Source organism: Streptomyces sp. NPDC088400 (genome assembly GCF_044753355.1).
In the GTDB taxonomy this organism is placed as follows: Bacteria; Actinomycetota; Actinomycetes; order Streptomycetales; family Streptomycetaceae; genus Streptomyces.
Window position 1 is genome coordinate 113,542 of the sequence record NZ_JBIVMZ010000007.1, and the last position, 57,671, is coordinate 171,212.

The following is a 57,671-nucleotide window of genomic DNA, read 5'->3' on the forward strand; positions in this document are numbered from 1 at the left end:
GCCGGGCGACCCGCCTCGTCCGAGTGGCGCGCGCGGCGCTGGGCAGGAGGTGACGCATGACGCTCGCTCTCGTTCTGCTGGTCCATCTGGGCGTCGCGGTCTCGACCGTCCTGCTGCTGGTCTCCGTGAGGCAGTTGCGCAGCCGGGGCTCGGGCAGTGCCATCCATGACGCGATGGAGGCCGCGTTCCTCGGTGGCGGTCCGGGCCGGGTCGCGGACGCCGCGATCGCCGGGATGCACGCGGACGGACGGCTGACCGTCGGCGGGCCGGGCATCGTCGCCGTGCAGCGGGCGGTCGCCCACCACCCGGTGGAACAGCTGGTGCTCCAGGAGCATGCCGCGGCGCCCAATGGCGCCCTGCACGCGCTGCGTCTCGCGGTGATGCGGGGCTGGGCCGTCCAGCAGGTGGGCGACGTTCTCGCGGCCCGTGGGCTGCTGGTGGCACCGGCCGAGTGCCGTACGGTGCGCAAATGGGGCGTCATCCAGGCGGCGGTCTGCTTCATCTCCCTGCCGGTGGCGGTCCTCCTGTCCATCGTGGTCGCCATCGGCAGCCCTCCCGGCGGCAGCGGCCCGCTCGCCTTCTCTGTTCTGCCGATCCTGTTCGTGGGCGGACTCTTCGGCGCGAACTGCGCGTCGGCCGCGCGGCATCGCGTCACCCACGGCGGACGGCGGGCGCTGCTGAACTTCCAGGCCGGAGTTCCGTCCGGAGCCTCGCTGCCGGCGGGTCAGCCGCCGTTGACGCAGCCCTCGGTCGCCCAGCTGGTCGCGGCGCACGGTCTCGCGGGAATACCGGACCCCTTGCTGCGGGAGCAGTTGCGGGTGGCCGCGCGGCTGCGGCCGGGGCGGGACTACGTACCGGCACCGCACACGGCCGCCGCGGCGGTGGCGTGGTGCTCCGGCGCGCAGCCCGGTTCCGGTACGGGGTGCGGCGGGGCCGGGTCGGGATGCGGCGCCGGCTCCTGCGGAGGCGGAGGAGGAAGCGGGGGAGGTTCGGCCGGCGGCAGCGGCTGTGGGGGAAGCAGTGGCAGCAGCTGCGGGGGGAGCAGTGGCAGCAGCTGCGGCGGGGGCGGTGGCGGAGGAGGAAGCAGTTGTGGCGGCGGAGGCGGGGGTTCCTGAACACCCGCCCGCGGGGGTTCCTGAACACCCGCCCGCCGGAGGGGCGTTGGCCCAGGTGACGCTCCGCCGGGGAAGCCGCCCGTACGACCCGCCGTAACGCCCCGCTGTCAGGTTCCGCCCCGCCGGCGGCCCCACCTGCACAGTCCGTCCCGTCCCGCACCCCCGGAGGCCCTCCCGGGTGGCCGCACGGCGCACCGGGGTCATTGCCCTCGACACCGCGCACAAGTCCTTGCGAAGCCCTGCCCCTCTGCCGACCCTTCGGCGTGCGGTTGACCCCCAGCCGCTCGCACGAAGGGAACGCGATGAGAGCAGTAGTGAAGTACGGGGCTCTGACGACCCTCGGCTCCCTGGTCCTGTCGACCCTCGTCGTCGCCCCCGCCGACGGCGCCGATGTCACCAGGGGCAACGCGACTCTCCAGAACGTCACCGCCCGGAGCGCCACAGCCGGGAGCGCCGGCACCAGGCACACCACCCCTGCCGAGGCCCACGGCGTCATCCGTGCCGTCGCACGCGCCACCGGCGCCGGCATCACCTTCGGCGCCTGTCCCAAGGCCGAGAGCCTGCCCGCCCCCATCACCTGCGGCAAGGTCCAGGTCCCGCTCGACTACGCCGAGCCCGACGGCCGGAAGATCAGCCTCACCGTCAGCCGCGTCCGCGGGAGCGGAAAGGCCGGCCAACGGCAGGGAGCCCTGGTCTTCAACCCCGGCGGCCCCGGGGCCTCAGGCATGTACTTCCCGCTGGCCGCCAAGCTCCCCGGGTGGAAGCGGATCGCCAGGGCGTACGACCTCGTCGGTTACGCCCCTCGTGGAGTCGGCCGCTCCGCCCCGCTCTCCTGCGAGAACCCGGCGGATTTCGCCAAGGCCCCCACTCAGTCCCCGGTGCACCCCTCCGAGTCCTACAAACGGGAGCGGATCGCCGAGGCCAAGGCGTACGCCCTGGGCTGTGCCCGTAACGCCGGCGCCGCGCTCCCCCACTACAACTCGCTCAACAACGCCCGCGATCTGGATGTGCTGCGCGCGGCGCTCGGCGAGCGGAAGCTGACCTTCATGGGCGCGTCGTACGGAACGTACTTCGGCGCGCTCTACGCGAAGCTCTTCCCGTCCCACGTACGCCGGATGGTCTTCGACTCCGCGGTCAACCCGGACCCGCGGCAGATCTGGTACGGCAACAACATGGACCAGTCGATCGCGTTCGAGCGGCGCTGGGGCGACTTCCTTACCTGGGTCGCCAAACACAACAAGACGTACCGTCTGGGCGCCAACGCCGAGGCGGTGCGACGCAGTTACGAGAAGGTCCGCGCCGGGGTCGCGCGTGAGCCGGCCGGTGGGAAGGTCGGGCCCGGTCAGCTCCAGGCGGCGATGCTCGGGGCCGGTTACTACGACGACTACTGGGCGAGCCGCGCCTCCGCTCTCGCCGCGTACCTGAAGGGCAATCCCAAGCCGCTGATCTCCCAGGCCGCCCCGAAGCCGGCGGCAGCCGCCGACAGCGAGAACAGCAACGCCGTCTACACCGCGGTCGAGTGCAATGACGCGCCCTGGCCGACGGACTGGAAGGACTGGGACCGCGACAACACCGAACTCGCCCGGATCGCGCCGTTCGAGGCCTGGGACAACGCCTGGATGAATCTCCCGTGCGCCTTCTGGCCCGCGCCCAGGCAGCAGCCGGTGGATGTCCGCACCCGGCCGGGCGAGCTGCCCCCGACACTGATCCTGGCCGCCGAACGCGACGCCGCCACACCGTACGAGGGGGCGCTGGAACTCCACCGGCGTCTCGCCGGATCGGCCCTGGTGACCGAACGGAACGCCGGTACGCACGGGGTCGCCGGTGGCGGGAACGCCTGCGTCACCACGTATGTCGAGAACTACCTGCTGAGCGGAAAGGCACCGGCGCGGCGCACGGAGTGCGCACCACACCCGGAGCCGAAACCGGCGGCGCCCAAATCCGCCAACAGGCTTGTCGACCTGCAAAGAAAGCTCAATCCGGCTCCTCGGTCCTGACGGTAGGGGCGTGATGGGATCAGCGGCTCATGGCACACGCACGCGAACGACGCCGTGCCGCCGGAACCGTGACCCACCACCGGTAACCGGAGTACGGGCCCCGCAGTGCTCTGCGGGGCCCGTACGCGCGGTCAGACGGCAGGCTCGGGGAGCCGGCCGAAGTGTCCGGTGACACGCTCACGCAGGAGGACGTACTCCTCCCAGCGCCGGGGCAGAGGCCCCGGCGGGCGTTTGACGACACGGGCCGCGGTGACGGTCTGGCCGTCGTGGAACTGCTCGCGGGTCAGGTCGAGCTCCACGCCACCGGGCAGCCGATTCCACCAGTGAAACCCATGCTGCTCCCGGCCGCAGTGGACCTCCCCGACCATGAGGTCACCACCGAAGATGTCGTTGACGATCAAAGCCGTGATGTCACAGTGACCCCACGCCGGGTTTCCGGGCCGCCACTCGGCGCGGGCCAGGTCGTCCGGGGAACAGGTGTCGGCGGCCCAACTGGCGCGCAGGGCTTTGTCGATGACCAGCAAGTTCCAAGGAATCATGCCGCCAGCATCGCAGCCGCCACTGACATCGGCGGATCGCCAGGTCTCCTCGGATACTTGTCACTTCGTCGTAGCTTCAGGGCGCAGGGCCGTCTCATCAGCCCAACAGGGCGTCACAGGCAAGGAGTTGAAATGAGCGCACAGGACACGCAGAACGCGCCGGACGCGCCGGACACGAAGCACGCGCCGGACACGCCGGATACACCGGACACGGCCGAACAGCTGCGGGCGATCAGTGACGAGGTGTCGGACCGTTTCTACGAGCGGGCCGACGTGGTGCGGACGCTGATGGTGACACTGCTGGCCGGGCAGCACTCGTTGGTGCTCGGCCCGCCAGGAACGGCGAAGTCCGAGATGGCCCGGGAGCTCACGGGCAGAATCGAGGGGGCGGCCTACTGGGAGATCCTTCTGTCGAAGTTCACCGCGCCGACACGGATGTTCGGTCCCATCGATGTCGCCGCACTGGCCAGGGGCGAGTACCGCCAGGTCTACGACGGCCGCGCCACGACCGCGCATGTCGCGTTCATCGACGAGATTTTCAAGTGCTCCACGGCGGCGCTGAACGAGACGTTGGGCTACCTCAACGAGCGGATATACCACCCCGAGAGCGGCGGCGAGCCGATCCGCTGCCCCCTGATCGGGGCCATCACCGCGAGCAACGAACTGCCCGGCGGAGAGGATTCGGCCGCGATCTACGACCGGCTGCTGGTGCGGATCGAGGTCGGATACCTGGCAGACCCCTCGAACTTCGCCGCACTGGTCCGCTCCGCCGTCAGCCGCCCGGCGGCACCGGCACGGACCACCATCGAGCTGGCCGCCTTGCGGCACGCCGTGACCGAAGCCGTCCCGGCCGTGGAGGTCCCCGACGTGATCGTGGACGCGGTGTGCACGCTGCGGGCCGCCCTGCGCCGCAAGGAACTCGTCGCCTCCGACCGCCGCTGGCGCCAGGCGGTGGGCCTGCTCCAGGCGTCCGCGTACCTCGACGGCCGCCCGGCGGTCGCCGCGACCGACCTGTCGGTGCTGACCCACGTGCTGTGGGACTCCCCGGCCGAGCGCCCGACCGTCGAGCGCGAGGTGCTGCAACTGGTCAACCCCGACGCCAAGGAGGCTCTCGACCTGGCCGACGCGATCGAGGAGCTGGAGGCCCAGCTCGACGCCATGGCCGGGCAGTCCCGCGAGGCGCTCAGCGAGTGGGTCATCAAGAAGGCCCACAACAAGCTCGCCATGGCGGGAAAGCGGCTGGAGAAGCTGCGTGGGGAGGCGGCGGGCGCCGGCCGCTCCACCGCCGCCATCGACCGCGTCACCGGCCGCCAGCGCGCCGTCCGCGCCCGCGTCCTCACCGAGGCCCTCGGCATGGACGCGAGCATGGTGCAGGCCCAGCTCTGAACACCGGGGGACCAGGACCATGGGCAACACACCGAGGAAGCTCAACGAGCTGGCGGCCCCGGCCGGGAAGTGGCTGGGCCTGTCCGCCGCCGCTCCCGAGCGGCACACCGCGGCCGTGGTCGCGGACCGGTTCGAGAAGATCGCATGGCGCGACACCTACGAGCAGTCGGCCGGACTGCGCGAGCTGGCCGAGGAGTTGAACAAGCGGTACGACTGCACCACCGACCTCCTGACCGACATGTTCCTGGCCGCCTACAAGGTCGGCCCGCCGCTGCGCGAACGCTCGGAGATGGACCCCACGCGGCTGGTCAACCATCAGGTCATCACCTCGCTGGTGAAGTCGGTGGAGTTCGCCGAGCTGCGCCGGGAGACGGTCGGCGACCCGTACGCCGCCGCCATGGCCGTGCTCGCCCAAGCCACCGCGCTGCGCCGGATCCTGGAGGGCTCCCGGGATGCCCAGGAACAGACCGGGCGGGCGAAGACGGCCCAGCAGGACGCAGACGACGCGGCGACCGCCGTGGGCGAGGCGCTCCGGCAGGCCGCCGACGTGGCCGACGAGGACGGCACCGTACCGGCCCCGGCCGCCGACGCCGTACAACAGGCGATCGAGGCCGCCAAGGCCGTCGACACCGCCGCTCAGCAGGCCGCCCGGGACGCCGCGCAGGCCCTCGCGGCGGCGGCCCCCGGCATCCGTGCCGGCGCGCGGAACGCGGCGGCGAAGGCCGCCGAGGCCGTACGGGAGGAGGCCGCGCTGATGCGGGCATGGGGCGTCGCTCCCGGCGAGTTGGAGCGGATGCCCTTCGAACGGCGTGCCCGGCTCGCGGAGCGGCTGCACACCAGCCGTCTCGCGCAGTGGGCCGGGCTGATCGGCCGTTTCCGGCAGATGGCCGGCGGCGAGCGCGCCCGCAAGGTGGAGAACTCCACCGGAGAGCTGGTCGGCGTCACGCTCGGAAACGACCTCTCCCGCGTCATCCCCTCCGAGCTGACCAACCTCGGCCTGCCCGAGCTGCGTGCGGTGTTCGCCGCGCGCTACGCCGCCGGGGAGCTGATGCTCTACGACAGCCAGGGAGAACAGACCACCGGCCAGGGCGCCATCATCGCGTGCGTGGACACCTCGCACTCCATGTACGAGGCAGGGCCCGGCGGAGTCACCCGGGAGGCGTGGGCCAAGGCCTGCGCCCTGGCGCTGCTGGATCAGGCCCGTCATGCCAAGCGTGACTTCGTCGGCATCCTGTTCTCCGCCGCCGACAAGATCCAGATCTTCCGCTTCCCGGCCGGCGAGCCCGCCGGCATCGCCCGGGTGCTCGACTTCGCGGAGACCTTCCTCGGCGGCGGTACCAGCTACCAGAGGCCACTGACAGCGGCCGGTGAACTGCTGGAGGAGGAGTTCAACGACGCGGCCCGCGCGCGAGGCGACATCGTGATGATCACCGACGACGAATGCGGCGTCACCGAGGAATGGATGCGCGGCTGGAACGAGGCCAAACACCTGCTGGGCTTCCGGGTCTTCGGCGTGGCCATCGGCGCCCCACGCGCCGCCGAAGCCGGCTCGGTCCTGGAGGCCCTGTGCGACAACCTGCGCTCCATCGACGACCTCACCGATGTCCACGCAGCCGCCGACCTGTTCCGCGTGATCTGACCCGGTCTCAGCGACCTCGCAGGCAAGGTGGGGTGTGCTCTCGGGGGAGCATCGACCCGGGTTCCATCGGCCGCGATCGACGCGGAACGAGCCAGAACGGGGAAGAACGAGATTCTTCCCCGCAAGTCGCCACGTTCCGCGAGCCGGCGGCCGATGGGAACCCGGAGCCGAACCCGGTGTCGCTGGACGACCGGTCGAACAGCTGGAAGCTGCCGACGATCATCTGATCTTCCGGGCGGGATGGCCGGGTTCGCTCGTACGGAGCGGTCCCGGTCACCAAATCCACATCCCTCCAGCCTCGCACAGATACCCGCCCGCGTGCACACCAGCGCGGAGGGCTTGGGGGTCCTTACGGGTCCTTACCGGTCCTTACGCCAGTCCCGCCACGAGGTCCGCCACCGACTTGCGACGGCCGGTGTAGAACGGGACCTCTTCCCGCACGTACAACCGTGCCTGGGAGGCCCGCAGATGGCGCATCAGGTCGACGATCCGGTACAGCTCGTCGGCCTCGAACGCCAGAATCCACTCGTAGTCGCCGAGCGAGAACGACGCCACGGTGTTGGCGCGTACGTCCGGGTAGCCGCGGGCCATCTTGCCGTGGTCCGCGAGCATGTGGCGCCGCTCCTCGTCGGGCAGCAGGTACCAGTCGTACGAGCGCACGAAGGGGTAGACGCTCACATAGTCGCGGGGCGACTCGTCGGCCAGGAAGGCCGGCACGTGCGACTTGTTGAACTCGGCGGGACGGTGCAGCGCCATGTTCGACCAGACCGGCTCCAGCGCCCGCCCGAGCCGGGTGCGGCGGAAGCGGTTGTACGCGTCCTGGAGCTCGTCCGCGGTCTCCGCGTGCCACCAGATCATGACGTCGGCGTCGGCGCGCAGCCCGGACACGTCGTACGTCCCGCGTACGGTGATGTCCTTGGCGCCGAGCTGGTCGAACAGCTCCTGGACCTCGTCCGCGTAGCCGGTCCGGTCCTCGGGCAGCACGTCGCGCAGCTTGAAGACGGACCACAGCGTGTAGCGGATGACCTCGTTGAGGTCCTTGGCCTTCTTGCCCGCGTTCGCGGTCTTCTCTGGAGCAGCAGTCATGGGGCTATTCTCCCGCGCCTCGGCCGGTGCCCCGCGCCAGGGTCGACGTGGCGATGATCTCGTCGGCGGCCCGCCGCGCACTCGCGATACAGGCCGGGATGCCGACGCCGTCGTACGCCGCACCGCAGACCCGCAGTCCGGGCAGCTTGGCGACCGCCTCGCGGACCCGGGCGACGCGCTCCTGGTGGCCGACCGGGTATTGCGGCAGACCGGCGATCCAGCGGGTCACCTCGGTCGCCACCGGCCTCGCGGAGAGCCCGACGGCCTCGCCGAGGTCGCGCAGCGAGACGTCGACGAGATCGGCGTCGTCGTGGTGCAGCCGCTCCTCGTCTCCGTACCGGCCGATGGAGGTACGCAGGACGAAGAGGTCGGGCGCGGCGTCCGCGACCCAGCCCCACTTACGGGTGGAGAAGGTCGACGCCTTGATCGTGCGGCCGTCGACGGGCGGTACGAGGAAGCCGCTGCCCTCGGGGATCGTGGTGAGGTCGCGGCGCCGGAACGCCATCGTCACCAGGGCCATCGAGGCGTACTCGACCTCGGCCAGTTCGGCGGAGGCGGCCGGGGACTCGTCGGAGAGCAGTGCGGAGGCGGACCACGCGGGGGTCGCCAGGACCACGCCGTCGGCCGTCAGGATCCCCCGGTCGGTACGGATCCGCCAGCCGTCGGCGGCGGAGGCACCGCCCGTGTCCTCAAGGCCGTGGGGGCGGGTGAGGCCGAGGACGGGCGTCTCCATGAGGATCTCGCCGCCCGCTGCCCGTACGGCGTCCGCGACGGCGCCGGGCAGCCGGCCCACGCCGCCCTCGATGCCCGCGAAGACGGCGCCGGCCGCGCCGGCAGGCTGCCGCCGCGCCGCTTCCGCCGTCTTCGCCTGGACCGCCCGGACGCCCTCCAGCAGTGAGCCGTGGGTCCTGGCGGCGTCGAAGAGCTGCGGGACGGCGGACTTCATGGAGATGCGGTACGCGTCGCCCGCGTAGACCCCGCCGAGCAGCGGCTCCACCAGCCGGTCGACGACCTCGCGGCCGAGGCGCTCCGCGACGTACTCGCCGACCGAGACGTCGTCGCCGATCTCGGTGGGGGCCAGTTCCGGCTCACGGGCGATCCGGGCGAGGCCCTCGGCGGAGAGCAGCCCGGCGAGGGCGGCGGGATCGCCGGGCACGCCCATCACATGGCCCTTGGGCATGGGCCGCAGCTCGCCGCGCGTCCAGACCGAGGCGGTGGTGGCGGTGGGCGGCTGGAGCAGCTCGCCGAGCCCGACGATGTGGGCCAGATCGACGGCCTCGGGGCGGCGCGCGAGCATCGATTCGGCGCCGAGGTCCACGGGAGCGCCCTCGATCTCCCCCACCCGGAGCTTTCCGCCGAGCCGGTCGCCGGCCTCCAGCACGGTCACCCTGATCCCGGCGCCCAGCAGCCGGTGTGCGGCCGCGAGACCGGCGATTCCGCCCCCGATGACCACGACATGGCCCGTATGCGTGTCCACGTGCTGCGCGCTCGACTCCATGCCCCCACTCTCTCAAACCGGCGCCGGGCCGACCGGGGCGCGTGCCGGCTCCCGTACCGAGCCCCCTACCGAGCCCCGTGCCGACTCCCGTACCGAGTCCTGACCGTGACCTCTTCGGAACCGGAAATGAGCAACCCGCACAGGGGCCCCGCACGTCGAACCGGCGCCATTGCAAGAGATCTGTCCCAGGGGGGCCATCATGCGTGCGATGCCGGCGCTTGCCGCAGCACTTCTCACCGCCTCACTCGCGCTCGCGGGTTGCTCCGCGAGCGGCGAACGAAGCGCCGCGTCGGACGGCGCGGCGAAACCGGCGCAGGACCGGCAGGAGGGCCTCGCGAGTGCCGGGTCGGGGGCCGACAGCGCCCCGTCGGCGGCGCCCGGCGGCAAGGGGGAAAAGGCGGAGACGTCCGCACCGGCCGGGACCCATGTGATCCGCACCGCCCAGCTCACCGTGCGTGTCAAGAACACCCAGAAGGCGCTCACCACGGCACGTGACGCGGCCGAGAAGGCCGGCGGTCTCGTGCAGAACGAGTCCACCGAGCGGGTCGAGGACGACCATGTGATGTCGAGCGTCGTGCTGCGCGTGCCACAGGACTCGTACGACTCGGTCCTGGCCGAACTGGCGGGCACCGGCACCCTGATAGCGCGCCAGAGCGAGGCCAAGGACGTCACCGACCAGGTGGTCGACGTGAACAGCAGGGTCGCCTCGCAGCGGGTGAGCGTGGACCGCGTACGGAAGTTGATGGACCGGGCCACCGATCTCAGCGATGTGGTGGCGTTGGAAGGGGAGTTGAGCACCCGCCAGTCGGCGCTGGAGTCGCTGCTCGCCCAGCAGGCATCCCTCAAGGACCGCACCACTCTGGCCACCATCACCCTCGAACTCACCGAGACCCCGGCCTCGGAGGAGGAGCAGGAGAACGAAGGCCCGGGGTTCCTGGACGCGTTGGGCGGCGGCTGGGACGCGTTCACCGCGACCCTGCGCTGGATCACCGTGGTACTCGGCGCGGTGGTGCCGTTCGCCGCCGCGCTGGCCGCGCTCTACCTACTGTGGCGGCTGATACGCGGCCGGCTGCGCCGACGGGCCGCACCGTCGGCCACGCCCGTCACGGCCGACGAAGGGGGGCCGGCGGCCGAGAGCGCGGCCGGGCGGGACTGACCCCGGACGCCCGCGTAGCGTTCCCTTCGGACACGGACATGACCAACGTGGACATGACCGACGCGGACACGACCGAGGGGACGCGCAATGGCGGCAGAGCGCTTGGTGGTCATCGGCGGCGATGCGGCGGGCATGTCCGCCGCATCGCAGGCCCGCCGGATGAAGGGTCCGGAGGAGCTGGAGATCGTCGTCTTCGAGCGCGGCCACTTCACCTCGTACTCCGCGTGCGGCATCCCGTACTGGGTGGGCGGCGACGTACCGTCGCGCGACGACCTGATCGCCCGTACGCCGCGGGAGCACCGCGAGCGCGCCATCGATCTGCGGATGCGCACGGAAGTCGTGGAGATCGATCCGGCGGGCAGGGTCCGCGCCCGCGACCTCTCCAACGGCACGGGGAACGGTACGGAGAGCTGGACGCACTTCGACAAACTGGTCGTCGCGACGGGTGCGCGCCCGGTACGGCCCGCGCTGCCCGGGATCGACGCGCCGGGCGTGCACGGGGTGCAGAACCTCGACGACGGCCAGGCGCTGCTGGACACCCTCGCCGGTACGGAGCGCGGCCGAGCGGTGGTCGTCGGCGCGGGCTACATCGGTGTGGAGATGGCGGAGGCGCTGCTGAAGCGCGGCTACGAGGTCAGCGTCGTCCACCGCGACGCGCAGCCGATGGCCACGCTCGACCCCGGCATGGGGCGGCTGGTCCACGAGGCGATGGACGGCATGGGCATCACCACCGTGGGCGGTGCCGCCGTCACCGGGATCCTCACCGGTGCGGACGGCCGGGTGCGAGCCGTGGCCACCGAGGACGCCGAGTATCCGGCCGATGTCGTCGTGCTCGGCATCGGCGTCGAACCGGAGACGACCCTGGCCCGCGCCGCGGGACTGCCCGTCGGACCGCACGGAGGGCTGCTCACCGATCTCTCGATGCGGGTGCGCGGCCACGAGAACATCTGGGCGGGCGGCGACTGCGTCGAGGTCCTCGACGTCGTCTCGGGCACCACCCGCCACATCGCGCTCGGCACGCACGCCAACAAGCACGGCCAGATCATCGGCGCGAACGTGGGCGGCGGCTACGCGACCTTCCCCGGTGTGGTCGGTACGGCCGTCAGCAAGGTCTGCGACCTGGAGATCGCCCGCACGGGCCTGCGGGAGAAGGACGCCCACCGGGCGGGCCTCCAGTTCGTCACCGCGACCATCGAGTCCACCAACAGCGCCGGCTACTACCCGGGCGCGGCCCTGATGACGGTGAAGATGCTCGCGGAGCGCCGTACGGGCCGACTGCTGGGCGCCCAGATCGTCGGCCGCGAGGGCGCCGCCAAGCGCGTGGACATCGCGGCGGTCGCGCTGACCGCCGGCATGACGGTGGAGCGGATGACGACACTCGACCTCGGCTACGCCCCGCCGTTCTCTCCGGTCTGGGACCCGGTCCTGGTCGCCGCGCGGAAGGCGACGACGGCGGTGCGGGAGGCGGGGATCTGACCCGCCTCCCCGGCGGCTTCGGGGCTAGGGTCTTTCGTTTGGATCAGGCCGGATCAGGGAGCGGGGTCTGGTGCCGTGGATCGCAAGGCGGAGGAGTGAGGCGACGCGGAGCGTCGTGGAGTGACGACAACGCGGCGAGGCGCGGTGCCAGGGCACGCGAGCCCGGCAAGATCCAAACGAGAGGCCCTAGCGGACGGTCTTCGTCTGCACGTACTCCACGAGCCGGCTCAGTGCGTCCGGATCCATGCTCGGCAGCACCCCGTGACCCAGGTTGAAGACATGGCCCTCCAGGCCGGCCGCCGCGTCCAGTACCTCCTGGGCCTTGGCCTCGACCACTTCGGCCGGGGCGAAGAGAACGGCCGGGTCGAGGTTGCCCTGGAGCGCCTTGCCGGGGCCGACCCGGCGGGCCGCCCCGTCCAGCGGCACGCGCCAGTCGACACCGACGACATCCGCGCCGGCCTCGCCCATCAGCCCGAGCAACTCGCCCGTACCGACGCCGAAGTGGATACGCGGCACGCCGTACGGGGCGACCGCGTCGAAGACCTTGGCCGAGGCCGGCAGGACGGAACCGCGGTAGTCGGCGGGGGCCAGCGCGCCCACCCAGGAGTCGAAGAGCTGTACCGCGCTCGCGCCCGCCTCGATCTGCACCTTCAGGAAGGCGGCGGTGATGTCCGCGAGCCGGTCGAGCAGGTCCGCCCACAGCTCCGGGTCGCCGTACATCATCGCTTTGGTGTGCTCGTGGTTACGGGACGGGCCGCCCTCCACGAGATAGCTCGCCAAGGTGAACGGCGCACCGGCGAACCCGATGAGCGGAGTGGACCCCAACTCGGCCGTCAGCATGCCGATCGCCTCGGTGACGTACCAGACGTCTTCCGGCGTGAGGTCGCGCAGCCGGTCGAGATCGGCGCGCGTGCGGATCGGCTCGGCGACGACGGGACCGACACCCGGCTTGATGTCGAGATCGAGACCGATCGCCTTGAGCGGGACGACGATGTCGCTGAAGTAGATCGCGGCGTCGACCTTGTGACGCCGTACGGGCTGGAGCGTGATCTCGGTGACCAACTCGGGCCGCATGCAGGACTCCAGCATCGGAATCCCCTCGCGCACCTTCAGGTACTCCGGCAGCGAGCGCCCCGCCTGCCGCATGAACCAGACCGGCGTGTGCGGCACCGGTTCGCGTCGGCACGCCTTCATAAAGGCCGATTCGTACGTCTTCGTCTGCTGGCCCGAAGGGCGGTCAATGGCGCTCACGCCCAGAATCTTCGCATGTACGGGGAAGCAGCCGCCCCGGCCCGGGTGTCCCTCCCTGCGCGAGACGCGCGTTCCGCCTACTCTTCCCCGCATGGCTGCGGCTCAGGGACAGTTTTCCGATCATTCCAACGGCACCGAGGGAACGGGCAGCGCGGAGGGGGGCTCCGTCCCGTCCGCGTTCCGGACGGCGGTCGAAGCACTGCGGGCGGCGCGGCTGCGCCCCGAGATCGAGATCGACCCGACCCCGCCGCCGAAAAAGCTGGCGCCGTACGCGTACGCCCTGGAGGCGGCGGCCGTCGACGGCGAGGACGACCTCGCGGACGGCCGGCTCATCCTGCTGCACGACCCGGCCGGGCACGACGCCTGGCACGGCACTTTTCGGCTGGTGACGCTCGTACGGGCGGAGCTGGAGCCGGAGATGGCCGTCGACCCGCTGCTGCCCGACGTGTGCTGGTCCTGGCTGACGGGCGCGCTGGAAGCGCGCGGACTGTCGTACGGCGAGGCGAGCGGCACCGTCACCCGCGCGGGATCGCACTACTTCGGCGGCCTGTCGGAACGCCGGCCCGCGACACAGATCGAGATCCGGGCGTCCTGGACGCCGCGCGAGGGCCTGGGCTCGGTGCCCGACGCGGCGGCACACCTGGCGGCCTGGTGCGATCTGCTCTGCCAGGTCGCGGGGCTGCCGCCGGCCGCTCCCGGGCCACTCACCGGGCCCGGCGACCCGGGACCGGCCGCGGGCGTGGTGTCACTGCCGCAACGACGCGGCCCCCAGGCCCGCTGAAGCACCCACGCTCCGCGACCCCGGCGCGGCGTTCCGGCTTCCCCTGCTCCGGCTGTTCCCGCTGTTCTGGCTATTCCGGCTGTTCCGGGCGCCGCGCCTCGACATCACAGGCGCCCTGATGACTCTTCACGCACCGCCACAGCGCGCCCTCCGTACGCCCTCGCCGTGGGGACCAGCCGTAGGGCGCTCGATCACCCGTCCTAATTGCCCGAATTGTTACTCACCAAATCGTGATCATTCTCTAAAGGCGGGCGAGGTTGCTGCCGAAGAGGTCAATGACCCTTCAAGCACGGATCGCCCCGGCTTCATCCCCCGAGCCGGCTGCGTCCCGCACCTTCCCCAGGAGGCCTGGTGTCCGTTCTCCTCGAGCAGCCCGCAAGCCTGGTCGCCTACCGCCCGAACAAGCCGACGGCCATGGTCGTCGTGGCCGACCCACGCGTCCGCTCCACCGTCACCCGCCACTTGTGGGCCCTTGGAGTACGTGACGTCATCGAGGCGTCGTCCATCGCGGAGGCACGCCCCCGCGTCGGCAACCCGCGCGACATCTGCGTTGCCGACGTCCACCTGCCCGACGGTTCCGGGCTGACCCTGCTGTCCGAGACCCGAGCCGCGGGCTGGCCCAACGGCCTCGCCCTCTCCGCCGCCGATGACATCGGCGCGGTGCGCAACGCCCTCGCGGGCGGCGTCAAGGGATATGTCGTCACCGGCACACGTACGAATATCGGCCACCCCACCCGCCCCGGCGCCGCCCCCATCGGCGCGGGAGCACGGATGCACCGCCGCCCCCCGGGCGCCCCGAGCCACCCGGGCGGCTACCGCGAGCTCTCCGGCCGTGAGGTCGAGGTGCTCAGGCTCGTTGCCGAAGGCCAGTCCAACAAGGCCATCGGCGTCTCCATGGGGCTGTCCGCACTGACCGTCAAGAGCCACCTCGCCCGTATCGCGCGCAAGCTCGGCACGGGTGACCGGGCGGGGATGGTCGCCGTGGCCCTCCGTACCGGCATCATCCACTGACCGCTTCTCACCCCCACCGCCCGCCGACGGAACGTTCCGTCGGCGGGCGCCTTCCGTTCACCGATACCCTTGACAGGTGACCGACGCCCAAGAGACCGCAGCAGACCCAGCACTGCGAACCACCGGGGGCGCTCCCCCGGACGACGTCGAATCGGCGCCGATCCCCTTGTTGGAGCCCCGCGAAGGCATTCCGCCGGTGGTCGCCACCGATGACGCGCTCGCCGAAGTGATCGCGGCGTTCGCCGCAGGCACCGGCCCCGTGGCCGTCGACGCCGAGCGCGCGTCCGGCTACCGGTACGGCCAACGCGCCTACCTCGTCCAGCTCCGCCGCGAAGGCGCGGGCACCGCGCTCGTCGATCCGGTCGGCTGCCCCGACCTCTCCGGCCTCGGTGAGGTCCTCGCCGACACCGAGTGGATCCTGCACGCCGCCACCCAGGATCTTCCCTGCCTGCGCGAAATAGGCATGATGCCCACCCGGCTCTTCGACACGGAGCTGGCCGGCCGGCTGGCGGGCTTCCCCCGGGTCGGCCTTGGCGCGATGGTCGAGAACGTCCTCGGCTACGCGCTGGAGAAAGGCCACTCCGCCGTCGACTGGTCGACCCGCCCGCTCCCCGAACCCTGGCTGCGTTACGCGGCACTGGACGTCGAGCTGCTCGTCGACCTGCGGGACGCACTGGAGAAAGAGCTGGACCGGCAGGGAAAGCTGGACTGGGCCCACCAGGAGTTCGACGCGATCGCCTCGGCCCCGCCCGCGCCGCCGCGCAAGGACCCGTGGCGCCGGACGTCCGGAATGCACAAGGTACGGCGCCGCCGTCAGATGGCCGTCGTACGGGAACTGTGGACCACCCGCGACAAGGTCGCGCAGCGGCGTGACATCTCACCCGGCAAGGTGCTGAGCGACACGGCGATCATCGAGGCGTCGCTGGCCCTGCCGGTGAACGTGCACGCGCTGATGGCACTGCCCGGCTTCGGCCACCGGATGGGGCGGCGCCAGCTGGAACAGTGGCAGGCTGCGGTCGACCGGGCCAGGGCACTGCCGGACACCGAGCTGCCGCAGCCCGGCCAGCAGGTCTCCGGCCCGCCGCCGCCGCGATCCTGGGCGGACAAGGACCCGGACGCGGCCGCACGGCTGTCGGCGGCCCGCGCGGCGGTCTCGGAGCTGGCGGAGCGGCTGAACATGCCGCAGGAGAACCTGATCACGCCGGACACGGTGCGGCGGGTGTGCTGGGAGCCGCCGCAGGAGCCGACGGAGGCGAGCGTGGCGGAGGCGCTGGGTGCGCATGGGGCGCGGGTGTGGCAGGTGGAACAGGTGGCGCCGCTTTTGACTCGGGCGTTGTCGGCGTCTTCGTCGGCCTGAGCGGTGTCGCCGTCCGGCGGTTCGCCTCCCGGCGGTTCGCCTCCCGGCGGGGGGCCGTGGTCGCGGGTGCGGGGCGCCGTCCGGCGGTGGGCCGTGGTCGTGGTCGCCGGTGCGGGGCGCCGTCCGGCGGGGTGCGGTGTGTGGTGGGTGCGGGGGCCGCGGCCTCCGGAGGCGCATGTCCGGACTGCATGATTTACGCCGCGTGCACGTTTCGTGGTCGGGTGCGGGCCGGTGTGCGGCACAAATCACGCTCTACGTCCGGACACGTCACCTCCTGCGACCCCGTCCCCCTCCCGCCGGATCCCCGTCCGCGGGCCGCCTCCTGGTTCCGTACGGCCGCCCTCGGTGGGGATCTCTGCCCCGGCCCGGTGGTGTGGGGCTGGGGTGGTCTCTCCGCCCCGGGCTGGTGGGGTGAGGTGGGGGCTGAGGTTGGGGTGTGGGTGCGGGTCTGGGGTGGGGGTGCCTGGGCGTTCTGGTGGTGTCGTCCGCCGGCGAGTGAGCCGAAGGGGCGCGTCGCTGTCGTAAGGGAGAGCGCGCGCAGGCCCCGAGGAACGAGGGGGCGAGCACGGTCGACCGTCGACAGCGGCTTGCAGCGCCCCGGAGGCGAACCGAGCCCAAAAAAGAAGGCAGCGCGCGGCGGTGCCGAAACGTCCTCCTCCGCACCGAGTCTGTTGAACCTCAGCCCCCCTCTCCCGGCCCCGGAGGCGAACCGAGCCTCAAAAAAATATAGAGGGGCTGGGCAGCGTGGTTACTCGTAAGTAGCATGGGGGTGGGAGCGCGCCATCGGTGTGCCCCGGAGCAGTGCCGTCCCGCACCTGGAGGAGAGCCATCGTGCCTCGTAACGTCAGGGATGTCGTCTTCGTCGACGGCGTCCGCACCCCGTTCGGCAAGGCGGGCCCGAAGGGCATGTATCACGAGACTCGCGCCGACGATCTCGTTGTGAAGGCGATCCGGGAGCTGCTGCGCCGCAACCCGGACCTCGATCCCGCCCGTATCGATGAGGTCGCGATCGCCGCGACCACGCAGATCGGTGACCAGGGCCTCACGCTCGGGCGGACGGCGGGGATTCTCGCCGGGCTGCCGCAGTCCGTGCCCGGGTACTCGATCGACCGTATGTGCGCGGGCGCGCTGACCGCTGTGACGAGCACCGCGGGCTCCATCGCGTTCGGCGCGTACGACGTCGTCGTGGCCGGCGGTGTCGAGCACATGGGCCGGCACCCGATGGGTGAGGGCGTCGACCCGAATCCGCGTTTCGTGTCGGAGAAGCTGGTCGACGACTCCGCGCTGTTCATGGGGATGACGGCCGAGAATCTGCATGACCGGTTCCCGCATCTGACGAAGCGGCGTGCCGACGAGTACGCGGTCCGGTCGCAGGAGAAGGCGGCCAAGGCGTACGCGAACGGGCTGATCCAGCAGGATCTGGTGCCGGTCTCCATCCGGCGTACCAACGCCGAAGCGGGCGAGACCGGTTGGGGTCTGGCCACCGCCGACGAGCCGATGCGTCCGGGCACCACGCTGGAGTCGCTGGCGGGGCTCAAGACTCCGTTCCGGCCGCACGGCCGGGTGACGGCGGGCAACGCGGCGGGGCTCAACGACGGCGCCACGGCCTCGCTGATCGCGGCCGAGGACTTCGCGCGTGAGCAGGGGCTGCCGGTCAAGATGCGGCTCGTGTCGTACGCCTTCGCGGGCGTCGAGCCCGAGGTGATGGGGTACGGCCCGATCCCGTCGACCGAGAAGGCTCTCGCCAAGGCGGGTCTGTCGATCTCGGACATCGGCCTGTTCGAGATCAACGAGGCCTTCGCGGTACAGGTGCTGGCCTTCCTGGACCACTACGGCATCGCGGACGACGACGCGCGTGTCAACCAGTACGGTGGCGCCATCGCGTTCGGCCACCCGCTGGCCTCCTCCGGCGTACGGCTGATGACGCAGCTGGCGCGGCAGTTCGAGGAGCGGCCGCAGGTCCGTTACGGGCTGACCACCATGTGCGTCGGCTTCGGTATGGGCGCGTCGGTCATCTGGGAGAACCCGCACTTCGACGGAGGCAACAAGTGACTACCGCTGAACTCCTGAAGGGCGCGGCCGAGCTCTTCCCCGGTGAGGTCGTGACGCAGGCGCACGTACGCCACCTCGAACTCCCGGCGGGGGCGGGCAGGTTCGCCCTCATCACGTTGGACAACGGCCTGGATCACACCAAGCCGACCACCTTCGGTCCGCAGTCGCTGGCGAATATCGACGCCGCCATCGACCAGGTCGAGAAGGAGGCGTCGGAGGGCGAGATCGTCGGTGCGGGTGTCACCGGCAAGCCGTTCATCTTCGCGGTCGGCGCGGACCTCAAGGGTGTGGAGCTGCTGGGGCGCCACGAGGACGCGCTGGCGATCGGCAAGGGTGGCCACGAGGTCTTCAAGCGGCTGGCCACGCTGGCCGTGCCGACGTTCGCGTACTACAACGGCGCGGCGATGGGCGGCGGTGTCGAGATCGGGCTGCACTGCCAGTACCGCACGGTGTCCGCCGCGCTGCCCGCGTTCTCGCTGCCCGAGGTCTTCCTGGGCCTCGTACCGGGCTGGGGCGGTTGTGTGCTGCTGCCGAATCTGATCGGCGCCGACCGCGCGGTCTCGGTGGTCATCGAGAATTCGCTGAACCAGAACAAGCAGCTCAAGGGGGGTCAGGTTTATGACCTCGGGATCGCCGACGCGCTCTTCGAGGGCGCGGACTTCCTGGAGCAGTCGCTGATCTGGACCGCGTCCGTGCTGAAGGGCGAGCTGGCGGTCGAGCGTCCCGAGGTCGACCGGGGCGAGGCCTGGGACCAGGCGGTGGCGCGTGGGCGGTCCGTCGCGGACTCCAAGGTGCACGGCGCCGCTCCGGCCGCGTACCGCGCGCTCGACATCATCGCGGCCGCCAAGGACGGCGACCTCCAGGCGGGCTTCGACGCCGAGGACCGGGCGCTGGCGGATCTGATCATGGGCGGTGAGCTGCGTTCGGGGATCTACGCCTTCAACCTGGTGCAGAAGCGCGCCAAGCGGCCGGCGGGTGCCCCCGACAAGTCGCTGGCCCGGCCGGTCACCAAGGTCGGTGTCGTCGGCGCGGGTCTGATGGCCTCGCAGCTGGCGCTGCTCTTCCTGCGCCGCCTTGAGGTGCCGGTCGTTCTCACGGACATCGACCAGGAGCGCGTGGACAAGGGTGTCTCGTACGTCCACGCCGAGATCGACAAGCTGCTGCTGAAGTCCCGTATCAACAAGGACAAGGCGAACCGGCTCAGGGGCCTGGTCTCGGGTGTGCTGGACAAGGCCGAGGGCTTCGCGGACGCCGACTTCATCATCGAGGCCGTCTTCGAGGAGATGGGCGTCAAGCAGAAGGTGTTCGCGGAGGTCGAGGCGGTCGCTCCGGCGCACGCGATCCTCGCCACCAACACCTCGTCGCTGTCGGTCTCCGAGATGGCGTCGAAGCTGAAGAACCCCGAGCGGGTCGTCGGCTTCCACTTCTTCAACCCGGTCGCGATCCTGCCCCTGCTGGAGATCGTGCGCGGTGAGCGGACCGACGACGCGTCGCTGGCCACGGCGTTCGGGGTGGCGAAGAAGCTCAAGAAGTCGGCGGTACTGGTGAAGGACGCCCCGGCGTTCGTCGTCAACCGCATCCTCACCCGCTTCATGGGCGAGATCCAGAACGTGATCGACGAGGGCACCCCGGTCGAGGTGGCGGAGCGCGCGGTGGAGCCGCTGGGGCTGCCGATGTCTCCGCTGGTGCTGCTGGAGCTGGTCGGCCCGGCGATCGGCCTGCATGTCTCCGAGACCCTGCACGGGGCGTTCCCGGAGCGCTTCACGGTCTCCGAGAACCTCGCGGCGGTCGTCAAGGCGGGCAAGCGGGGCTTCTACGTGTACGACTCCGGGCGGCCGGAGCTTGACCCGGAGGTCGCCGCGCTCCTCAAGCAGGGCGATGTCGTCCTCACGGAGGAGCAGACGCGCGAGCGCGTGCTGGACGCGGTGGCGCAGGAGATCGGTCTGATGCTGGACGAGGGTGTCGTGGCCGAGGCGCAGGACATCGACCTCTGTCTGCTCACGGGCGCGGGCTGGCCCTTCCATCTGGGCGGCATCACGCCGTACCTGGACAGGGCGGGTGTCTCGGAGCGGGTGAACGGCAAGCCGTTCCTGGCGCCGGGCGTGGCGAGCGTGCCCGCGTAAGGCTGGTACGGCGAACGGGCCGGTACGGAAGTCCCCTTCCGTACCGGCCCGTTCGCGGTGAGGAGAGGCGTCGTGAGGAGAGGCGTCGCGGAGTCAGATCCGGGTCCATGCCTCCAGCGCCAGCCCCGGCTCCTCCTTCTGCCTCGCCACCCGTAGCGTGCCGTCCTCGCCGAGCGCCGCCAGCACCACCCTGCCCTCGCCGTCCAGCGCCAGGGCCGGTGCGCCGACGCAGTGTTCACCGGTGCGGGTCCAGTTGAGGCCCGCCTCCTCGGTCTCCGTCGGATAGGCGGCGATGTGCGGGTGACCGTCGGTGCCGCGCTGGGCCAGGATCGTGCAGTCGAGGCCGTCGACCGGGGTTCGCAGCACGCCGAGCGGGCCGGTGCCCCGGCCGCCCAGCCGGGAAGGCTCCGCGCCCGGCCGCCAGGCGCGGACCGTGCCGTCCTCCGCGTCGCGCCAGAAGTGGGTGAGGCGGTCACCGGCGGTGCGTTCGGCGCCGATCGTGCCGGGGGCGACGGCGCCCGCCGGTTCGTCCTCGGCGCGTTCCAGCTTCGCGTCGGGCTTCTCCCGGATCCAGCGGACCATGGTGCCCGGCGCCGGCACGAGGAGCTCGATCCGTCCGCCGTCGGTCACGGCGGCGGCCGCCTCGCCGGTCAGTGTCGTACCGTCGGGATCGGCCCCGCCCCAGGGCTGCCAACGGCCGGTCGGTGACTGGTTCTTGGCCGAGAGACCGCCGTTCGCGTTGCGCAGGAACAGGTGCACCGAGCCGGTGGTGTCCAGTACGGCGGACGGCAGCCCGATCCGCTCCCCTTTCTCCCGGTCCTTGCCGTGCGGGTTTCCCAGCGACTGCCAGTCCCGCAGCGGACGGCCGGTCTGGAACTGGATCGCGTGCACGAGATCCGTGTCGCCCGGCCCGTCGGCGCGTGGTCGTTTCCGTAATCCCAGCAGGTGGACGTAGCCCTCGGCGCTCCGCGCGACGGACAGGTACGGCAGCAGCCCGCGGGCGGCCAGCAGATCGGGCCCGGACCAGTGGGGGCCGCCCACTCGGGTCTCGGTCCAGCGGAGTACCCCGTCGGCCGTCGGGGCGTAGGCCGTGAGCCTGCCGTCCTTGCCGCGCAGCAGCCAGCCGGTGGTCGGCGGGAGGGACGTGTACGGAGGGGGCGTGGGAGGCGCCTGTGCCGCTTCGGCGGCGTTGCCTTCGGTGTCGCCCGATTCCTCGGACGTCCGTCCCGACCTCGGTGTCATGGCCCGCTGCCGCCTTCCTGAGCGCAGGAAACCCGGAGGCCGATGGTACTAGGACCTGTCTGACAGACAGGTCCGTCCGTCGGCGGGGCGGCTGGTCGTCCCCGTGGCGCGGGCGTTGTGGCACGCTGCTGAGGTGCGGATTCAGCTGATTGTCGACGCGGCGAATGTGGTCGGTTCCGTCCCCGACGGCTGGTGGCGCGACCGGCGCGGGGCCACAGAGCGGCTGCGCGACACCTTGGTGCCGTACGCCGAGCGGGGAATCGCCGGATGTCCGGGGCCTGTTGAGGTCGTGCTGGTCGTGGAGGGCGCGGCCCGGGGTGTGGAGTCCGTGCCGGGGGTACGGGTCGAGCCGGCGGACGGCAGCGGGGACGACCGGATCACGGAGCTGGCCGCGCGGGCGGCGGCGGACGGTCCGGGGTGTGTCGTCGTCACCGCCGACCGGGAGCTGCGCCGGCGGGTGGAGGAGTACGGCGCGCGGTGCGCCGGGCCGAGAGCCGTGCGCCCGCCGCCGGGCGAGGGTACGTAGAGGACCGGGTCTCCCGGGGTCAGCCCTCCTTGCCGACGCGGCTGTGGCTCCGCCCGTACACGAAGTACACGACGCAGCCGATGACCATCCAGATGGCGAAGCGCAGCCAGGTCTCGGCGGGCAGGTTGAACATCAGCCACAGCGAGGCGAGTACGGAGACGATCGGCAGGTAGGGCACCAGCGGGGTACGGAAGGCGCGCGGCAGGTCGGGGCGCGTCCGGCGCAGGATGATGACGCCGAGCGCGACCACGATGAAGGCGAACAGCGTGCCGATGTTGACCAGTTCGGCGAGTTCCTCGATGGAGGTGAAGCCGGCGACGACCGCCACGATCAGCCCGAGGAGGATCGTGGAGCGGTACGGCGTACCGAACTTGGGGTGGACCTGGGAGAAGGTCCTGGGCAGCAGTCCGTCGCGGCTCATCGCGAAGAACACCCGGGTCTGGCCGAGCAGCAGGATCATGCAGACCGAGGTGAGCCCGACGGCCGCGCCGAAGCTGATCAGCCCGGCCCAGACGGGGTGGCCGACCGATTTGAAGGCGTCGGCGAGCGGGGCGTCCACCGACAGTTCGGTGTATTTCTGCATACCGGTGACGACGATCGAGACGGCGACGTACAGCCCGGTGCAGATGAAGAGAGAGCCGAGGATGCCGCGCGGGACGTCGCGTTGCGGGTTACGGGTCTCCTCGGCGGCGGTCGCGACGACGTCGAAGCCGATGAAGGCGAAGAAGACGACGGCCGCGGCGGTGAAGATGCCCAGGACGCCGAAGTTGCTGGGGGTGAAGCCGAACATGAGCTGGACGATCGGGGCGGCCAGTCCGCTGCCGCCGGAGGTGGGCTCGGACGGCGGGATGAACGGCTTGTAGTTGGAGCCGGTGATGAAGAACGCCCCGACGATGATCACGAGGAGGACGACGGTGACCTTGATGGCGACGATGACGGTCGTGACGCGCGAGGACAGCTTCACCCCCGCGATGAGGACGCCGGTCAGGATGAGCACGAGGAGGAAGGCGAGCAGGTCGAAGCCGAACTTCCCGTCGTGGGTGCCGGACAGGTAGTCGGGCAGGCTCCCCCCGGCGTTGCCGATCAGGGAGCGCATGTACCCGGACCAGCCGACGGCGACGACCGCGCAGCCCAGGGCCAGTTCCAGGACGAGGTCCCAGCCGATGATCCAGGCGGGCAGTTCACCGAGCGAGGCGTACGAGAAGGTATAGGCGGATCCGGCGACCGGCAGCGTCGAGGCGAACTCCGCGTAGCAGAGGGCGGCCAGGCCGCAGACGACACCGGCGACGACGAAGGCGAGCGCGGTGGCCGGGCCGGCTGTTTGCTTGGCCACGACACCGGTCAGGACGAAGATGCCCGTACCGATGACGACGCCGACGCCGAAGACCGTCAGGTCCAGGGCGGAGAGGGTCTTCTTGAGCGCGTACTCCGGTTCCTCGGTGTCGCGGATCGACTGCTCGACGTTCTTGGTGCGGAACATGCCCTTGCTGACTGGTCCCGGGTCCTGTCGCGTGCTCACCGGCGTACCTCCGTATGCGCGTTCATCCGGCAATGATCGAGAGGTTGCGGCGGCCAGGTACCCGCTAACGGGGCATTTCACACGTATGGGCCGGTCGGTCCGCCCTGTACGGGTGGTCCGACCGGCCCATCGGCAGTCGTGTCGCTGTCCCCAGGATGTGCCTGAGGTGGTGTCCGAGGACGGTCCGCTCAGTCGCGGGCCACATCGGTGGGTGAGTCCTCCAGTTGGCCGTCCAGCTTCGCGACCAGGCCGGTGACCTGGCGCGCGATGTCCGGTGCGGTCAGCCCGATCTCGGCCATGACCTCCTTGCGGGAGGCGTGGTCGAGGAAGCGCGGCGGGATTCCGAAGTCCCGCAGCGGTACGTCGACGCCGGCGTCGCGCAGCGCCTGGGCGACGGCGGAGCCGACACCTCCGGCACGGCTGTTGTCCTCGACGGTGACGACCACGCGGTGCTGCTCGGCGAGCGGGGCGAGTGCCTCGTCGACGGGCTTGACCCAGCGGGGGTCCACGACCGTGGTCGTGATGCCCTGCTTGGTAAGGAGGCCGGCGATCTCCAGGCACATCGGGGCGAGCGCGCCGACGGAGACCAGCAGGACGTCGGCGACGCCCTCCTCGGCCCTGCGCAGCACGTCCATGCCGCCGATCCGGCCGACGGCGGCGACCGCCGGGCCGACGGCGCCCTTGGAGAAGCGGACCACGGTCGGGGCGTCCTCGATCTCCACCGCCTCGCGCAGCTGGGCCCTGACCTGGTCGGCGTCGCGCGGGGCGGCGATCCGCAGCCCCGGCACGCACTGGAGGATCGACATGTCCCACATGCCGTTGTGCGAGGCGCCGTCCGTGCCGGTGATGCCGGCCCGGTCCAGGACGAACGTCACACCGCAGCGGTGCAGGGCGACATCCATCAGGACCTGGTCGAAGGCGCGGTTGAGGAAGGTCGCGTAGACGGCGAAGACCGGGTGGACGCCGCCGGTGGCGAGGCCCGCCGCGGAGACCGCGCCGTGCTGTTCCGCGATGCCGACGTCGTACACCCGGTCGGGGAACGCCTTCGCGAACTTGTCCAGACCGACCGGCTGGAGCATGGCCGCCGTGATCGCGACGATGTCCTCGCGCTCGGTGCCGAGCTTGACCATCTCCTCGCCGAAGACCGAGGTCCAGTCGGTGCCCGAGGAGGCGATGGGCAGTCCGGTGTCGGGGTGGATCTTGCCGACGGCGTGGAAGCGGTCCGCCTCGTCCTGGAGGGCGGGCTGGTAGCCGCGGCCCTTCTCGGTGATGCAGTGCACGATGACCGGGCCGCCGAAGCGCTTGGCGCGCAGCAGCGCGGACTCCAGGGCTTCGATGTCATGGCCGTCGATCGGGCCGACGTACTTCAGCCCGAGGTCCTCGAACATGCCCTGCGGGGCGATGAAGTCCTTGAGGCCCTTCTTCGCGCCGTGCAGGGTGCCGTAGAGGGGCCTGCCGACGACCGGAGTGCGCTCCAGGAGGTCCTTGCCGCGGGCCAGGAAACGCTCGTAGCCGTCGGTGGTGCGCAGGGTCGCCAGGTGGTTGGCGAGACCGCCGATGGTCGGCGCGTACGAGCGCTCGTTGTCGTTGACGACGATGACGAGCGGGCGGTCCTTGGCGGCGGCGATGTTGTTCAGCGCCTCCCAGGCCATCCCGCCGGTCAGCGCGCCGTCACCGATCACCGCGACCACGTGGTCGTCCTTGTCGAGGACCTCGTTGGCCTTGGCGAGGCCGTCGGCCCAGCCCAGCACGGTGGAGGCGTGCGAGTTCTCGATGATGTCGTGCTCGGACTCGGCGCGGGACGGGTAGCCGGAGAGGCCGCCCTTGCTCTTGAGCTTCGAGAAGTCCTGACGGCCGGTGAGCAGCTTGTGCACGTACGACTGGTGACCCGTGTCGAAGAGGACCTTGTCGGCCGGGGATTCGAAAACACGGTGCAGGGCGATGGTCAGCTCGACGACACCGAGATTGGGGCCGAGGTGGCCACCAGTTCTGGATACCGCGTCCACCAGGAATGTCCTGATTTCTCCGGCCAGCTGCTCCAGCTGCTCCGGGCCGAGCCGGTCCAAATCGCGCGGTCCCCTGATGTGGGTCAGCAACGCCACCCGTGCCTCCTTGCAATTGAGCTGGTCGAGCATGCCGATCCGCCGAGTCTAATGTTTCGTCCCCCTGCTCCGTCAGTGGGCCGTGAGTTGTACATCACCTGAACGGCTGTATGTAGGTCATATGGACGGCAGACAGAATCCGGCCGTGCTCAGAGGGCTCGGGCCCGGACTCGGGCCCGGACTCGGCCCCGTATCCGAACCCGGACATGGCTGTGCCCGGCGCCCGGGTCCGGGTGCCGGGCACAGCCGCGCGAACCGGCGTCAGGCGCGGCCCGCGGTCTTCTGGGTCTTCCGGGTGACGGAGTCGATGACGACGGTGGCGAGCAGCACACCACCGGTGATCATGTACTGGGTCGGGGTCTCGATGCCTTCCAGGGCCAGTCCGTACTGGATCGATGTGATGACCATGACACCGAGCAGCGCGTTCCAGGTGCGGCCCCGGCCGCCGAAGAGGCTGGTGCCACCGATGACGGCCGCCGCGATGGCGTTCATCAGCAGGTCGCCCGTGCCGGCGCCCTGGTTGGCGGCGGCGATCTTGGAGGCGATGAAGAGGCCGCCGATGGCCGCGAACGTACCGGCTATCGAGAAGACCGACACCCGGATCAGCGTGACGTTGATACCGGCGCGGCGGGAGGCCTCGACGCTGCCGCCGAGGGCGAAGACCTTGCGTCCGTAGGTGGTGCGGCGCAGCACGAAGTCGGTTCCCACGAGCACCAGCAGGAAGATGACCAGCGCCAGCGGCAGACCCTTGTACTGGTTGAACATGAACGCCGCCGCGAAGGCCACGACCGCGAGGACGGCCGTACGCAGCACGGTCTCGCTGACCGGGCGGGACGGGACTCCGGCCGCCTCCCGGCGGCGGTTCTCCAGGAACGAGGTCAGGAAGAACACGACGACCGCGACGACCGCGAGGCCGTAGGCGGCCGCGACATCGCTGAAGTAGTACGTGGTCAGCTGGGAGACCAGACCGTCCGAGTCCAGGTTGATGGTGCCGTTGGAGCCCAGCACCTGGAGCATGAAGCCGAGCCAGAAGAGCAGTCCCGCCAGGGTGACGGCGAACGCGGGCGCGCCGACCCGGGCGAAGAAGAAGCCGTGGATCGCGCCGATGACGGCGCCGCTGGCGATGGCGATCACCACGGCCTGCCACTCGTTCATGCCGTGCGTGACGCTCAGTACGGCGAAGATCGCGCCGGACACACCACTGACCGAGCCGACCGACAGGTCGATCTCGCCGAGCAGCAGCACGAAGACGATACCGACGGCGATCATGCCCGTACCGACCATGGCCACGGAGATGTTGCTGAGGTTCTCCGCGGAGAGGAAGTTCGAGTTCAGGCTCTGGAAGACGAAGCAGATGATGAGCAGACCGACGATGACCGGGACGGAGCCCAGATCGCCGGCGCGCATCTTGCGCCCGAACTCCGACAGATAGCCGGCGAATCCCTGTTCGCGTACGAGCAGCCGCGGGTCGACGGCGGTGACCGCGCCGTCCGCGGCGGCGGGGGCGTCCACCGGGGCGGGGATCTTGCCGAGAGAGGCCTTGCCGTCGGCGCCGTTGCCGCCGGGGCTCTTGCCGGGGTCCTTGTCGAGCGACGTGGAGGTCTTGTCCGTACTCACTTCTGAACCTCCACGGTGCGCGACGCGCGGCGGGTCACGGCGTTGTCCGTGGCTCCGGTGATGGCGGCGATGATCTCTTCCTGCGAGGTGGTCGCGACGTCGAAGACGCCGTTGTTCGTGCCCAGCCTGAGCACGGCCACCTTGTCGGCGACGGCCTTGACGTCCGCCATGTTGTGGCTGATGAGGAGCACGGCGAGACCGCGCTCCCGCAGCCGCTCGACCAGGTCGAGCACCTGGGCGGTCTGCTCCACGCCCAGGGCCGCGGTGGGCTCGTCGAGGATGACGAGCTTCGGCTCGCCGAGCATCGACCGGGCGATGGCCACGGTCTGCCGCTGGCCGCCGGAGAGCGAGGCGATCGGGATACGGACGCTGGGTATGCGGATCGACAGCGTGGTCAGCAGCTCGCGTGAACGGCGCTCCATCTCGACCTCGTCGAGGACACCCCACCTGCGGAGCTCACGGCCGAGGAAGAGATTGCCGACGACATCGATGTTGTCGCACAGGGCGAGGTCCTGATAGACGGTCGCGATGCCCAGGTTCTGGGCGTCGTGCGGCCGGCCGATCGAGACGGGCCCGCCTTCCCACTCGATGACGCCTTCATCGATGGGGTGCACGCCGGCGATGGTCTTCACCAGCGTGGATTTCCCGGCGCCGTTGTCGCCCACGAGGGCGACCACCTCACCGGAGTGGACCTCAAGCTCTACGTCGGTGAGCGCCTGAACGGCACCGAATCGCTTGGAGACCCCGCGCAACGCCAGCACGGGCGTAGCGGTCACGTGAACCAACTCCTTCGCCGCCTGACCGGCGGGGATACCGCGCCGGAGGAGGGCGCGGAGGTCGAGCAGAAGAGAACGAAAGGGGGGCGACGGCCGATGGCCGGTCCCGCCGAGCGGTTGTTCCATCCGGCACCCCGCCCCAGCTGCGGGGCGTTGACGGGCGGGGTGCCGGACAGGCTTCACCGGGGGCGGGTCGCCGGAGGAGGGCTCCTACGGATCCGGGGGACCCGCGCGGAAGAGACCTGCTCCGGTTCCGCACCGGAAGGGACCGCATCAGCCTTGGGCCGACGCCGGCTCGGAGCCAAGTCGGCCTGACTCGGATCCAAGTCGGCCTGGCTCAGGCCTACTTCAGACCGGCCTTGTCGCAGTCGGCCTTGTACTTGCCGGCGCAGATCTCGCCGGTCGTGTAGATGCCTTCCTTGATGACCGTGTCCTTGATGTTGTCCTTGGTCAGCGAGACGACCGGGACGAGGACGGAGGGCACCTTCTTGGTGGTCGAGCTGTCCACGGTGTTGCCCTTGGTGATGGAGTCGAGCTTCTCGCCCTTGGCGAGCGCGACCGCCATCTCGGCGGCCGTGGCCGCCTCCTGCGGGTAGGACTTGTAGACGCTCATGAACTGCTCGTCCGCGAGGATGCGCTGGACGGCGGCGAGTTCGGCGTCCTGACCGGTGACCGGCGGGAGCTTGGAGAATCCGGCACCCTTGAGGGCGGTGATGATGCCGCCCGCCATGCCGTCATTGGCGGAGTAGACGCCGATGATCTTGTCCTTGCCGAGGGCGGAAATGGCGGCCTCCATGTTGGAGTTGGCGTTCACCGGCTTCCATTCCTTGGTGTCGTACGCCTTGCCGATCTTCACCTTGCCCTCCAGCACGGAGAGCGCGCCCTTCTTGTACTGCGCGGCGTTCGGGTCGGTGATGGCGCCGTTCATCATGACGATGTCACCCGACGAGGCCTTGGAGCCCAGCTTGTCGAGGAGGGCCTTGCCCTGGACCCGGCCGACCTCCTCGTTGTCGAAGGAGGTGTACGCGTCGATCGGCCCCTCGGCGAGCCGGTCGTAGGCGACGACCGGTATGCCGGCCTCCTTGGCCTTCTTGACCGAACCGGCGATGGCCTTGAAGTCGACCGCGTCCACGATCAGCACGTCGATCTTGTTGGTCACCATGGTGTCGACCTGCTGGTTCTGCAGCGTCGGGTCCTGCTTGGCGTTGGCGTAGACGACCTTGCCCGTGCCGTCGGTGAGCTCGCCGACCTTCTTCTCGATCAGCGGCTTGTCGAACTTCTCGTACCGGGCGGTCTCGTTCTCCGGCAGGAGCAGCCCGACGGTGATCGGGCCCTTCTTGTCCGACTTGGACGCTTCGGCCTTGTCGCCGGACTCCTTGGCGCTGCCGCAGGCGGCGAGTGAGACGGCCATCGCGGTAGCGGCGGTAGCCACGGCAGCACGACGCATCGTTGCGTTCACTTCAAAAACCTCCCTGACGAGGCCGCGTCGTTGCGGCCGAGGTGGCTGGAAGTCAACTCGGGTCCAGGGGCAGCGTCAAGGAGTAAATCCTTAACGAGATGACAACGGTGCCATTCGTTATCTAAGTGAAGGCAGGTGCCCCGACAGGGAGGGTGCTGCCCAGAAGGGTCGAATCGCCCATCTCGCTGAGTACGAGGGCCAGTGCGCCGAGCACTTCGGCACGGCTGCCGAGCGCCCCGGGGAGGACCGAGAGCTGGCGGGCCGCGCTCGGGATCGCGTACCGGGAGACCGACTCGCGGATCGGCGCGAGCACCAACTCCCCAGCCTCCGCCAGATCTCCGCCGAGCACCACCCGGCTGGGGTTCAAGAGGTTGCACAGATTCGCCACGCCGCTGCCGACATGACGGCCGACATCGGCGATCACACGGCGGCAGCCGGGATCGCCCTCCCTGGCGAGCTGGACGACGCGCTCCATCGTCAGATCCGCGCCGTGGCCGGGCCGGAGCAACGGCAGTACGTAGCGGGCCGCCGTGAAGGTCTCCAGGCAGCCCCGGTTGCCGCAGCGGCAGACGGGCCCCGACTCGTCGAGCGTGATGTGCCCGATCTCGCCCGCCGTACCACCGGGACCGCGATAGATCTGTCCGTCGATCACCAGGCCGGCGCCGACGCCGCTGGCGACCTTGATGTACGCCAGGTCCCTGACCCCGCGTCCGCTCCCCCAGACCAGCTCGCCGAGCGCGCCGAGATTGGCGTCGTTGTCGACGTACACCGGTACGCCGAGGCGCTCGGCCAGCTCGTCGCTGGGGTTGATGCCGGTCCAGCCCGGCAGGATCGAGGTGGAGCCGAGCGTGCCCGATTCGACGTCGATCGGCCCGGGGACACCGAGGCCGACACCTATCACCTTCTGACGGCTGACACCGGTGGTCACGATCAGCCGCTCGACGAGTTCCTCGGCCCGGCCGAATCCCTCGGCGGAGGAGGCGTCCACATCGAGGGGCTCGGATTCCTCCGCGAGCACCTGATGGGCGAGGTTCCCGACGGCCACCCGCAGATGCGTATGGCCGAAATCCACTCCGACGACAATGCCCGCGTCTCCGCTGAGCGAGACGCTGCGGGCCCGGCGGCCGCCCGCCGACGTTGGCGTGACCTGGACTGTTCCGCCGTCCTTCAGCTCACGGACGATATTGGAGACCGTGGCCGCCGACAGTCCCGTGCTCCGTGCGATCTCCGCCTGGGTGAGCGAACCGGCCATGCGCACCGCGCGCACGACCCGTTCGAGGTTGGCCCGGTGCAGAGACGACTGCGACCCTGGAGTCTCCACGACTCATCCACTCCTGCCCTCGGCGGACGGCACGACCACCGCCCCCGGCCGGGGCCGCGACCATGAGACCCCGACGTATCTCCAACTTGTGAACTCTAAGCTCAGCCTTTGGGGCCGCCCCCCGTCAAGACCTTGAGCGAGTACGGCTACGGATGAGCGACCTTGGACTGAACCAAGTCCGGGTCCGGACGGCACTACGGGCACGCTGCGGACGCACTACGGACGTCTACGGACCTCTACGGGCACACCGCGGGCACACCGCGGGCACACCGCGGGCACACCGCGGACGCTCTACGCAGCGAAAAACGTCCGCCGGCCTGAGCCGACGGACGGTTTTCTTGGCTTTGTTCTCGCTTTTCCGCTTCCCGGACGACCGGCTACTTCAGCGCTCCCGCCGTCAGACCTGCCACGACCTGCCGCTGGAAGACGATGTACGCGGCCAGCACCGGCAGCATCGCCATCACCAGGCCGGCGAAGAGCCCCGACCAGTCGCCCTTGTAGCCCTGGCTCACGGCGAGCTGCACCAGCCCCTGGGAGAGCACCTTGTTCTCCGGGTCGGTGTTCAGCACCGTGGGCAGCAGGTACTGGTTCCACTGCCCCAGGAAGTTGAAGATGCCGACGCTGATCAGGCCCGGCTTGGCCATCGGCAGCATCACCTGGAAGAACGTCCGGGTGTGCGAGGCGCCGTCGATGATCGCCGCTTCCGCCACCGAGGTGGGCAGCGTCCTGAAGAACGACGTGAGGAAGAAGACGGTGAACGGCAGCGAGTAGGCGATGTAGACGAGGATCAGGCCGTGGATCGTGTTCAGGAGCCCCATGTTGTTCATGACGTAGAACAGCGGGACCAGGGCCAGGATGATCGGGAAGCTCATCCCGCCGATGAACAGGTAGTAGATGAAGCGGTTCCCCGGGAATTCGAAGCGCGCCAGTACGTAGGCGGCCATCGAGCCCAGCAGCAGCGTGCCGACCAGTGAACCGGCCACCACCAGAACGGTGTTGAGGAAGTAGTCGCTCATATGCGCCTGGTTCCAGGCGCGCGTCCAGTTCTCGAAGTGCAGCGTGTCCGGCAGCGACCAGGGCGAGGTGAAGATGGACCTGTCGTCCTTGAAGGACGTCATGACCGCCCACAGCAACGGCATCACGACCAGGATCGCCCAGATGACGAGCACGCCGTGCGAGAAGACGTTGAGGATGCCGCCGCCCTTCTGTCCGGCGGGCGGTGTGTCGTTCTTCGCGCCGGTGGGCCGCGTTTTCACCGGGCCGGCGTCTGCCGAACCGGGCCCGGGACCGGAGCCGGAGCCGGAGCCGGGGCCCGGGCCGAGCGGAGGAGGGGTGTCGGTGGTCTTCATCAGAACTCCAGCCGCTCACGTCGGCCCAGCCGCATCACGAGGGCGGCGAAGGCCAGCGTGACGACAAGCAGGGCGACACCGATCGTGGTCGCATAGGCCGCCTGACCGTCACGGAACGCCTTCTGGTAGACGAGCAGGGTCAGAACGTTGGTGGACTCGGCGGGCCCGCCCGGTCCCACGGTCATGATCTGCACGACCGCGAAGGACTCCGCGCCCAGGGCGAGGATGCCCATGTAGACCCACCCGGACTGCACCGTGTCCCAGAGCAGGGGCAGGGTGATGCGGAAGAACGTGACGAAGCGGTTGGCGCCGTCCAGCAGCGCCGCCTCGTAGAAGTCCTTCGGGATGGACGCCATGCCCGCGGAGAAGAGGACCACGAAGAAGCCCACCTGGCTCCACACCAGGACGGCCATCACGCACCACAGCGCGAGGCCCGGATCGCCCAGCCACTCCGGCTGGACACTGTCCAGACCGACGGCGCCGAGCGCGGAGTTGATGGCCCCGCTGTTCGGGTTGTACGCGAACTGGAAGAGCAGGGCGACGATCGCGATCGAGAGCACCTGCGGGAAGAAGTACACGATCTTGTAGAACGCCGAGCCGCGGACGCCCGAGACGGCGACTCCCTTACGGGCGCGCCCGCCGACGTTCAGCATGAACGCGAAGAACAGCGCCATCCCGAGGACCACCACGGGCAGCAACAACGCGAAGGCCAGGCTGTGCTGGAGCGACTTCCAGAAGGTGCCGTCGTCCAGCATCCGGGTGTAGTTGTCGAAGCCGACCATCGCGAAGTCCGGGCTGAGCCCCGTCCAGTCCGTGAACGAGTAGTAGATGGACTGGATGAACGGCCAGATGACGAAGAGGGCGTAGATCGCCAGCGGGGCCACCAAAAACCCCACGATGAACCCGTACTTGCCGTGTTGCATGTCTCCCGACCCCGAATCTCCGGCGGGTACCGCCGTGCTGGCTTGGGGGCCCGTACGACGGGCCGGAACAGCCCGTCCGACGGGCCGGAACCGGGAGCCCCGTCGGGACTCCCGGTCTCTCCCCCTACTGGTGCTTGTAGTGCTTGATGGAGTCGTCCTTGGCCGTCTCGTCCGCGTACGCCTGAGCCTTCGTGATGGCCTCGGCCGGGGTCATGCGTCCGGCCATCAGCTCGCCGAGGACGCCCACACCGATCTTTTCCTTCTCCAGCGCGACGTACCAGTCCTGAAGCCGCGGATTGAGTACGTTGTCGCCCGCCTTGGCCAGCGCGTCGACCCCGGACTGGAGCGCGGTGGTGAGGGTGAGGCCGTCGGTGCCCCCGTTGAAGGCACTGAGCGACTTCACCTTGGAGGTGAAGTTCTTCGACGACGCCTCACTCAGCATGATGCGCAGCTGCTCCATGCCGGCGTCGGGGTTCTTGGCGTTCGCGGGGACGATGAAGGGCTCGCCGCCGGAGGCCCAGAGCGTGCCGAACGGCAGCTTGTCCGAGCTGTCCAGACCGGACGGCGCGGCCACCTTCATCTGGAAGTCCTTCGGCGTGGTCTTCGCCGCCTCGTTCTCCACCCAGGAGCCGTTGGGGATGAAGAGCGCCTTGCCTTCGGTCCACGCCGTCTGCGACTGGATGTGGTCGAGACCGGGGGTGCCCCGGAGGATGTAGCCCTTCTTGAACAGCTCGTAGTACGCCTCGAAGGCGGACTTCACGGCCGGGTGCTTCCAGGCGTTCGGCTCCAGATTGTCGATGGCGTCCAGGACCTCACGGCCGCCGATCTTCCCGATGAACGGGTAGAGCGAGAAGGGGATGTAGTACGGGTACTTGCCTGCGTACGTCCACCCCGCGATGTTCTTCTTCTTGGCCTTCGCGCAGAGGGCCAGCATCGCGTCCCAGTCCTCGGGGTACTCGGCGTCGAGCCGGTCGAGCGCGGTCTGCGAATACCACACGCCGTACACGGTGTAGGCGTAGTAGAGGGCCCATACCGGGGTGCCGTCGAACTGGCCCATCTCGACCACGCCGGCCCGCAGCGTGTCACGCACCTTCTTGGCCGGGTCGTCGTAGGAAGGGGCATCCAACAGGGTTGTGAGATCGGCGAGTTGCTTCTTGCCGGAGAGTACGCCCATGTCCATCTGCTCGGCGCCGTTGTTGTCGATCAGGTCCGGCGGGGTGCCACCGTTGAAGCGGGGCTGGAGCGTGGACTGGATCTTCTCGGTCGAGCTGAACTTCACCTTCGCCTTCGGGTACGCCTTCTCGTACTGCGTGACGGCGTCCTTCGCGTAGGCCGTACCGAAGCCGCCGTCGAACACGACGAAGTCGAGCGGCGCGGAGTCGTTGACGCCGAGCGGGTTCTTCGCGGACGTCTTGCCCTTGTCGACCTTCTTGTCCGTCCCGCTGTCGCTGCTCGCGCACGACGCCAGGAAGCTCATCGTGGGGACGGTGACCAGACCGATCGCGGCAGACCGCTTGATCACGTCACGACGGCCAAGGCCCTCGTTGTGCTGAGCGGAGGTGAATCCCATGCTCAAGTCCTCGCCTTCTTCAGGACTCAGGCGGTGTACCGGCCGCCCGTCCTTCTCGTCCGAGCGAAGGGCCTTGCACCGCGGTCAATTGAAGCTGGGTCGTGCGGGGTTCTCGTGCGTACTGGATACGTCGATGAGAGTGCGTCGATGACGGTGCGTCTGGGGGAGTGCGTCTGTGAGAGTGCGTCAGTACGTCGATGAGGGTGCGTCGATTGCGGACGCGTCGGCCGTCCCGATCGTGAAGACGGGTACAGATGCCGACAGGTATAGTCCACTTCCGGTCAACTGGGCAAGATCGAAAGCAGGTTTGGGCGGCAGACTTTCCCTAGTTGAGACCTCGTGGATACCCGAGCCGGTTGTGTACCCATTCGACCACGCCGGTCGCCCCGGAATGTCCAATTCCGGACACGCCCTACCACCAACACCCTTGACACCTCTCTGCACTTGACCCCTACTTGACCCTGCGCTCCCAGGTGACAACGTTGTCCACATTGGCACGCAGGAGGAAAGGCTCGGTATGCAGCAGAGAACCGGACCCCGGCGGAAACAATGGCATACAGCCGCCCTGGTGGCGGCCGCCTCGTTGCTCGTCGTGACGGCACAGTCCGCCGCTATAGCACAGCCCGCTCAACCGCGTTCGGCGGAAAAGGAATTCACCTCCTCATTCGAAGAGGAAGATCCGCAACCGGCTTGGCGCAACACCGTCGAAGTGGGACCCGATGGAAAGAAACGGGCATCAGGCGTCGACGGCGGCTTCAGCAACGGAATTCCGGGCAATGTCACCGACCGGGTCGTGGACCTGCGCGCGAGCGGCGAGAACACCAACGGTGGCGAGACCAAGGAAAACCTGATCGATGTCCAGTCGGCCACGAAATGGCTGGCGTTCACCTCCACCGCCTGGGCCGAGTTCGACCTGGACCAGCCGGTCAAGGTCGTCACGTACGCCCTGACCTCGGCGAACGACCATGCGGAGCGCGACCCCAAGGACTGGACCCTCCAGGGATCCACCGACGGGAAGCAGTGGCGGGTCCTGGACTCCCGGAAGGGCGAGACCTTCGAGGAGCGGTTCCGGACACAGTCGTACGAGGTCGCCAACACGACCGCGTACCCGCACTACCGGCTCGACATCACCGCCAACAACGGCGCCTCCGACGCGACGCAACTGGCCGATGTCCAGTTCTCCAACGGCGATACGAGCACCCCGGCGCCGCAGGACATGCGTACGCAGACCGACCGCGGCCCGTCCGGCTCCCCCACCGCCAAGGCCGGCGCCGGGTTCACCGGGAAGAGGGCGCTGAAGTACGCCGGCACGCACCAGCCGGACGGGCGGGCGTACTCGTACAACAAGGTCTTCGACGTCCACACGGCCGTACGCCGCGACACCGCGCTCTCGTACCGGATCTTCCCCTCCCTCCCCGAGACGGACCTGAACTACCCCGCGACCAATGTGTCGGTCGACCTCGCGTTCACCGACGGCACCTATCTGAGTGATCTCAAGGCCGTCGACGCGCACGGCGGGCCACTGACCCCGCAGGGTCAGGGCGCGGCCAAGCGCCTCTACGTCAACCAGTGGAACCAGGTCGACTCCCGGATCGGTTCCGTCGCCGCCGGCAGGACCGTCGACCGGATCCTGGTGGCGTACGACTCCCCCAAGGGCCCCGCGAAGTTCCAGGGCTGGATCGACGACATCTCGATCGCCCCCAAGGCGCCGGAGAAGCCGCCGGCGCACCTGTCGGACTACGCGTCCACCACACGCGGCACCAACTCCAGCGGCTCCTTCTCGCGCGGCAACAACTTCCCCGCGACCGCCGTGCCCAACGGCTTCAACTTCTGGACGCCGGTGACCAACGCCGGTTCGACCAGCTGGCTCTACGAGTACGCGCGCGGCAACAACGCCGACAACCTGCCGACCGTGCAGGCCTTCAGCACCAGCCACGAGCCGAGCCCCTGGATGGGCGACCGGCAGACCTTCCAGATGATGCCGTCGGTCGCGGACGGCACGCCCGACGCGTCCCGCACGGCGCGGGCGCTGCCGTTCCGGCACGAGAACGAGACGGCGAAGCCGCACTACTACGGCGTCACGTTCGAGAACGGCCTCAAGACCGAGATGACGCCGACCGACCACGCGGCGATGATGCGCGTCACCTATCCGGGTGACGACGCGAGCATGGTCTTCGACAACATCTCCAACGCCGGTGGCCTGACACTCGATCCGGAGACCCGTTCCTTCACCGGCTTCTCCGACGTGAAGAGCGGCCTGTCGGCCGGTGCGACCCGGCTCTTCGTGTACGGCGTCTTCGACGCGCCCGTCACCGCGAGCGGCAAGCCGACCGGCGGCGCGGGCCCCGACGTCACCGGCTATCTGCGCTTCGACGCGGGCAAGGACCGTACGGTCACGCTGCGCCTGGCGACCTCGCTGATCAGCGTCGACCAGGCCAAGAAGAACCTCGCCGACGAGATCCCCGCCGGCACGCGATTCGAGCGGGTCAAGGACCGGGCACAGAACGCCTGGGACGACATCCTGGGCCGGGTGGAGGTGGAGGGCGCGGACCACGACCAGCTGACCACGCTCTACTCCAGCCTCTACCGGCTGTATCTGTATCCCAACTCCGGCTTCGAGAACACCGGTTCGAAGTCCCGTCCCAAGCAGCAGTACGCCAGCCCCTTCTCCCCGAAGACCGGACCCGACACCCCGACGCACACGGGCGCGAAGATCGTCGACGGTGAGGTCTACGTCAACAACGGCTTCTGGGACACGTACCGCACGACCTGGCCCGCGTACTCCTTCCTCACCCCGAAGAAGGCGGGCAAGCTGGTGGACGGCTTCGTCCAGCAGTACAAGGACGGCGGCTGGATCTCCCGCTGGTCCTCCCCCGGTTACGCCGACCTGATGACCGGCACCAGCTCGGACGTGGCCTTCGCCGACGCCTATGTGAAGGGCGTCGACTTCGACGCGGAGGCGGCGTACGAAGCGGCCCTGAAGAACGCGACGGTGGCACCGCCCAGTTCGGGCGTCGGCCGCAAGGGCATGGAGACGTCCCCGTTCCTCGGCTACGCCTCCACGGAGACCCACGAGGGGCTCTCGTGGTCGCTGGAGGGCTACCTCAACGACTACGGCATCGCCGAGATGGGCAAGGCGCTCTACAAGAAGACGAAGAAGGAGCGCTACCGGGAGGAGTCGGCGTACTTCCGCAACCGCGCCCAGGAGTACGTCTCGCTCTTCGACAAGAAGGCCGGCTTCTTCCAGGGCCGGAACCTGAAGGGCGACTGGCGGGTGTCCTCGGAGAAGTACGACCCGAGAGTGTGGGGCTACGACTACACGGAGACGAACGGCTGGGGCTACGCCTTCACCGCGCCCCAGGACTCGCGCGGCCTGGCCAACCTGTACGGCGGACGAGCGGGCCTCGGACAGAAGCTGGACTCGTACTTCTCCACCCCCGAGACGGCCGCTCCCGAGTTCGTCGGCTCGTACGGCGGGGTCATCCATGAGATGACCGAGGCGCGCGACGTACGGATGGGGATGTACGGCCACTCCAACCAGGTCGCCCACCACGCCACGTACATGTACAACGCGGCCTCGCAGCCCTGGAAGACCCAGGAGAAGGTCCGCGAGGTCCTGGACCGCCTGTACACCGGCAGCGAGATCGGCCAGGGTTATCACGGCGACGAGGACAACGGCGAGCAGTCGGGGTGGTACCTCTTCTCCTCGCTCGGCTTCTACCCGCTGGTGATGGGCTCCGGGGAGTACGCGATCGGCTCGCCGCTCTTCAAGAAGGTCACCGTGCACCTGGACAACGGCCGCAAACTGGTGGTCAAGGCCCCGAAGAACAGCGCGAAGAACATCTACGTGCAGGGGCTGAAGGTCAACGGCAAGTCCTGGAACTCGACGGCGCTTCCGCACGAGGTGGTCGCACGCGGCGGCACGATCGAGTTCGCCATGGGCCCGAAGCCGTCGTCCTGGGGTACGGGGAAGAAGGCGGCCCCCGTCTCGATCACCACGGACGACAGGACGCCGACGCCGCGCACGGACGCGCTGACCGGGGCGGGCGCGCTCTTCGACAACTCGTCGCGTACGGAGGGAGCCGTCGAGTCGGTGGACCTGCCGGTCGAGTCAGCCACGAAGGCGGTCCAGTACACGCTGACGTCCTCCAAGGCGGCGCAGGCACCGGGGAGTTGGGTGCTCCAGGGGTCGGCGGACGGCACGACCTGGAAGACCCTGGACAGCCGGTCGGACCAGTCCTTCACCTGGGACAAACAGACCCGGGTCTTCACCGTGGCCAAGCCGGGGACGTACGAGAAGTACCGCTTGGTGAGCGATGCTCCGGCGAGCCTGGCGGAGGTGGAACTGCTGCGGTAGGAGCGTGAGTTGAGGGAGCGGGGCACCGGCGCGCGCCGGTGCCCCACTCTTTCGTGCTTTCCGCACACGAGGAGCGACTGTAGAGATACGTTGAGTTACATGACTCACTCCAAGGACCAGGACCCGTACGCGAACCCAAGAGCGTTTTACGGAGCGGAACTTCGCCGGTTGCGCGAGGACGCCGGATTGACCCAGGCGCAACTCGGGATGCGGGCCTTCTGCTCGGGCAGCTACATCGGCCAGTTCGAGGCGGTGCTGAGACGGCCTCAAGTGGACCTGTCGCGCACGATGGACGAGGTACTGGGAAGCGGCAAGCATCTCCAGCGGCTGGCGAAGCTGGCCCGCGCGTCGAAGGTCGCGGAGTATTTCGCGGACGCGGCGTCCTTGGAGCCGCTGGCCAAGACCATCAGTGAGTACGCACCGGTACTGGTACCAGGACTACTTCAGACCGAGGAGTACGCGCGGGCGCTCACCCGTACCGCCAATCCGTATGCGTCGGACGAGTACGTGGAAGATCTGGTACGCGCCCGTATGGACCGTCAGAAGATCCTCGACAGTCCAACGGCACCGGTGCTGTGGGCAATCCTGCACGAAGCCGTGCTCCTGGCACCGATGGGAGGAGACATGGCGATGCGCCGACAGCTCGCGCACATCGCGGAGTTGGCGCGGATGCCCAACGTGGTCGTCCAGGTACTGCCCTTCGCCGCCATGGCCGAGGCGCACATGGCAAGCATGACCTCGATCATGTCTTTCCACGACGCGCCACCGATCGTCTACACCGAAGGTGCGGGCAGCGGCAGTCTGATCGACGATCCCGCACTGGTCGAGCAGAACGCACGGGCATACGATCTCGCCAGGGCCGCCGCCATGTCACCAGCGACGTCCCTGGCCCTGATCGAATCAATGGCGAAGGACGACGGGAACACATGAGCACAACACACGCTCTGATCCAGGCACGTTGGCGCAAGTCGTCCTACAGCGACGGCACCGGCGGCAGCTGCGTCGAGGTCGCCGACGGCATCCCCGACGTGGTCCCCGTACGCGACAGCAAGCGCACCGACGGCCCCGCCCTCATCTTCCGCGCCGACGGCTGGACGTCCTTCGTCAACGCGGTCAGGACAGACGGGCTCTGATCCGTACGGCACCGTTCAACCGGCCTCGGCCTTCCGATGACGAAAGGCGACGGGAACACATGAGCACAACACACGCCCTGATCCAGGCACGTTGGCGCAAGTCGACCTACAGCGACGGCACCGGCGGTAACTGCGTCGAGGTCGCCGACGGCATCCCCGACGTGGTCCCCGTACGCGACAGCAAGCGCACCGACGGCCCCGCCCTCATCTTCCGCGCCGACGGCTGGACGTCCTTCGTCAACGCGGTCAGGACAGACGGGCTCTGATCCGTACGGCACCGTTCAACCGGCCTCGGCCAGCTTCCGCTCGATGTCTCCGCGCGCTCCGACGGCCCGGGGGTCGTCATACCCGGCCAGGAGCCGGAGCGCCTCCGTCCAGTGCCGTACGGCCGCGTCCGGGTCCTTGTCGAGCAGGGCGACGGCCAGGCCGTCCAGGGCCATCGCCTCGTCCCACGTATCGCCGAGTTCGTGGTGGGCGGCGACGGCCTGGCGGTGGAACTGCGCCGCCTCTTCCTGGCGGTCGAGCCGGACGTACGTCCGGCCAACCCCTTGCCAGGCCAGTGCCTCCCGGGTGTGGTTCCCGAGGCGGCGGTGGAGCGTGGCTGATCTCTGGTACGAGGTCAGCGCCTCGCCGAACTGGCCGTTCGCCTGCTGGGCGTCGCCCAGGGTGAGGAGCCAGTAGCCCTCCAGCCGGTGATCACGCAGGGTGAGCGCGATCTCCAGTGCCTCGCGCGCCGATTCGAGCCCCTTCTCCGTTTCTCCCTGCTCGCACTCCAGGTGGCTCAGCAGGCGCAGGATGTTGCCCTCGCCCCGCTGGTTGTCGAGGGCGCGGTGTGCCTCCAGCGCCTGGTGGGCGACGGTGGTGGCCTCCGGGAGGCGACCCGCGCGGTAGTGGGTGCTGGCGAGGTTGGAGAGGGCGGTGGCCTCCCAGTGGGCGGAGTTCAGCTCCTGGAAGACCGCGCTGGCCTGCTCGAAGTGGTCGGCGGCCTCGGTCAGTTCTCGGGCACGGAGGTGGTTCAGCCCGAGCAGGTTGAGCGAGTGCGCCTCCCCGGACCGGTCGCCCAGCTCACGCCAGATCCCCAGGGCCTCGGTATGGCTCTCCCGGCTCTCGGCATGGCGGTTGACCCGCGTACAGTTCACGCCGTTTTCGGTGATGAGCTGAGCTTCTCCGGCGCGGTCGCCCGACCGGCGTGCCGCCGCGAGGCCGATGTGGCCGACGGTCAGCCAGTCGGCGACGGGAGCCGAGGGGAACTGCGCGCTCGCCAGGACGGCTGCCAACTGCCAGGCCAGCCGGTCGTATCCGGTGGCCGCGGCCCGTACGGCCTGGAGCAGGTTGACGTGATCGCGCTCCGCCCAGTCCACGGCGGCGTCGTAGTCGGAGAAGGACAGTGGCTGCACCCCGTCCGACGGCGGGTCGAGCTCCAGGTGGGGTTCGGCGGGGCTGATCCAGCTCTGGGCCGCGTCGGCGGTGTGCAGATACCAGTCCAGCACGCGCCGCAGCGCGGCCTCCCGTTCCTCGGCCGGCTCCTCGTGCTGTGCCTGGTCGGTGGCATAGGCCCGCAGCAGGTCATGGAACTGGTAGCGGTCCGGCGCGGTCTGCTCCAGCAGATGGGCGCCGACCAAGGAGTCCAGCAGCTGCCGGGTCCGGGCGACGGTCAGTCCGGCGAGGGCGGCGGCGGCGTGGAGGCCGAACTCGGGACCGGGGTGCAGCCCCAGCAGCCGGAACAGCCGGGCGGCCCGGTCCGGCAGGGCCCGGTAGGACCAGGCGAATACGGTACGTACCGCTTCGGCCTCCTCGTCGTCGCCCGTGCTGAGCGCGTCCCACAGGGCGCTCTCGTCCCGCAGGTCGGCGATGAGGTCGTCCAGCCGCATGTGCGGGTGGCTCGCGGCGCGTTCGGCGGCGATCCGCAGGGCCAGCGGCAGCCGGGCGCAGAGCTCGGCCAGCTCGGTGAGCTTGGCCTGGTCGTCCTCCGGCCGGTATCCGGCGGTGACGGCGCGCAGCAGGGCGACGGCTTCCGCTTGCGGCAGTGTGCCCAGCGTCAGCCGGCGCGCGCCGTCACGGACGGCCAGGCCGGAGAGCCGGCTCCGGCTGGTGACGACGACTAAACTCCCGGGGCTGCCGGGCAGCAGCGGACGGACCTGGCCGACCGTGGCGGCGTTGTCGAGGACGATCAGCACCCGGCGGTCGGCCAGCACCGAGCGGTACAGCGCGGCGGCGGTGTCGGGGTCCTGCGGCACCGACCGGGCGTCGATGCCGAGGGCGGGCATGAAGCGGTGCAGGGCCTCCTGGGCCGTGACCGGCTCCCCCGGGTCGTAGCCACGCAGGTTGACGTACAGCTGCCCGTCGGGAAATCGGTCCTGGACCTGGTGCGCCCAGCGCAGCGCGAGCGAGGTCTTTCCCGCACCGGCGGTACCCGCGATCACACAGACCGAGATGATGAGCGGGTGGCCGTCCTCGTCCGCCAGAACCGCGTTCAACTGGTCGAGTTCGTGCGTGCGATTCACGAATCCGTGTACGTCGGCGGGGAGTTGCCGTGGTCTGGGGTTCACGGAACCACCTTCGTCCGGTGCGCCGTGGCCATGGCCGTGCCCGTGGTCGTGCCCGTGATCGTGGAAATGAATTCCGCCGGTCACGTTTCCCGCCTGTACGACATCACGGGAATTTCCCGACAGGTCGTTGTAGGACCCGCCGGGCTGCTCCTCGTCCCTGCTGCGCTCGTTGATCGCCTACTCCGTCTTCGTCTTCGTCTGCGTATTCGGTGGGGGAAGGTGGGCCACCTCGCGAGCGAAGTAGCTCATCATGTCCTCACCTGCCCGGTAGAGTTCCCTGATATAGCTCTCCCAACTCCCGACAATTTCACTGTCGGTATATCGGACCGCGCCGTTCGGAGCGCCGGATTCGGTGTAGATCACCTCGTAGAGCGTCTCACCGCCGAGGATTACCACTTCCGGCAGCAGGCCGCCTCCCTCCGACGCGGCCACCATGTCAGCACTGAGCACATGGACTTTCACGCCGCATTCCGCTTGCTGCCGCAGAGAGTGCAGTTCCCATTGCACATAGGGCGTGAACGGTTTCTCGACGACACGGAGCCGGTGAAAGACGGAGTTGCGGCGGGCGTCTTCCCGGGCCGATGCGAGAAGGTCGTCGCGGCGCAGCTCGAAAAGCCGCAGCGCTTCGTCCCAGTCGCCTCGGGAGAGGGCGTCCCTGCTGGCGTTTCCCTGTTCCTCGAAGTGCTGTCGGCGTTCCAGCTTCCAGGAGTCCCGGCCTTGAATCGCCGCGTCACGTTCCCGGAAATCACGTCGGTAGACTTCTCGTACGAGCCGCTCACCGAACTCGGGGCGGAGGACCGGTGCGTGGAGGTCAAGCATCGGCGATATCCGTCTTCGCCGAGCTGAGCATGTTCCCAGGGATGACGACGAGTCGTTCGTCGGCGGCGAGAGCGACACCTTCGGGCAGTCGCGGGGCGTAATGGGAGGTGAGGTCCCTGCCGATCACCGCTATATCACCGTTGTCGAGCTGCCAGATGTCCGGGCATTCATCTCCTTTGTCGGAGATACCCAGCTCCTTGGCCGACTTTCCCAGTCGCCGCTCGAATAACGCGGACGGGTCGGCCTCCCAGGAACGTGTCACGCCTGCCTCCATCTGAGATTGGTTGAGCGCGAAACTGCTCAACATTATAGATGTGACTGATTACACAGAGCAACACATGCCGGGAACGAGTTCACGCCATCACCGGCGGCGTACCCCGGCCGATTCATCCCCCACGAGGAGGGGCCGTGTCCCGTACACATAGGTACGGGACACGGCCCCCGGCCGGGTGACGGGCTACCCGTAACAGGTAACCCGCCGCCCGTATCCGCCACTTCTCCGCCCGCTACTTACGGATCAGGCTGCGCAGTACGTACTGCATGATGCCGCCGTTGCGGTAGTAGTCGGCCTCGCCCGGGGTGTCGATACGGACGACCGCGTCGAACTCCACGCCGGTGTCGGTCGTGACCTTGACCGTGCTCGGGGTCGAGCCGTTGTTGAGGTCCGTCACTCCGGTGAAGGAGAAGGTCTCCTCACCCGTCAGGCCCAGCGCCTCGGCCGAGGCGCCCTCCGGGTACTGGAGCGGGAGCACGCCCATGCCGATCAGGTTCGAGCGGTGGATGCGCTCGTACGACTCGGCGATGACGGCCTTCACGCCGAGCAGCGCGGTGCCCTTCGCGGCCCAGTCGCGGGACGAGCCCGAGCCGTACTCCTTGCCCGCCAGGACGACCAGCGGGGTGCCGGCGGCCTGGTAGTTCTGGGAGGCGTCGTAGATGAAGGAGACCGGAGCGTCCGCGACGGTGAAGTCGCGGGTGTAGCCGCCTTCGGTGCCCGGCGCGATCTGGTTGCGCAGGCGGATGTTGGCGAAGGTGCCACGGATCATGACCTCGTGGTTACCCCGCCGGGAACCGTACGAGTTGAAGTCACGGCGCTCGACGCCGTGCTCGTTGAGGTACTTGCCGGCCGGGGTGTCGGCCTTGATCGCACCGGCCGGGGAGATGTGGTCGGTGGTGACCGAGTCGCCCAGCTTGGCGAGCACGCGGGCGCCGGTGATGTCCTCGACCGGGCTGGTCTCCATCGTCATGCCCTCGAAGTACGGGGGCTTACGGACGTAGGTGGACTGCGGGTCCCACTCGAAGGTGTTGCCGGTCGGGATCGGCAGCGCCTGCCACTGCGCGTCGCCCGCGAAGACGTCCTGGTAGGACTTGTTGAACATGTCCTCGCCGATGGCGTTGGCCACGACGTCGTTGACCTCGGCCTCGGTGGGCCAGATGTCCGCGAGGTGGACCGGCTTGCCGTCCTGGTCGATACCCAGGGCGTCCTTGGTGATGTCCACCTTCATGGAGCCGGCCAGGGCGTACGCGACGACCAGCGGCGGGGACGCCAGGTAGTTCATCTTGACGTCGGGGTTGATCCGGCCCTCGAAGTTACGGTTGCCCGAGAGCACCGAAGTGACGGCCAGGTCGTGCTCGTTGACGGCCTTGGAGACCTCCTCCGGCAGCGGTCCCGAGTTGCCGATGCAGGTGGTGCAGCCGTAGCCGACGAGGTTGAAGCCGACCTTGTCGAGGTACGGGGTGAGACCCGCCTTGTCGAAGTAGTCGGTGACGACCTTGGAGCCCGGGGCGAGGGTGGTCTTGACCCACGGCTTGCGGGTCAGGCCCTTCTCGACCGCCTTCTTGGCCACCAGCGCGGCGGCGACCATGACGTACGGGTTCGAGGTGTTGGTGCAGGAGGTGATCGCGGCGACGGTGACGGCGCCGTGGTCGATCTCGTACGTCGAACCGTCGGGGGCCGTGACCAGCGTCGGACGGCTCGGCACGCCGTTGGCGGAGGCCGGGGCGTCGGAGGCCGGGAAGGACTCCTTGCCCGCCTCCTCGTCCTCGGAGACGTAGTTGCGCACGTCCTGCGCGAACTTTTCCTTGGCCTCGGCCAGGATGATGCGGTCCTGCGGGCGCTTCGGACCGGCGATCGACGGGACGACCGTGGAGAGGTCGAGCTCCAGCTTCTCGGAGAAGTCGGGCTCGGCGGCCGGGTCGAGCCAGAGGCCCTGCTCCTTGGCGTACGCCTCGACCAGGGCGACCTGCTGGTCGCTGCGGCCGGTCAGGCGCAGGTACTTCAGCGTCTCGTCGTCGATCGGGAAGATCGCGGCGGTCGAGCCGAACTCCGGCGACATGTTGCCGATGGTGGCGCGGTTCGCGAGAGAGGTGGCGGCGACGCCCTCACCGTAGAACTCGACGAACTTGCCGACGACGCCGTGCTTGCGCAGCATCTCGGTGATCGTGAGGACCAGGTCGGTGGCGGTGGTGCCGGCGGGCAGCTCGCCGGTCAGCTTGAAGCCGACGACGCGCGGGATGAGCATCGAGACGGGCTGGCCGAGCATCGCGGCCTCGGCCTCGATGCCGCCGACGCCCCAGCCCAGCACACCGAGGCCGTTGACCATGGTGGTGTGCGAGTCGGTGCCGACGAGGGTGTCGGGGTACGCCTGGCCGTTACGGATCATGACCGTACGGGCCAGGTGCTCGATGTTGACCTGGTGGACGATGCCGGTGCCGGGCGGGACGACCTTGAACTCGTCGAAGGCGGTCTGACCCCAGCGCAGGAACTGGTAGCGCTCCTTGTTGCGGCCGTACTCCAGCTCCACGTTCTGCGCGAAGGAGTCCGACGTACCGAACTTGTCGGCGATCACGGAGTGGTCGATGACCAGCTCGGCCGGGGCCAGCGGGTTGATCTTCGCCGGGTCGCCGCCCAGCTCCTTCACGGCCTCACGCATGGTGGCGAGGTCCACGACACAGGGCACACCGGTGAAGTCCTGCATGATCACGCGGGCCGGGGTGAACTGGATTTCCTGGCTCGGCTGCGCCTGGGAGTCCCAGGAGCCGACGGAGCGGATGTGGTCGGCGGTGATGTTCGCGCCGTCCTCGGTTCGGAGGAGGTTCTCCAGCAGCACCTTCAGGCTGTAAGGGAGGCGCGCTGACCCCTCGACCTTGTCCAGCCTGAAGATCTCGTAGGACTCGTCGCCCACGCGCAGCGTGCTGCGGGCGTCGAAGCTGTTCGCCGACACGACAGTCTCCTTCATCAATGTGCGCGTACTACTGCCATGCTGCCGCCACGATTCTTCGTCGATCCGCTAAGGTAAGGCTTAGTTAGGTAACCCTTACCGATCGGCGGCTGCGGTACGCCCTCGGCAGATATCTCGATGTCGAGATAACTCTAGTACATGACCGCCGCTCGGTCATGCCCAGGCTCGGGTCGATCTGACCTCCCGGCCTGGTACGTCGCGCGACAGCCCCGCGTTCTCCACCACCTGGCTCGGTCCGGAGCGGGCACCGCCCGATCACTTCCCGTGGGGACTGTCGTGCGTGGCCGGCCTGCCGTTCGCCCGGCCGGGACGGGCCGCCCACTGGAGGAGGAAACGCAGTGCCTCCTGGGAAGGGGAGTCGGGTGGGGCGGTGTACGCGACCAGTTGCTGGTCGGGTTGCGTGTCGACGGAGAACTGCTGGACATCCAGGGTGATGCTCCCCACGACGGGGTGGAGATAGGTCTTGGTGAGCTGTCGCGGACCGCGGACCCGGTGACTGGCCCACCAGGTACGGAAGTCCGGATCGCGCATGCTCAACTCACCGATCAGCGCGGCGATGACCTGATCTCTGGGGTGGCGGCCGGCTTCCATGCGCAGAACGGCCACGCACTCGCGCGCGGCTCGCGGCCAGTCCGCGTACAGCGCGCGGTAGGTGTCGTCGAGGAAGGTCAGCCGGATCAGGTTGCGTTCGGCCGGGGCGAGCGCGCCGAAGTCGGTGAGCAGGGCGGCCGCGCCCCGGTTCCAGGCCAGGACGTCCATGCGCCGGTTGAGGACCATGGCGGGGATGTCGTGCATGGCCGCGAGCATCTGCCGCAGCCGCGGGTCGACCTGCGGCCTGCCCGGTCCCGGCGTGGGAGCGCCGGGGGTGACGTCGGCGACGGTGAAGAGGTAGGCGCGTTCGTCCGCGGCGAGTCGCAGTGCGTCGGCGAGCGCGTCGAGGACCGGGCGGGAGACCCGGCGGGTGCGCCCCTGCTCCAGGCGGACGACGTAGTCGATGCTCACGTGTGCGAGCTGGGCCAGCTCCTCGCGGCGCAGGCCCGGCACCCGGCGTGGACGGCCGTCGTCGGGAAGGCCGACCTGGTGCGGAGCGAGGGCGGCGCGGCGGGAACGCAGGAAATCGCCGAGCTCGTTGCCGCCGGAAGCGTTGTCCTGGAGTTCCATGCCTCAAGTGTCCGCACACGGACGGCCGCGCGCCTGGTACTGGCGTGCATAGGCAGCGCCCTCCCTGGTACCCCTCACGCGCCGACGCCACCGTGGGGTGTGTGGCCGCCGGCGGGAGGCCACCGGAGCCCGCCCACCGCGAGCCCGTCCCTCTGTGATCGGAGCACCACCGTGAGAACCGACGTCACCTTTCCCAGTGCCGGTCTGAACCTCGCCGGCCACCTGTACACGCCGGACGACGGGGCCGTCGGCCCGCACCCGGCGATCGTCGTCGGACACCCCGGCAGCGGCGTGAAGGAGCAGACCGCCGGCCTGTACGCGCTTCGCCTGGCCGAGCAGGGCTTCGTCACCCTCGCGTTCGACGCCGCCCACCAGGGCGAGAGCGAGGGCGAGCCGCGCGGCCTGGAGGACCCGGCCCACCGGGTCGAGGACATCAAGGCCGCGGTCTCGTACCTCATCACCCGTGACGAGGTCGACGCAGACCGCGTCGGGGTACTGGGCATCTGCGCCTCCGGCGGTTACGCCCTCGCCGCGACGGCGTCCGACCACCGGATCAAGGCCGTCGCCACCGTCAGCGCCGCGGACATCGCCCGCCAGTTCCGCAACGGCGCCGACGGCGCCCAGGACCCGGCCGTCTTCCAGGACATGCTCGCCGCGGCCTCGGCGGCACGGACCGCCGAGGCCCGCGGCGAGGGAGTCCAGACCTTCCCGCTCTTCCCCGACACGGCCGAGCAGGCCCACGCACTGGGTGGCCGGCACGGCGTGGAGGGCTGGGAGTACTACTGCTCCGACCGCGCTCAGCACTCACGCTCGGCGAAGGCCTTCACCTGGTCCAGCATCGACCGCATGGCCTGCTTCGACGCCTTCCGCTTCGTCCAGCTGATCGCGCCCCGCCCGCTCCTCATGATCGCCGGACGCGAGGCGGTGACCTCCTGGATGAGCGTGGAAGCGTTCCAGAACGCCCGTGCCCCGAAGGAACTCCACTGGATCGACGGCGCCAGCCACGTCGATCTCTACGACAAGGAGCCGTACGTCGGGCTCGCGGTCGAAAAGCTGACCGGCTTCTTCCGGCAGACGTCAGGGCAGGCCGCCGATCCGTGGATCTCACCGACTGGTGAGTAGCCCGGGCGGACGAACCCGGCCTGTCATTCGGGGAGGTCGAGCGTCCTCACTCCTGCTCGTCCAGCTCGAAGGATCCGTACACGGGCTTCCCCGCCCGTTCGTAGGCGCAGTACTGCACGCCCACGCTGCTGGTGCGGGACTCCGTGAGCTTCCAGGCGGCGGGGGCGGCGCCCTCGTGGAAGAGCCGCTTGCCGGTGCCGATGATCACGGGATTGACGAGCAGCCGGTACTCGTCGACAAGGTCGTGCTCCTGCAGGGTGCTGATGAGGGCGCTGCTGCCCTGCGTCATGATCACGCCGTCGAGTTGTTCCTTGAGCTGTGCGACGGACTGTGCGGCCTCGCCCTTCAGCAGGTGGGAGTTGTTCCACTCCAACTTGTCCCGGGTGCGCGAGGCGACGTACTTGGGCATGGAGTTGAGCTTCACGGCGATCGGGTTGTTCTCGTCGGTGACGCGGGGCCAGTAGGCGGCGAAGATGTCGTAGGTCTCCCTGCCGAGCAGGAGATGGTCGGCGGTCCGCTCGAAGATCCCGATCATGAGGTCCATGAAGTCGTCATCGACGTACGGGACCTGCCAGCCGCCGTGCTCGAAGCCTGCGTCGACGTCCTCGCCCGGACCGCCCGGTGCCTGCATGACGCCGTCCAGGGTGACGAACGCGGTGACGATCAGTTTGCTCATGATGGTGCCTTTCGGGGTCGGGTGCGGAAGCCGCCGGTGCCCGGTATCCGGTAGCCGCTTGTGCTCGGTATCGGTCTGCACGCGGTATCCGCTTGTACCCGGTTTGACTCCCCGGCCGGTGAGAACTCATCGCCCGGCCGCAGAACGGCCAAGGCGGCGGGAAGGCGGGAAGCGCGACAGATCGCGCCGGGGGCAGAGGCGTGTCGCGGGCGTCGGTGCGCGCTTCGGGCGCCCCCGTTTCACCTCTGCCCGCACACGTCGCACCCGTGCCACGCTTCTGGTGATCAGCGAGTACGGCCTCGGGCACGGCCGGGCCTCGCCGCGGGGATCACGGTCTGGCCTCTCCTGTGCGCCGTACGAGCATCCCGGGCCACCTCGCGCCCTCTCGACAACGCTCTCCGGGGCACCGCCCCGGACACCATCAGGAAAAGGGGTTCCTCCCATGAACCGGATCACCGCGCTCGTCGTCGCCTCGATCGCCCTGGCAGGTGGCCTCGCCACCGGCCCCACCGCGACCGCGACCGACCGCGCCGGAGCCACCAACAGCGCTCAGGCCGCCTACAGTTGCTCTCCCGGGAACTTCTGTATCTACAGCGACTGGAACGGCGGTGGAACACGCTGTCAGTGGTCGGACAGCAGGAAGGCCAACACCGCCGACAACTGCTCCTTCATCCAGAGGGGGCAGAATGTCCGCTCCGTGTGGAACGCGACCGGCCATCGCGTTCAGTACTACACGCAGACCAATTACCACTCGCGGGTCGGTTCGACCCCGGCCGGACAGGGCGGCAATCTCCAGGGGAACTACCAGATCCGCTCCTTCAAGCCGCAGTAGACCGGCACCCGCACGCAGGCCTTCAGGTGCGGCCGTAACGGACGGTGTGGTCGGCGAACTCCAGGGCCATCTCGTCGGTGACGGTGGGGCGGGTGCGGCGGATGGTGTGGAGGTAGTCCTCCGTGGTGGGCTGCCCCCGCTCTCCGCTGTCGAGGGTCCGTTCGAAGACGGTCTGGGCGACCGTACGGGCGACCTGCCGGATGTCGGCGGGGGTGAATCCCTCGCTCGCGTCGGCGAGAACGGCGGTATCGGCTTCGGCGCCCGTCTTCGCGATGTAGCCGGCCCACAGGGCGTCACGGGCCTCGTGGTCGGGCGGTCCGACCGGCAGGACGTAATCGAAGCGGCCGTGGCGCAGGAACGCCGGGTCGAGGGCGGCGACGGTGTTGGTGGCGCAGACGAGCAGCCTGCCGTCCCGGTCGCGGAAGCGCGCGATGGACTTGAGGAGTTCGTTGACCACACCGACGGAGACAGGGTCGGCGAGGTTCCGTGCGCCGGCGACTTCTTCGACCTCGTCGATGAAGACCAGTACGTGGTCGAGTTGCGCGATCTCCTCGAAGCGGCGGCTGAGTCCGTTCGCCAGTCCGTCCTCCAACGCGAGCCGGGACGGGAAGAGTTCCACGAACGGCCAGCCGAGCCGGCCCGCCACCGCTTTGGCGAAGGTGCTCTTGCCCGTACCGGGAGGGCCGAACAGCACGACGGCCTGGGGCGGTTCGACCCCGTGCTCCGCCGCGAGTTCGGGGTTGGCCAGCGGCAGCACCAGCCGTCGTTCGATGAGCCGCTTCTCGTCGGCCATCCCGCTGAGCTTCTCCCAGAGCCCGACCGTGGGCGCCAGCGCGCCGAGCGAGGACAGGAGCGCGGAGCCCTGGGCGGTCACGGGCTGCGACTTCTCGAAGTACGTCAGTCCCCGGTGCGGGTGGAACCCGGAGTTGCCGAGCGCGGTGCTGCCCGTCTCCTCCTCGGGCAGCACCGCCGCCACGGTCTTCGCGCCGGCGCCGCGCAGACGCTGCTCCAGAGCGGTGAGCAGCGCGGTGCCCAGGCCCAGATTGCGCCAGGCCGGGTGCAACTCGATCCGCAGCACCCAGGCCCGGTCGCCGTCCACCCGGCCCATCGCCGCGCCCACGAGTCGGCCGTCGGCGACCGCGACGACGCTCGGGTGCCCTGCCTGTAGCGCGGCGACGACCTCGGAGAGGCGGAAGACAGCGGGCTGGTCGGTGGTGGCGCTCTCACCGTCGAGGCGCACCACCGATTCGAGGTCGTCCGGGGCGAAATCCCGCACATGCCATACGGCCATGGCTGCCTCAACCCGTCCGCGCACATCGCCGGTCATTGCTTGCCGCCCGGGGCTCGCACGGAGTTTTCCCGGGGCTTCCATCATCGGTCAGGCTCCGGCCGGGCGCCTGTTCAGGCCGGGCCTGATCGTCAGGACATGCCCTGCTCGTCAGGACATGCATCGGCGCACGCGGGTAACACGTACTCCCGACGAAGGAGGCGCAGATGCCGCTCACATTCCGCAAGAGCTTCCGGATCCTGCCGGGGGTACGGCTCAACATCAACCGGCGCTCCTGGTCCATCACCACCGGTGGCGGCAAGCACGGCCCCCGGCACACGGCGAGCAGCACCGGGCGGCGGACGACGTCCCTGGATCTGCCGGGGCCGTTCGGCTGGCGCAGGACGACGACCAAGCGGCGCGGTCGCTGAACAGGCCGTTCCCGCACCGCCGTACGGCGATTCCCGCACCCCCTACGGCAGTTCCGGGGTACGGCGGACAGCGCTGCCCCGCTCCCCGTACGGCTGGTGCCCGTACCCCGTACGGAGGTCTCCGTACCCCGTACGGCGGCGTACCGGTGGCAAGGGCGACCCCGGGCGAGGAGGATCGAAGTCCGGGTGGCCATCACTCCGACGGCCCACCCCAGCAAGGCTTTTATCTCACATTTGAGATAGCCTTCACCCATGGCAGACGACTACCTCGTACGCATCGGCAAGCTCATCCGTGACGCCCGCCAGCATCGTGGCTGGACACAGAGCCAACTCGCCGAGGCACTGGCCACCAGCCAGAGCGCCGTGAACCGCATCGAGCGGGGCAACCAGAACATCAGCCTTGAGATGATCGCGCGCATCGGTGAGGCGCTCGACAGTGAGATCGTGTCGCTCGGTTACTCCGGGCCGATGCACCTGCGCGTGGTCGGCGGTCGCCGGCTCTCCGGTTCCATCGACGTCAAGACGAGCAAGAACGCGTGTGTGGCGCTGCTCTGCGGCTCGCTGCTCAACAAGGGGCGTACGGTACTGCGCCGGGTGGCGCGTATCGAAGAGGTGTTCCGCCTCCTGGAGGTGCTCAACTCCATCGGCGTACGCACCCGTTGGATCAACGACGGGGTGGACCTGGAGATCGTGCCGCCCGCCGAGCTGGACATGGAGGCGATCGACGCGGAGGCGGCTCGCCGTACCCGCTCCATCATCATGTTCCTCGGCCCGTTGCTGCACCGGATGGACACTTTCCGGCTGCCGTACGCGGGCGGCTGCGACCTCGGTACGCGCACGATCGAGCCGCATATGATCGCGCTGCGCCGGTTCGGCCTGGACATCGCCGCGACGGAGGGTCTGTACCACGCACAGGTGGACCACTCGATCACACCGGGCCGTCCCATCGTCCTGACGGAGCGCGGCGACACCGTCACCGAGAACGCCCTGCTGGCCGCCGCCCGCCACGACGGCGCGACCGTCATCCGTAACGCCTCGTCCAACTACATGGTGCAGGACCTCTGTTTCTTCCTCGAAGCGCTGGGCGTACGGGTCGACGGCATCGGCTCGACCACCCTGACGGTGCACGGCCTGCCGAACATCGACGTGGACGTGGACTACTCCCCCTCCGAGGACCCGGTCGAGGCGATGAGCCTGATCGCCGCCGCCGTGGTCACCGAGTCCCAGCTGACCATCCGCCGGGTTCCGATCGAGTTCCTGGAGATCGAGCTGGCGGTACTGGAGGAAATGGGGCTCGACAACGACCGCACCGCGGAGTACGCCGCCGACAACGGCCGTACGCGGCTGGTGGATCTGACCGTACGGCCCTCCAAGCTGGAGGCACCGATCGACAAGATCCACCCCATGCCGTTCCCCGGGCTGAACATCGACAACGTGCCGTTCTTCGCCGCCATCGCCGCGGTGGCGACGGGTCAGACCCTGATCCATGACTGGGTCTACGACAACCGCGCCATCTATCTGACGGACCTCAACCGCCTCGGCGGCCGTCTCCAACTGCTCGACCCGCACCGCGTGTTGGTGGAGGGGCCGACCCGCTGGCGCGCGGCCGAGATGATGTGCCCGCCGGCGCTGCGGCCCGCCGTGGTGGTGCTGCTGGCGATGATGGCGGCGGAGGGCACGTCCGTACTGCGCAACGTCTATGTCATCAACCGCGGTTACGAGGATCTGGCGGAGCGCCTCAACTCGGTGGGCGCGCAGATCGAGACCTTCCGGGACATCTGACCGGCGAACACCGCCGCGCCCCCTTCCCGACCTGTCGCGAAACGAGTCAGGGAGGGGGCGCGGCGGTGTCCGTAGGATCTCTCCGCGGCTTCGGGCCTCCGACGGGCTCTCCAACAGCCGGGCGGCCAGGGCCTTCCGGCGTCAGGCCCGCCCGGAGCGGGACCGCCACCTCAGCAGCGCCAGGGCGATCAGGCCGCAGACCGCGCCCTGTGCGGCGTTGAAGATCACGATCCCGATCATGCCGGGGACCGGAGGCAGCTCCGCGCTGTCCAGAAACGGCTGGAGCGAGATGTTCAGCAGGAGCGCCAGGACGCCGTAGGCCACGCCGACGAACGCCAGCGTCTCCACCGGGCGGGGGAAGCGGCGCATCACGGTGGTGCCGATCCACACAGCGATGATCAACACGGTGAGAACCAGCGGGCCCACCGGCTTCTTCAGCGGTCCGTCATCGTACGCGCCGACGATGCTCAGCACCGGGCGCAGGAGTGAAAAGACGCCCAGGGCGACGATCGTTCCCCAAGGCAGCTCGCGCAGGTCACTACGGGACGACTCCTTGATGGCCATGCGCATGTTCCCCTTTCCGGCGCCTGGTCGAGGCGCTGCGGCGGTGCCCGTTGTGACCGGCCACCCATCGGCTGGAATATAGACAGTCTACATGTAGGCAAGCAAGACTGACTGAGGCTCCCGACCGTAGGGCGCGGCACTCCAGCGCCCCACGACCTGAGTTCGAGACCTGGCCGCAAGCGTGAGAGACCGGTCCGGTGCCGGCCCTGTCGGCACCGGGAACAACGGTGTACGCACCGCGGACAGACGTCGGAGGGCGATGACATGTCAGGTCTGGTCGGCTGGATCGATTTCTCGCGCAACCTGGTCCTGCAGCGGCCGGTGATCACCGCGATGACCGGCTCACAGGCTCATCGGGGACCGGACGGGGAAACAGTGTGGACCTCGCCCAGGGCCGCCTTCGGGCACCGGGCGCTGGTGGTGGAGCCCGGCGACGGGCGTCAGCCGGCCGTGACCGAGGCGGACGGCCATGAGGTCGTGCTGTGCGTGACCGGCGCGCCCGGAGGACTCACCGCGCTTCGGGAACGACTGCGCGGCGCGGGCCGGCCGGTGGCACCGGACGCCTCGACGGCAGAGCTGTTCAGCCAGGCGTACCTCACATGGCGGACCGAGTTCGTGCCGTGGCTCAGCGGCGGCTTCGCCCTGGCCGTCTGGGACGGCCGCACCGAGGAACTGGTGCTGGCCCGGGACCAGCTCGGCGGACAGACGCTCTTCTTCACCGAGACCCCCACCGGTGTGGTCTTCGGCTCGGAACGCAAGGCGCTGCTGTCCCACCCCGAGGTACAGCCGGTCGTGCACGCGGCCGGGCTACGGGAGGTGATCTGCCACGCCGTGCCCACCGGACCGCTGTTCTCCGGTTTCTCTCAGGTGGAGGCCGGTGAGATCGCCGTGTTCGGCCGCTCGGGCTGGACCCGCCGGCAGTACTGGAAACTGGAGACCCGCCCCCACGGCGACGACCTGACGACCACTGTGGCGCGCATCCGGACCATGCTGGAGGAGAGCGCCCGGGCCGCCACACCGTCCGACCCGAGCCTGGCGGCCGTCACCCTCTCCGGCGGCGTCGACTCGTCGTCCGTCACCGCGCTCGTCGCCGCCGAGCTGCGGCGCCGCGACCTCGGCCGGCTGAACGCCTACACGATCGACTACGCCTACGACGGCTTCCGCTCCGACGCCATGCGGACCAGCAGGGACGCGCCGTATGCCCGGATGGTCGCCGAGCACGTCGACGCGCTGCACCACGTGGTGCGGTTGGAAGCGGCCGACATCCTCGACCCCGTCGTCCGGCTGTCGATGCTGCGCGCCAAGGACTGCCCGACCCGTATCTACGACATGGACGCCTGGCAGCAGCTCTTCCTCCAGAAGGTGGCGGCCGACGGTCACAAGGTGGTGTTCACCGGGCTCGGCGCCGACAACGCCTTCCTGGGCGCCACCTGGTGCAACGACCGAGGACTGGTGGAGTCCGGCACCTTCCCGTGGATCGCGTTGGCCCAGCGGCACGGAGCGCACAGCGGTTTCGGCACGGGACTGGTCGATCCGGGCCTGCTGGCGCGGCTGGACCTGCCCACGTACTACGCGGACACCTACGCCTCCGCCGTCGCCGAGGTCGAGCACCTGCCGGAGGACGACGACTGGGCGCGCAAGATGCGCACCGTCGCCTACCTGGTGCTGACCCGGTTCCGCGGCGACTCCTCGATCTTCTCGGCCACCGGGCTCCAGGTCCGCTCCCCCGTCAACACCCACGAACTCCTCCAGTACACGTACAACATTCCGGCGGTGACGCACCGCCACGGCGACATCGAGAAGGGCCTGTTGCGCGAGGCGGTCGCCGACCTGTTGCCGCAGGAGGTGGTCCGCAGGCCCCGCAGCGCCACCCCCATCAGCCACGACCCGGGCTACCCGGCGCGGTTGCAGGAGGAGTTCAAGGCGATGCTCGCCGATTCCCAGGCACCCGCCCGTCCCCTCACCGACCTGGCAGCCGCCACCGAACTCGCCGCCCAGCCGGACCGGCTCGCCAAGGACCGGCTGGCCCGCGCGAGCGTCGAGTTCATCCTCCAGCTCAACCTGTGGCTGGACCACTACCGGGTACGGCTCGCCCTGTGAGCGGGCCGCACCACCCGCCGACCGGAGGACACCCGTGACGGACACCGAACTCTGCGAGGTCAGCCCGTGATCAGAGACAGCCTCCTCGACACCATCGGGCACACTCCGGTGGTCCGGCTGCGACGGTGGTCGGTCAACGGCTCGGAGATCCTGATCAAGCTGGAGGGCTGGAACCCCGGCCGCAGCATCAAGGACCGCTCGACCCTGTCGATGGTGAACCACGCCGAACGGGACGGGCTGTTGCGTCCGGGCGGCACCATCATCGAGTCCACCTCCGGGAACGTCGGCAAGGCGCTGGCGCTGATCGGTGTGGTCCGCGGCTACCGGATCGTCCTCGTGACCGACCGCAAGGCGCCCCGCTCGATGATCAGTTACGCCACGGCTCTCGACGCCGAGATCGAGGTCGTCGACAAACCCGACGCTCAGGGCTCCATGCAGGGCGCCCGTATCCACCGGGTGAAGGAGTTGCTCGCCGAGATCCCCGGATCCTTCTGGCCCGACCAGTACAACAACCCGTCGAACCCGCTCGCGCACGCCGAGACCACCGGGCGCGAACTCCTCGACGACGACCCCGACTTCGACACCCTGGTCACCGTGGTCGGCACCGGCGGACACGTCAGCGGCATCTCCGCCACGGTCAAACGCGCCCGGCCGGACGTGGTGACCGTCGGCGTGGACGTGATCGGCTCGGCGACCTTCGGCTATCCGCACGGCACCTGGGCCACCCGGGGCATCGGACTGGGCTGGCAGCCTGGTTGCCTGGACCGG

45 protein-coding genes (2 of these 45 only partly in view) are annotated in these 57,671 nt (G+C 69.4%); 23 read left to right on the forward strand and 22 right to left on the reverse strand.

All coding sequences use genetic code 11. From position 1 onward, the window contains the following. The 3 genes from ACIQD6_RS19200 to ACIQD6_RS19210 all read left to right on the forward strand — a co-directional run. Positions 1-53 carry the 3' portion of a DUF692 domain-containing protein gene (locus ACIQD6_RS19200; protein WP_401884026.1) on the forward strand. It extends 1,294 nt beyond the left edge of the window, so 53 of the gene's 1,347 nt are visible here — the last part of the coding sequence; the start codon falls outside the window, past its left edge; the stop codon is at positions 51-53. A 3-nt stretch (positions 54-56) separates the two neighbouring features. Next, positions 57-1,115: a TIGR04222 domain-containing membrane protein gene (locus tag ACIQD6_RS19205; protein ID WP_401884028.1), complete on the forward strand. Its 1,059-nt coding sequence runs from the start codon at positions 57-59 to the stop codon at positions 1,113-1,115. A 302-nt stretch (positions 1,116-1,417) separates the two neighbouring features. Beyond that, positions 1,418-3,112, forward strand: coding sequence for an alpha/beta hydrolase (locus tag ACIQD6_RS19210; RefSeq protein WP_401884030.1), 1,695 nt, complete (start codon positions 1,418-1,420; stop codon positions 3,110-3,112). Positions 3,113-3,243: 131 nt separating this feature from the next. Here ACIQD6_RS19210 and ACIQD6_RS19215 read toward each other — a convergent pair whose 3' ends face one another. Then, entirely contained in the window at positions 3,244-3,651 is a 408-nt protein-coding gene (locus ACIQD6_RS19215; protein WP_401884032.1) for a hypothetical protein, read from the reverse strand. A gap of 132 nt (positions 3,652-3,783) precedes the next feature. Between ACIQD6_RS19215 and ACIQD6_RS19220 the strand changes: the two genes are divergently transcribed. Both ACIQD6_RS19220 and ACIQD6_RS19225 read left to right on the forward strand, forming a co-directional pair. Beyond that, complete coding sequence (locus ACIQD6_RS19220) at positions 3,784-5,037, forward strand: AAA family ATPase (protein ID WP_401884034.1); 1,254 nt, start codon at positions 3,784-3,786, stop codon at positions 5,035-5,037. Positions 5,038-5,056: 19 nt separating this feature from the next. Further along, positions 5,057-6,676 (forward strand): VWA domain-containing protein, encoded by a 1,620-nt coding sequence (locus ACIQD6_RS19225; protein ID WP_401884036.1) that lies wholly within the window; start codon positions 5,057-5,059, stop codon positions 6,674-6,676. 369 nt (positions 6,677-7,045) lie between these two features. Here the strand turns inward: ACIQD6_RS19225 and hemQ are convergent, their stop codons facing one another. Further along, positions 7,046-7,762, reverse strand: coding sequence for a hydrogen peroxide-dependent heme synthase (gene hemQ / locus ACIQD6_RS19230; RefSeq protein WP_401884038.1), 717 nt, complete (start codon positions 7,760-7,762; stop codon positions 7,046-7,048). A gap of 4 nt (positions 7,763-7,766) precedes the next feature. After that, entirely contained in the window at positions 7,767-9,260 is a 1,494-nt protein-coding gene (hemG, locus tag ACIQD6_RS19235; protein WP_401884040.1) for a protoporphyrinogen oxidase, read from the reverse strand. Between the two features lie 199 nt (positions 9,261-9,459). On the opposite strand from hemG, the gene ACIQD6_RS19240 reads away from it, so the two are divergent. Together ACIQD6_RS19240 and ACIQD6_RS19245 are read left to right on the forward strand one after the other, a co-directional pair. Beyond that, positions 9,460-10,416, forward strand: coding sequence for a DUF4349 domain-containing protein (locus tag ACIQD6_RS19240; RefSeq protein WP_401884041.1), 957 nt, complete (start codon positions 9,460-9,462; stop codon positions 10,414-10,416). Between the two features lie 87 nt (positions 10,417-10,503). After that, positions 10,504-11,892 carry an FAD-dependent oxidoreductase gene (locus ACIQD6_RS19245; protein ID WP_401884042.1) on the forward strand — a complete coding sequence of 463 codons (1,389 nt, stop codon included), beginning with the start codon at positions 10,504-10,506 and terminating at the stop codon, positions 11,890-11,892. A 186-nt stretch (positions 11,893-12,078) separates the two neighbouring features. On the opposite strand, the gene hemE is transcribed toward ACIQD6_RS19245, so the two are convergent. Further along, positions 12,079-13,143, reverse strand: coding sequence for a uroporphyrinogen decarboxylase (gene hemE / locus ACIQD6_RS19250; RefSeq protein WP_401884044.1), 1,065 nt, complete (start codon positions 13,141-13,143; stop codon positions 12,079-12,081). Positions 13,144-13,234: 91 nt separating this feature from the next. Between hemE and ACIQD6_RS19255 the strand changes: the two genes are divergently transcribed. The 5 genes from ACIQD6_RS19255 to ACIQD6_RS19275 all read left to right on the forward strand — a co-directional run bounded on the left by ACIQD6_RS19255 (position 13,235) and on the right by ACIQD6_RS19275 (position 20,467). Further along, entirely contained in the window at positions 13,235-13,924 is a 690-nt protein-coding gene (locus ACIQD6_RS19255; protein WP_401884046.1) for a DUF3000 domain-containing protein, read from the forward strand. Between the two features lie 351 nt (positions 13,925-14,275). After that, complete coding sequence (locus tag ACIQD6_RS19260; RefSeq protein ID WP_401884048.1) at positions 14,276-14,935, forward strand: LuxR C-terminal-related transcriptional regulator; 660 nt, start codon at positions 14,276-14,278, stop codon at positions 14,933-14,935. A 76-nt stretch (positions 14,936-15,011) separates the two neighbouring features. After that, complete coding sequence (locus ACIQD6_RS19265; RefSeq protein ID WP_401884050.1) at positions 15,012-16,292, forward strand: HRDC domain-containing protein; 1,281 nt, start codon at positions 15,012-15,014, stop codon at positions 16,290-16,292. Between the two features lie 831 nt (positions 16,293-17,123). After that, positions 17,124-18,344, forward strand: a complete 1,221-nt coding sequence (locus ACIQD6_RS19270) for a thiolase family protein (RefSeq protein ID WP_401884052.1) — start codon at positions 17,124-17,126, stop codon at positions 18,342-18,344. Beyond that, positions 18,341-20,467: a 3-hydroxyacyl-CoA dehydrogenase NAD-binding domain-containing protein gene (locus ACIQD6_RS19275; protein WP_401884054.1), complete on the forward strand. Its 2,127-nt coding sequence runs from the start codon at positions 18,341-18,343 to the stop codon at positions 20,465-20,467. The genes ACIQD6_RS19270 and ACIQD6_RS19275 overlap by 4 nt, the downstream gene beginning before the upstream one ends. A 93-nt stretch (positions 20,468-20,560) precedes the next feature. Here the strand turns inward: ACIQD6_RS19275 and ACIQD6_RS19280 are convergent, their stop codons facing one another. Next, positions 20,561-21,709, reverse strand: a complete 1,149-nt coding sequence (locus tag ACIQD6_RS19280) for a hypothetical protein (protein WP_401884055.1) — start codon at positions 21,707-21,709, stop codon at positions 20,561-20,563. Between the two features lie 133 nt (positions 21,710-21,842). Between ACIQD6_RS19280 and ACIQD6_RS19285 the strand changes: the two genes are divergently transcribed. After that, positions 21,843-22,235, forward strand: coding sequence for an NTP pyrophosphohydrolase (locus ACIQD6_RS19285; RefSeq protein ID WP_401884057.1), 393 nt, complete (start codon positions 21,843-21,845; stop codon positions 22,233-22,235). A gap of 19 nt (positions 22,236-22,254) precedes the next feature. Here the strand turns inward: ACIQD6_RS19285 and ACIQD6_RS19290 are convergent, their stop codons facing one another. From ACIQD6_RS19290 to ngcE, 9 genes are all read right to left on the reverse strand, one after another. Beyond that, positions 22,255-23,715, reverse strand: a complete 1,461-nt coding sequence (locus ACIQD6_RS19290; protein WP_401884435.1) for an amino acid permease — start codon at positions 23,713-23,715, stop codon at positions 22,255-22,257. A gap of 227 nt (positions 23,716-23,942) precedes the next feature. Further along, on the reverse strand, positions 23,943-25,889 hold the full coding sequence (gene dxs / locus ACIQD6_RS19295; protein WP_401884059.1) for a 1-deoxy-D-xylulose-5-phosphate synthase: 1,947 nt from the start codon (positions 25,887-25,889) through the stop codon (positions 23,943-23,945). 228 nt (positions 25,890-26,117) lie between these two features. Further along, entirely contained in the window at positions 26,118-27,473 is a 1,356-nt protein-coding gene (locus ACIQD6_RS19300) for a sugar ABC transporter permease (RefSeq protein ID WP_401884061.1), read from the reverse strand. Beyond that, positions 27,470-28,258, reverse strand: a complete 789-nt coding sequence (locus tag ACIQD6_RS19305; RefSeq protein ID WP_401884063.1) for an ATP-binding cassette domain-containing protein — start codon at positions 28,256-28,258, stop codon at positions 27,470-27,472. The genes ACIQD6_RS19300 and ACIQD6_RS19305 overlap by 4 nt, the downstream gene beginning before the upstream one ends. Positions 28,259-28,592: 334 nt before the next feature. Next, entirely contained in the window at positions 28,593-29,696 is a 1,104-nt protein-coding gene (locus ACIQD6_RS19310) for a substrate-binding domain-containing protein (RefSeq protein ID WP_401884437.1), read from the reverse strand. Between the two features lie 133 nt (positions 29,697-29,829). Next, positions 29,830-31,029: an ROK family protein gene (locus ACIQD6_RS19315; RefSeq protein WP_401884065.1), complete on the reverse strand. Its 1,200-nt coding sequence runs from the start codon at positions 31,027-31,029 to the stop codon at positions 29,830-29,832. Between the two features lie 377 nt (positions 31,030-31,406). Then, positions 31,407-32,378, reverse strand: a complete 972-nt coding sequence (locus ACIQD6_RS19320) for a carbohydrate ABC transporter permease (RefSeq protein ID WP_401884067.1) — start codon at positions 32,376-32,378, stop codon at positions 31,407-31,409. Continuing rightward, the gene (locus ACIQD6_RS19325; RefSeq protein ID WP_401884068.1) at positions 32,378-33,301 is read right to left on the reverse strand and encodes a carbohydrate ABC transporter permease; all 924 of its coding nucleotides are present in this window, start codon (positions 33,299-33,301) and stop codon (positions 32,378-32,380) included. Before ACIQD6_RS19325 ends, ACIQD6_RS19320 begins: the two co-directional genes overlap by 1 nt. Positions 33,302-33,425: 124 nt before the next feature. After that, complete coding sequence (ngcE, locus tag ACIQD6_RS19330; RefSeq protein WP_401884069.1) at positions 33,426-34,871, reverse strand: N-acetylglucosamine/diacetylchitobiose ABC transporter substrate-binding protein; 1,446 nt, start codon at positions 34,869-34,871, stop codon at positions 33,426-33,428. 517 nt (positions 34,872-35,388) lie between these two features. Between ngcE and ACIQD6_RS19335 the strand changes: the two genes are divergently transcribed. The 4 genes from ACIQD6_RS19335 (at position 35,389) to ACIQD6_RS19350 (ending at position 40,627) form a co-directional block, all read left to right on the forward strand. Beyond that, positions 35,389-39,228, forward strand: a complete 3,840-nt coding sequence (locus ACIQD6_RS19335; RefSeq protein WP_401884071.1) for a GH92 family glycosyl hydrolase — start codon at positions 35,389-35,391, stop codon at positions 39,226-39,228. A gap of 99 nt (positions 39,229-39,327) precedes the next feature. Then, positions 39,328-40,158 carry a Scr1 family TA system antitoxin-like transcriptional regulator gene (locus tag ACIQD6_RS19340; protein WP_401884072.1) on the forward strand — a complete coding sequence of 277 codons (831 nt, stop codon included), beginning with the start codon at positions 39,328-39,330 and terminating at the stop codon, positions 40,156-40,158. Beyond that, on the forward strand, positions 40,155-40,361 hold the full coding sequence (locus ACIQD6_RS19345) for a DUF397 domain-containing protein (RefSeq protein WP_401884074.1): 207 nt from the start codon (positions 40,155-40,157) through the stop codon (positions 40,359-40,361). Before ACIQD6_RS19340 ends, ACIQD6_RS19345 begins: the two co-directional genes overlap by 4 nt. Positions 40,362-40,420: 59 nt before the next feature. Then, the gene (locus ACIQD6_RS19350) at positions 40,421-40,627 is read left to right on the forward strand and encodes a DUF397 domain-containing protein (RefSeq protein ID WP_401884076.1); all 207 of its coding nucleotides are present in this window, start codon (positions 40,421-40,423) and stop codon (positions 40,625-40,627) included. A 15-nt stretch (positions 40,628-40,642) separates the two neighbouring features. Here the strand turns inward: ACIQD6_RS19350 and ACIQD6_RS19355 are convergent, their stop codons facing one another. From ACIQD6_RS19355 to ACIQD6_RS19375, 5 genes are all read right to left on the reverse strand, one after another. After that, positions 40,643-42,910, reverse strand: a complete 2,268-nt coding sequence (locus ACIQD6_RS19355) for an ATP-binding protein (RefSeq protein ID WP_401884077.1) — start codon at positions 42,908-42,910, stop codon at positions 40,643-40,645. Positions 42,911-43,087: 177 nt separating this feature from the next. After that, the gene (locus ACIQD6_RS19360) at positions 43,088-43,729 is read right to left on the reverse strand and encodes a DUF6879 family protein (RefSeq protein ID WP_401884079.1); all 642 of its coding nucleotides are present in this window, start codon (positions 43,727-43,729) and stop codon (positions 43,088-43,090) included. Then, complete coding sequence (locus tag ACIQD6_RS19365) at positions 43,722-43,991, reverse strand: hypothetical protein (protein ID WP_401884081.1); 270 nt, start codon at positions 43,989-43,991, stop codon at positions 43,722-43,724. Before ACIQD6_RS19365 ends, ACIQD6_RS19360 begins: the two co-directional genes overlap by 8 nt. A 244-nt stretch (positions 43,992-44,235) precedes the next feature. Further along, positions 44,236-46,950, reverse strand: coding sequence for an aconitate hydratase AcnA (gene acnA, locus ACIQD6_RS19370; RefSeq protein WP_401884082.1), 2,715 nt, complete (start codon positions 46,948-46,950; stop codon positions 44,236-44,238). A gap of 273 nt (positions 46,951-47,223) precedes the next feature. Continuing rightward, a complete protein-coding gene (locus ACIQD6_RS19375; RefSeq protein ID WP_401884084.1) occupies positions 47,224-48,129 on the reverse strand; it encodes a helix-turn-helix transcriptional regulator in 906 nt (301 codons plus the stop codon). Between the two features lie 171 nt (positions 48,130-48,300). Between ACIQD6_RS19375 and ACIQD6_RS19380 the strand changes: the two genes are divergently transcribed. Further along, positions 48,301-49,251 carry an alpha/beta hydrolase gene (locus tag ACIQD6_RS19380; RefSeq protein WP_401884086.1) on the forward strand — a complete coding sequence of 317 codons (951 nt, stop codon included), beginning with the start codon at positions 48,301-48,303 and terminating at the stop codon, positions 49,249-49,251. Positions 49,252-49,297: 46 nt separating this feature from the next. Here ACIQD6_RS19380 and ACIQD6_RS19385 read toward each other — a convergent pair whose 3' ends face one another. After that, a complete protein-coding gene (locus ACIQD6_RS19385) occupies positions 49,298-49,927 on the reverse strand; it encodes a dihydrofolate reductase family protein (protein WP_401884088.1) in 630 nt (209 codons plus the stop codon). A gap of 442 nt (positions 49,928-50,369) precedes the next feature. Here ACIQD6_RS19385 and ACIQD6_RS19390 point away from each other — a divergent pair, with 442 nt between their 5' ends. Next, complete coding sequence (locus ACIQD6_RS19390; RefSeq protein WP_401884090.1) at positions 50,370-50,759, forward strand: peptidase inhibitor family I36 protein; 390 nt, start codon at positions 50,370-50,372, stop codon at positions 50,757-50,759. A 22-nt stretch (positions 50,760-50,781) separates the two neighbouring features. Here ACIQD6_RS19390 and ACIQD6_RS19395 read toward each other — a convergent pair whose 3' ends face one another. Further along, positions 50,782-52,050: an ATP-binding protein gene (locus ACIQD6_RS19395; RefSeq protein ID WP_401884092.1), complete on the reverse strand. Its 1,269-nt coding sequence runs from the start codon at positions 52,048-52,050 to the stop codon at positions 50,782-50,784. A 203-nt stretch (positions 52,051-52,253) separates the two neighbouring features. Here ACIQD6_RS19395 and ACIQD6_RS19400 point away from each other — a divergent pair, with 203 nt between their 5' ends. Together ACIQD6_RS19400 and ACIQD6_RS19405 are read left to right on the forward strand one after the other, a co-directional pair. Further along, on the forward strand, positions 52,254-52,457 hold the full coding sequence (locus ACIQD6_RS19400) for a DUF4236 domain-containing protein (RefSeq protein ID WP_401884094.1): 204 nt from the start codon (positions 52,254-52,256) through the stop codon (positions 52,455-52,457). 252 nt (positions 52,458-52,709) lie between these two features. Next, on the forward strand, positions 52,710-54,239 hold the full coding sequence (locus tag ACIQD6_RS19405) for a helix-turn-helix domain-containing protein (RefSeq protein ID WP_401884096.1): 1,530 nt from the start codon (positions 52,710-52,712) through the stop codon (positions 54,237-54,239). A gap of 141 nt (positions 54,240-54,380) precedes the next feature. On the opposite strand, the gene ACIQD6_RS19410 is transcribed toward ACIQD6_RS19405, so the two are convergent. Then, entirely contained in the window at positions 54,381-54,803 is a 423-nt protein-coding gene (locus ACIQD6_RS19410) for a hypothetical protein (RefSeq protein WP_401884098.1), read from the reverse strand. Between the two features lie 264 nt (positions 54,804-55,067). On the opposite strand from ACIQD6_RS19410, the gene ACIQD6_RS19415 reads away from it, so the two are divergent. Beyond that, on the forward strand, positions 55,068-56,903 hold the full coding sequence (locus tag ACIQD6_RS19415) for an asparagine synthetase B family protein (RefSeq protein ID WP_401884100.1): 1,836 nt from the start codon (positions 55,068-55,070) through the stop codon (positions 56,901-56,903). Positions 56,904-56,969: 66 nt separating this feature from the next. Further along, positions 56,970-57,671, forward strand: partial view of a PLP-dependent cysteine synthase family protein gene (locus tag ACIQD6_RS19420; RefSeq protein WP_401884102.1) — the 5' portion only. 363 nt of this gene lie beyond the right edge of the window; only the first 702 of its 1,065 coding nucleotides appear in the window; its start codon is at positions 56,970-56,972; its stop codon lies beyond the right edge, outside the window.

Coding starts and splice junctions, on each gene's coding strand:
- ACIQD6_RS19205 (WP_401884028.1), top strand. CDS start 57: ATGACGCTCGCTCTCGTTCTGCTGGTCCATCTGGGCGTCGCGGTCTCG.
- ACIQD6_RS19210 (WP_401884030.1), top strand. CDS start 1,418: ATGAGAGCAGTAGTGAAGTACGGGGCTCTGACGACCCTCGGCTCCCTG.
- ACIQD6_RS19215 (WP_401884032.1), bottom strand. CDS start 3,651: ATGATTCCTTGGAACTTGCTGGTCATCGACAAAGCCCTGCGCGCCAGT.
- ACIQD6_RS19220 (WP_401884034.1), top strand. CDS start 3,784: ATGAGCGCACAGGACACGCAGAACGCGCCGGACGCGCCGGACACGAAG.
- ACIQD6_RS19225 (WP_401884036.1), top strand. CDS start 5,057: ATGGGCAACACACCGAGGAAGCTCAACGAGCTGGCGGCCCCGGCCGGG.
- hemQ (WP_401884038.1), bottom strand. CDS start 7,762: ATGACTGCTGCTCCAGAGAAGACCGCGAACGCGGGCAAGAAGGCCAAG.
- hemG (WP_401884040.1), bottom strand. CDS start 9,260: ATGGAGTCGAGCGCGCAGCACGTGGACACGCATACGGGCCATGTCGTG.
- ACIQD6_RS19240 (WP_401884041.1), top strand. CDS start 9,460: ATGCGTGCGATGCCGGCGCTTGCCGCAGCACTTCTCACCGCCTCACTC.
- ACIQD6_RS19245 (WP_401884042.1), top strand. CDS start 10,504: ATGGCGGCAGAGCGCTTGGTGGTCATCGGCGGCGATGCGGCGGGCATG.
- ACIQD6_RS19255 (WP_401884046.1), top strand. CDS start 13,235: ATGGCTGCGGCTCAGGGACAGTTTTCCGATCATTCCAACGGCACCGAG.
- ACIQD6_RS19280 (WP_401884055.1), bottom strand. CDS start 21,709: ATGACACCGAGGTCGGGACGGACGTCCGAGGAATCGGGCGACACCGAA.
- ACIQD6_RS19290 (WP_401884435.1), bottom strand. CDS start 23,715: ATGTTCCGCACCAAGAACGTCGAGCAGTCGATCCGCGACACCGAGGAA.
- dxs (WP_401884059.1), bottom strand. CDS start 25,889: ATGCTCGACCAGCTCAATTGCAAGGAGGCACGGGTGGCGTTGCTGACC.
- ACIQD6_RS19310 (WP_401884437.1), bottom strand. CDS start 29,696: ATGCGTCGTGCTGCCGTGGCTACCGCCGCTACCGCGATGGCCGTCTCA.
- ACIQD6_RS19320 (WP_401884067.1), bottom strand. CDS start 32,378: ATGAAGACCACCGACACCCCTCCTCCGCTCGGCCCGGGCCCCGGCTCC.
- ACIQD6_RS19325 (WP_401884068.1), bottom strand. CDS start 33,301: ATGCAACACGGCAAGTACGGGTTCATCGTGGGGTTTTTGGTGGCCCCG.
- ngcE (WP_401884069.1), bottom strand. CDS start 34,871: ATGGGATTCACCTCCGCTCAGCACAACGAGGGCCTTGGCCGTCGTGAC.
- ACIQD6_RS19335 (WP_401884071.1), top strand. CDS start 35,389: ATGCAGCAGAGAACCGGACCCCGGCGGAAACAATGGCATACAGCCGCC.
- ACIQD6_RS19340 (WP_401884072.1), top strand. CDS start 39,328: ATGACTCACTCCAAGGACCAGGACCCGTACGCGAACCCAAGAGCGTTT.
- ACIQD6_RS19345 (WP_401884074.1), top strand. CDS start 40,155: ATGAGCACAACACACGCTCTGATCCAGGCACGTTGGCGCAAGTCGTCC.
- ACIQD6_RS19350 (WP_401884076.1), top strand. CDS start 40,421: ATGAGCACAACACACGCCCTGATCCAGGCACGTTGGCGCAAGTCGACC.
- ACIQD6_RS19360 (WP_401884079.1), bottom strand. CDS start 43,729: ATGCTTGACCTCCACGCACCGGTCCTCCGCCCCGAGTTCGGTGAGCGG.
- ACIQD6_RS19375 (WP_401884084.1), bottom strand. CDS start 48,129: ATGGAACTCCAGGACAACGCTTCCGGCGGCAACGAGCTCGGCGATTTC.
- ACIQD6_RS19385 (WP_401884088.1), bottom strand. CDS start 49,927: ATGAGCAAACTGATCGTCACCGCGTTCGTCACCCTGGACGGCGTCATG.
- ACIQD6_RS19390 (WP_401884090.1), top strand. CDS start 50,370: ATGAACCGGATCACCGCGCTCGTCGTCGCCTCGATCGCCCTGGCAGGT.
- ACIQD6_RS19395 (WP_401884092.1), bottom strand. CDS start 52,050: ATGGCCGTATGGCATGTGCGGGATTTCGCCCCGGACGACCTCGAATCG.
- ACIQD6_RS19400 (WP_401884094.1), top strand. CDS start 52,254: ATGCCGCTCACATTCCGCAAGAGCTTCCGGATCCTGCCGGGGGTACGG.
- ACIQD6_RS19405 (WP_401884096.1), top strand. CDS start 52,710: ATGGCAGACGACTACCTCGTACGCATCGGCAAGCTCATCCGTGACGCC.
- ACIQD6_RS19410 (WP_401884098.1), bottom strand. CDS start 54,803: ATGGCCATCAAGGAGTCGTCCCGTAGTGACCTGCGCGAGCTGCCTTGG.
- ACIQD6_RS19415 (WP_401884100.1), top strand. CDS start 55,068: ATGTCAGGTCTGGTCGGCTGGATCGATTTCTCGCGCAACCTGGTCCTG.